Origin of the sequence: Neoroseomonas terrae (genome assembly GCF_018129025.1) — a bacterium.
Lineage (GTDB): Bacteria > Pseudomonadota > Alphaproteobacteria > Acetobacterales > Acetobacteraceae > Neoroseomonas > Neoroseomonas terrae.
This window is the reverse complement of the sequence record NZ_JAAEDI010000035.1, coordinates 1-54,926: the sequence shown is the minus strand read 5'-3', so window position 1 is coordinate 54,926 and position 54,926 is coordinate 1. Positions and strand designations below refer to the sequence as shown.

The 54,926-nt window shown below is 70.4% G+C and carries 49 protein-coding genes, 1 pseudogene and 1 riboswitch; of the genes and pseudogenes, 35 read left to right on the top strand and 15 right to left on the bottom strand.

Annotated elements, in window-relative coordinates; all coding sequences use genetic code 11:
• The first annotated feature begins 116 nt into the window (after positions 1-116).
• The 15 genes from GXW78_RS24755 (at position 117) to recN (ending at position 18,656) form a co-directional block, all read left to right on the top strand.
• Entirely contained in the window at positions 117-1,559 is a 1,443-nt protein-coding gene (locus GXW78_RS24755) for a UDP-N-acetylmuramoyl-L-alanyl-D-glutamate--2,6-diaminopimelate ligase (protein WP_211871588.1), read from the top strand.
• Positions 1,556-2,935 carry a UDP-N-acetylmuramoyl-tripeptide--D-alanyl-D-alanine ligase gene (locus tag GXW78_RS24750; RefSeq protein ID WP_211871587.1) on the top strand — a complete coding sequence of 460 codons (1,380 nt, stop codon included), beginning with the start codon at positions 1,556-1,558 and terminating at the stop codon, positions 2,933-2,935. The genes GXW78_RS24755 and GXW78_RS24750 overlap by 4 nt, the downstream gene beginning before the upstream one ends.
• The gene (gene mraY, locus GXW78_RS24745) at positions 2,932-4,020 is read left to right on the top strand and encodes a phospho-N-acetylmuramoyl-pentapeptide-transferase (protein ID WP_211871586.1); all 1,089 of its coding nucleotides are present in this window, start codon (positions 2,932-2,934) and stop codon (positions 4,018-4,020) included. The genes GXW78_RS24750 and mraY overlap by 4 nt, the downstream gene beginning before the upstream one ends.
• Positions 4,017-5,393, top strand: coding sequence for a UDP-N-acetylmuramoyl-L-alanine--D-glutamate ligase (gene murD, locus GXW78_RS24740; protein ID WP_211871585.1), 1,377 nt, complete (start codon positions 4,017-4,019; stop codon positions 5,391-5,393). The genes mraY and murD overlap by 4 nt, the downstream gene beginning before the upstream one ends.
• Positions 5,393-6,571, top strand: coding sequence for an FtsW/RodA/SpoVE family cell cycle protein (locus tag GXW78_RS24735; RefSeq protein ID WP_211871584.1), 1,179 nt, complete (start codon positions 5,393-5,395; stop codon positions 6,569-6,571). The genes murD and GXW78_RS24735 overlap by 1 nt, the downstream gene beginning before the upstream one ends.
• An 8-nt stretch (positions 6,572-6,579) precedes the next feature.
• Complete coding sequence (murG, locus tag GXW78_RS24730; protein ID WP_211871583.1) at positions 6,580-7,701, top strand: undecaprenyldiphospho-muramoylpentapeptide beta-N-acetylglucosaminyltransferase; 1,122 nt, start codon at positions 6,580-6,582, stop codon at positions 7,699-7,701.
• Positions 7,701-9,143, top strand: a complete 1,443-nt coding sequence (gene murC / locus GXW78_RS24725; RefSeq protein WP_211871582.1) for a UDP-N-acetylmuramate--L-alanine ligase — start codon at positions 7,701-7,703, stop codon at positions 9,141-9,143. The genes murG and murC overlap by 1 nt, the downstream gene beginning before the upstream one ends.
• 95 nt (positions 9,144-9,238) lie before the next feature.
• Positions 9,239-10,108 (top strand): UDP-N-acetylmuramate dehydrogenase, encoded by an 870-nt coding sequence (murB, locus tag GXW78_RS24720; RefSeq protein WP_408904217.1) that lies wholly within the window; start codon positions 9,239-9,241, stop codon positions 10,106-10,108.
• Positions 10,105-11,022, top strand: coding sequence for a D-alanine--D-alanine ligase (locus GXW78_RS24715; RefSeq protein WP_211871581.1), 918 nt, complete (start codon positions 10,105-10,107; stop codon positions 11,020-11,022). Before murB ends, GXW78_RS24715 begins: the two co-directional genes overlap by 4 nt.
• Positions 11,012-11,920, top strand: coding sequence for a cell division protein FtsQ/DivIB (locus GXW78_RS24710; RefSeq protein ID WP_211871580.1), 909 nt, complete (start codon positions 11,012-11,014; stop codon positions 11,918-11,920). The genes GXW78_RS24715 and GXW78_RS24710 overlap by 11 nt, the downstream gene beginning before the upstream one ends.
• On the top strand, positions 11,917-13,212 hold the full coding sequence (ftsA, locus tag GXW78_RS24705) for a cell division protein FtsA (protein WP_211871579.1): 1,296 nt from the start codon (positions 11,917-11,919) through the stop codon (positions 13,210-13,212). Before GXW78_RS24710 ends, ftsA begins: the two co-directional genes overlap by 4 nt.
• Positions 13,213-13,270: 58 nt before the next feature.
• Positions 13,271-14,827, top strand: a complete 1,557-nt coding sequence (gene ftsZ, locus GXW78_RS24700) for a cell division protein FtsZ (RefSeq protein WP_211871578.1) — start codon at positions 13,271-13,273, stop codon at positions 14,825-14,827.
• A 253-nt stretch (positions 14,828-15,080) separates the two neighbouring features.
• Positions 15,081-16,028 carry a UDP-3-O-acyl-N-acetylglucosamine deacetylase gene (lpxC, locus tag GXW78_RS24695; RefSeq protein WP_211871577.1) on the top strand — a complete coding sequence of 316 codons (948 nt, stop codon included), beginning with the start codon at positions 15,081-15,083 and terminating at the stop codon, positions 16,026-16,028.
• 80 nt (positions 16,029-16,108) lie between these two features.
• Entirely contained in the window at positions 16,109-16,960 is an 852-nt protein-coding gene (locus GXW78_RS24690) for an outer membrane protein assembly factor BamD (RefSeq protein WP_211871576.1), read from the top strand.
• Positions 16,961-16,979: 19 nt separating this feature from the next.
• Complete coding sequence (gene recN, locus GXW78_RS24685; RefSeq protein ID WP_211871575.1) at positions 16,980-18,656, top strand: DNA repair protein RecN; 1,677 nt, start codon at positions 16,980-16,982, stop codon at positions 18,654-18,656.
• Positions 18,657-19,022: 366 nt separating this feature from the next.
• On the opposite strand, the gene GXW78_RS24680 is transcribed toward recN, so the two are convergent.
• Both GXW78_RS24680 and GXW78_RS24675 read right to left on the bottom strand, forming a co-directional pair.
• Positions 19,023-19,430 carry a VOC family protein gene (locus GXW78_RS24680; RefSeq protein WP_211871574.1) on the bottom strand — a complete coding sequence of 136 codons (408 nt, stop codon included), beginning with the start codon at positions 19,428-19,430 and terminating at the stop codon, positions 19,023-19,025.
• A gap of 16 nt (positions 19,431-19,446) precedes the next feature.
• Positions 19,447-20,652: an acyl-CoA dehydrogenase family protein gene (locus GXW78_RS24675; protein ID WP_211871573.1), complete on the bottom strand. Its 1,206-nt coding sequence runs from the start codon at positions 20,650-20,652 to the stop codon at positions 19,447-19,449.
• Between the two features lie 157 nt (positions 20,653-20,809).
• On the opposite strand from GXW78_RS24675, the gene GXW78_RS24670 reads away from it, so the two are divergent.
• The 6 genes and pseudogenes from GXW78_RS24670 to GXW78_RS24645 all read left to right on the top strand — a co-directional run bounded on the left by GXW78_RS24670 (position 20,810) and on the right by GXW78_RS24645 (position 26,248).
• Entirely contained in the window at positions 20,810-21,784 is a 975-nt protein-coding gene (locus GXW78_RS24670; RefSeq protein ID WP_211871572.1) for a Bug family tripartite tricarboxylate transporter substrate binding protein, read from the top strand.
• 46 nt (positions 21,785-21,830) lie between these two features.
• Positions 21,831-22,340 carry a GNAT family N-acetyltransferase gene (locus tag GXW78_RS24665; protein WP_211871571.1) on the top strand — a complete coding sequence of 170 codons (510 nt, stop codon included), beginning with the start codon at positions 21,831-21,833 and terminating at the stop codon, positions 22,338-22,340.
• A complete protein-coding gene (locus tag GXW78_RS24660; protein ID WP_211871570.1) occupies positions 22,337-22,816 on the top strand; it encodes a GNAT family N-acetyltransferase in 480 nt (159 codons plus the stop codon). Before GXW78_RS24665 ends, GXW78_RS24660 begins: the two co-directional genes overlap by 4 nt.
• A complete protein-coding gene (gene ligA, locus GXW78_RS24655; RefSeq protein WP_211871569.1) occupies positions 22,813-24,966 on the top strand; it encodes an NAD-dependent DNA ligase LigA in 2,154 nt (717 codons plus the stop codon). The genes GXW78_RS24660 and ligA overlap by 4 nt, the downstream gene beginning before the upstream one ends.
• A gap of 127 nt (positions 24,967-25,093) precedes the next feature.
• Entirely contained in the window at positions 25,094-25,531 is a 438-nt protein-coding gene (locus tag GXW78_RS24650) for an organic hydroperoxide resistance protein (protein WP_211871568.1), read from the top strand.
• A gap of 48 nt (positions 25,532-25,579) precedes the next feature.
• Positions 25,580-26,248 (top strand): annotated as a pseudogene (locus GXW78_RS24645) (LysE family translocator).
• On the opposite strand, the gene GXW78_RS24640 reads toward GXW78_RS24645, so the two are convergent.
• Positions 26,220-27,044, bottom strand: coding sequence for a hypothetical protein (locus tag GXW78_RS24640; RefSeq protein ID WP_211871567.1), 825 nt, complete (start codon positions 27,042-27,044; stop codon positions 26,220-26,222). The pseudogene GXW78_RS24645 and the gene GXW78_RS24640 sit on opposite strands and share 29 nt — an antisense overlap.
• Positions 27,029-28,804: an aminopeptidase P family protein gene (locus GXW78_RS24635; protein WP_211871590.1), complete on the bottom strand. Its 1,776-nt coding sequence runs from the start codon at positions 28,802-28,804 to the stop codon at positions 27,029-27,031. The genes GXW78_RS24640 and GXW78_RS24635 overlap by 16 nt, the downstream gene beginning before the upstream one ends.
• A gap of 161 nt (positions 28,805-28,965) precedes the next feature.
• Between GXW78_RS24635 and GXW78_RS24630 the strand changes: the two genes are divergently transcribed.
• The 4 genes from GXW78_RS24630 (at position 28,966) to GXW78_RS24615 (ending at position 32,545) form a co-directional block, all read left to right on the top strand.
• On the top strand, positions 28,966-29,307 hold the full coding sequence (locus GXW78_RS24630) for a DUF1127 domain-containing protein (RefSeq protein ID WP_211871566.1): 342 nt from the start codon (positions 28,966-28,968) through the stop codon (positions 29,305-29,307).
• Between the two features lie 144 nt (positions 29,308-29,451).
• Positions 29,452-30,645 (top strand): MFS transporter, encoded by a 1,194-nt coding sequence (locus GXW78_RS24625; RefSeq protein ID WP_211871565.1) that lies wholly within the window; start codon positions 29,452-29,454, stop codon positions 30,643-30,645.
• Between the two features lie 86 nt (positions 30,646-30,731).
• Positions 30,732-31,376: an LCCL domain-containing protein gene (locus tag GXW78_RS24620; protein WP_211871564.1), complete on the top strand. Its 645-nt coding sequence runs from the start codon at positions 30,732-30,734 to the stop codon at positions 31,374-31,376.
• 68 nt (positions 31,377-31,444) lie between these two features.
• Positions 31,445-32,545, top strand: coding sequence for an LLM class flavin-dependent oxidoreductase (locus GXW78_RS24615; protein ID WP_211871563.1), 1,101 nt, complete (start codon positions 31,445-31,447; stop codon positions 32,543-32,545).
• A gap of 31 nt (positions 32,546-32,576) precedes the next feature.
• Here the strand turns inward: GXW78_RS24615 and GXW78_RS24610 are convergent, their stop codons facing one another.
• Complete coding sequence (locus GXW78_RS24610) at positions 32,577-32,912, bottom strand: hypothetical protein (protein WP_211871562.1); 336 nt, start codon at positions 32,910-32,912, stop codon at positions 32,577-32,579.
• 122 nt (positions 32,913-33,034) lie between these two features.
• Between GXW78_RS24610 and GXW78_RS24605 the strand changes: the two genes are divergently transcribed.
• Positions 33,035-33,289 (top strand): flagellar basal body rod C-terminal domain-containing protein, encoded by a 255-nt coding sequence (locus tag GXW78_RS24605; RefSeq protein ID WP_211871561.1) that lies wholly within the window; start codon positions 33,035-33,037, stop codon positions 33,287-33,289.
• Here the strand turns inward: GXW78_RS24605 and GXW78_RS24600 are convergent.
• The 3 genes from GXW78_RS24600 to GXW78_RS24590 form a co-directional block, all read right to left on the bottom strand.
• Entirely contained in the window at positions 33,273-34,199 is a 927-nt protein-coding gene (locus tag GXW78_RS24600) for a 50S ribosomal protein L11 methyltransferase (RefSeq protein WP_211871560.1), read from the bottom strand. The genes GXW78_RS24605 and GXW78_RS24600 overlap by 17 nt on opposite strands.
• Complete coding sequence (locus GXW78_RS24595; RefSeq protein WP_211871559.1) at positions 34,196-36,388, bottom strand: ATP-dependent helicase; 2,193 nt, start codon at positions 36,386-36,388, stop codon at positions 34,196-34,198. The genes GXW78_RS24600 and GXW78_RS24595 overlap by 4 nt, the downstream gene beginning before the upstream one ends.
• An 88-nt stretch (positions 36,389-36,476) precedes the next feature.
• Entirely contained in the window at positions 36,477-36,980 is a 504-nt protein-coding gene (locus tag GXW78_RS24590; protein WP_211871558.1) for a pentapeptide repeat-containing protein, read from the bottom strand.
• A gap of 110 nt (positions 36,981-37,090) precedes the next feature.
• Between GXW78_RS24590 and GXW78_RS24585 the strand changes: the two genes are divergently transcribed.
• On the top strand, positions 37,091-37,966 hold the full coding sequence (locus GXW78_RS24585) for a hypothetical protein (protein WP_338147838.1): 876 nt from the start codon (positions 37,091-37,093) through the stop codon (positions 37,964-37,966).
• Between the two features lie 16 nt (positions 37,967-37,982).
• On the opposite strand, the gene metF is transcribed toward GXW78_RS24585, so the two are convergent.
• Positions 37,983-38,915 (bottom strand): methylenetetrahydrofolate reductase [NAD(P)H], encoded by a 933-nt coding sequence (gene metF, locus GXW78_RS24580; RefSeq protein ID WP_211871556.1) that lies wholly within the window; start codon positions 38,913-38,915, stop codon positions 37,983-37,985.
• Positions 38,916-39,149: 234 nt separating this feature from the next.
• Between metF and GXW78_RS24575 the strand changes: the two genes are divergently transcribed.
• The 3 genes from GXW78_RS24575 to GXW78_RS24565 all read left to right on the top strand — a co-directional run bounded on the left by GXW78_RS24575 (position 39,150) and on the right by GXW78_RS24565 (position 41,177).
• On the top strand, positions 39,150-39,962 hold the full coding sequence (locus tag GXW78_RS24575) for an MlaA family lipoprotein (RefSeq protein WP_211871555.1): 813 nt from the start codon (positions 39,150-39,152) through the stop codon (positions 39,960-39,962).
• A gap of 35 nt (positions 39,963-39,997) precedes the next feature.
• Positions 39,998-40,630, top strand: a complete 633-nt coding sequence (locus tag GXW78_RS24570) for an MlaC/ttg2D family ABC transporter substrate-binding protein (RefSeq protein WP_211871554.1) — start codon at positions 39,998-40,000, stop codon at positions 40,628-40,630.
• A 106-nt stretch (positions 40,631-40,736) separates the two neighbouring features.
• A complete protein-coding gene (locus GXW78_RS24565) occupies positions 40,737-41,177 on the top strand; it encodes a hypothetical protein (protein WP_211871553.1) in 441 nt (146 codons plus the stop codon).
• Positions 41,178-41,244: 67 nt separating this feature from the next.
• Here the strand turns inward: GXW78_RS24565 and GXW78_RS24560 are convergent, their stop codons facing one another.
• Both GXW78_RS24560 and ettA read right to left on the bottom strand, forming a co-directional pair.
• A complete protein-coding gene (locus GXW78_RS24560; protein ID WP_246522607.1) occupies positions 41,245-41,790 on the bottom strand; it encodes a GNAT family N-acetyltransferase in 546 nt (181 codons plus the stop codon).
• 100 nt (positions 41,791-41,890) lie between these two features.
• Positions 41,891-43,570: an energy-dependent translational throttle protein EttA gene (ettA, locus tag GXW78_RS24555; RefSeq protein WP_211871552.1), complete on the bottom strand. Its 1,680-nt coding sequence runs from the start codon at positions 43,568-43,570 to the stop codon at positions 41,891-41,893.
• Between the two features lie 106 nt (positions 43,571-43,676).
• Here ettA and GXW78_RS24550 point away from each other — a divergent pair, with 106 nt between their 5' ends.
• Complete coding sequence (locus GXW78_RS24550; protein WP_246522606.1) at positions 43,677-44,102, top strand: MarR family winged helix-turn-helix transcriptional regulator; 426 nt, start codon at positions 43,677-43,679, stop codon at positions 44,100-44,102.
• A gap of 10 nt (positions 44,103-44,112) precedes the next feature.
• Positions 44,113-45,396: an MFS transporter gene (locus tag GXW78_RS24545; RefSeq protein WP_211871551.1), complete on the top strand. Its 1,284-nt coding sequence runs from the start codon at positions 44,113-44,115 to the stop codon at positions 45,394-45,396.
• Between the two features lie 27 nt (positions 45,397-45,423).
• Here GXW78_RS24545 and GXW78_RS24540 read toward each other — a convergent pair whose 3' ends face one another.
• The gene (locus GXW78_RS24540) at positions 45,424-46,995 is read right to left on the bottom strand and encodes a gamma-glutamyltransferase (protein WP_211871550.1); all 1,572 of its coding nucleotides are present in this window, start codon (positions 46,993-46,995) and stop codon (positions 45,424-45,426) included.
• A gap of 180 nt (positions 46,996-47,175) precedes the next feature.
• On the opposite strand from GXW78_RS24540, the gene GXW78_RS24535 reads away from it, so the two are divergent.
• Positions 47,176-49,323 carry a malate synthase G gene (locus GXW78_RS24535; protein ID WP_211871549.1) on the top strand — a complete coding sequence of 716 codons (2,148 nt, stop codon included), beginning with the start codon at positions 47,176-47,178 and terminating at the stop codon, positions 49,321-49,323.
• Positions 49,324-49,333: 10 nt separating this feature from the next.
• On the opposite strand, the gene GXW78_RS24530 is transcribed toward GXW78_RS24535, so the two are convergent.
• Positions 49,334-50,068, bottom strand: coding sequence for a hypothetical protein (locus GXW78_RS24530; protein ID WP_211871548.1), 735 nt, complete (start codon positions 50,066-50,068; stop codon positions 49,334-49,336).
• A gap of 338 nt (positions 50,069-50,406) precedes the next feature.
• Between GXW78_RS24530 and GXW78_RS24525 the strand changes: the two genes are divergently transcribed.
• The gene (locus GXW78_RS24525) at positions 50,407-51,093 is read left to right on the top strand and encodes an exopolysaccharide biosynthesis protein (protein ID WP_338147837.1); all 687 of its coding nucleotides are present in this window, start codon (positions 50,407-50,409) and stop codon (positions 51,091-51,093) included.
• A gap of 150 nt (positions 51,094-51,243) precedes the next feature.
• Positions 51,244-51,455: riboswitch (cobalamin riboswitch) on the top strand.
• Positions 51,456-51,597: 142 nt separating this feature from the next.
• A complete protein-coding gene (locus GXW78_RS24520) occupies positions 51,598-53,589 on the top strand; it encodes a TonB-dependent receptor plug domain-containing protein (RefSeq protein WP_211871546.1) in 1,992 nt (663 codons plus the stop codon).
• Positions 53,590-53,629: 40 nt separating this feature from the next.
• Here GXW78_RS24520 and GXW78_RS24515 read toward each other — a convergent pair whose 3' ends face one another.
• Both GXW78_RS24515 and GXW78_RS24510 read right to left on the bottom strand, forming a co-directional pair.
• Positions 53,630-54,184, bottom strand: coding sequence for a cob(I)yrinic acid a,c-diamide adenosyltransferase (locus tag GXW78_RS24515; protein WP_211871545.1), 555 nt, complete (start codon positions 54,182-54,184; stop codon positions 53,630-53,632).
• Between the two features lie 16 nt (positions 54,185-54,200).
• Positions 54,201-54,926 (bottom strand): energy transducer TonB (locus GXW78_RS24510; protein ID WP_211871544.1); only part of this gene is annotated, 726 nt, incomplete at its 5' end.

The window sequence follows — 54,926 nt, the reverse complement described above, 5'->3', positions numbered from 1 at the left end:
CGACGCCGCGACGCCCGCACGCACCAGCCCCGTCCGCCCCGCCATCCAGCCGCCCGCCGCCATCACGCCCCGCCAGGTCGTGCAGCGGGAGGCGAGCCTTGCGCCTCGGTGAGATCATGCATCGCGCGGGCCTTGCCGGAACGGCCGGGGATGCGGCGATCGCCGGTCTGACGGCCGACAGCCGCGCCGTCCGGCCGGGCATGGTCTTCGCCGCCCTGCCCGGCGCGCGCAGCGACGGGCGCGCCTTCATCGCGGATGCGGTGGAACGCGGCGCGGCGGCGGTGCTGGCGCCGGAAGGCACGGAATGGCCGCCGGGCGTGCCGGTACGGCCGCTGATCACCTCGGCCGACCCGCGCCGGGCGCTGGCGCTGATGGCCGCCGCCTACCACGGTGCGCAGCCGCGCAGCGTCGTCGCCGTCACGGGCACCAACGGCAAGACGAGCACGGTCGACTTCCTGCGCCAGATCTGGACGGCGGGCGGCGAGCGCGCCGCTTCGCTCGGCACGCTGGGGCTGGTGGCCGAAGGCTTTCCACCGGGCCCGTCGCTGACCACGCCCGATCCCATATCGCTGCATGCGACGCTAGCCGCCCTTGCGCGGGCGGGCTTCGGCGCGGCGGCCATGGAGGCGTCCTCCCACGGGCTCGACCAGCGTCGGCTGGACGGGGTGGTGCTGGCAGCGGCGGGGTTCAGCAACCTGACGCGCGACCATCTGGACTATCATGGCGACATGGCGGGCTATCGCGCCGCCAAGCTGCGACTGTTCGACACGCTGCTGCCCGTCGGCGCCGCGGCGGCGGCCTGCACCGAGATGGAGCCTGAGACCTTCGCGGCGCTGCGCGGGATCGCGTCGCGGCGGCGGCTTCGCCTCCTCAGTGTCGGCGAGGCCGGCGAGGCGATCCGCCTGCATGCCGCCCGGCCGCTGCCGGACGGGCTGGCGCTGTCGCTGAGCGCCTTCGGCACGGCGCATGAGATCCATCTGCCCCTGCCCGGCCGGTTCCAGGCCGACAATGTGCTGCTGGCCGCCGCACTCGCCATCGGTGCGGGACAGTCGGCGGATCGCGCCCTCGCCGCCCTGCCGGCGCTGCGCGGCGTCCGGGGGCGAATGGAGCGCGCGGCGGTGCTCGCCAATGGAGCGGCGGTCTATGTGGACTACGCCCATACGCCGGATGCGCTGGCGCGGCTGCTTGCCGCGCTGCGGCCGCACACCACCGGGCGGCTGCATGTGCTGTTCGGTGCCGGCGGCGACCGGGACCCGGGCAAGCGGCCGTTGATGGGGCGTGCCGCCGCGGATGCGGCCGACACCGTGTGGGTCACGGACGACAACCCGCGCAGCGAGGATCCTGGGACGATCCGCGCCGCCGTGCTGGCCGGCGCGCCGGGCGCCATCGATGCCGGGTCGCGGGAGGCGGCGATCGCCGCCGCCCTGTCCGATCTGCGCCCCGGCGACATGCTCGCGGTCGCCGGCAAGGGCCACGAGTCCGGTCAGGAGATCGCCGGCATCGTCCATCCCTTCGACGATGCCGAGGTGGTGCGCCGCCTCGCGGGGGCAGCGTTATGAACGCGCTGTGGACCTCGGCAGCGCTGCGCAGCGCGACGGATGGCACGCTCGATGCCGAGGTCGCGGTCACCGGCGTTTCCATCGACACGCGCAGCATTGCGCCGGGCGACCTGTTCGTCGCGCTGCGCGACGTGCGCGATGGGCATGAGTTCGTCGCCGATGCACTGGCCCGTGGCGCGGCGGCCGCGCTGGTCGACCACAGCCCGCCGGGCGTCGCACCCGGCGCGCCGCTGCTGCGCGTGGCCGATACGCTGGCGGGGCTGACCGCGCTCGGCGCCGCGGCGCGTGCGCGGAGCGAAGCCGCCTTCGTCGGCGTGACGGGTTCCGTCGGCAAGACCACGACGAAGGAGATGCTGCGCGTCGCGCTGTCCGCCTTCGGCCCGACGCATGCCGCCGCCGCATCCTACAACAACCACTGGGGCGTGCCGCTCACCCTGGCCCGCCTGCCGGCCGATGCCGCCTTCGCGGTGATCGAGATGGGCATGAACAATCGCGGCGAGATCGAGCCGCTCAGCCGCCTGGCTCGCCCGCGCGTCGGGGTCATCACCAATCTCGGCAGCGCCCATGTCGGCCGCCTGGGCAGCGAGGAGGCGATTGCCGAGGAGAAGGGCGACATCATCGCCGGCATCGCGCCGGGCGGCACGCTCGTTGTGCCCGCCGATAGCCGCTTCGCGCCGCGCCTCGCGGCCCGCGCACGCGCTGCCGGCCTCGAGGTGCTGACCCATGGGGAGACGCCGGGCGCCGATGCGCGGCTGCTTTCGTACGACGGCGCCGGGGATGGCGGCCATGCGGAGATCATGCTGCATGGCGAGCGCATCGGCGTGACGCTGGCGGCACCCGGGCACCATGTCGCGCTGAACGCCTGCGCGGTGCTCGCCGCCGTTGCCGCGCTTGGGCTATCGCCGCGCAGCGCTGCAGCCGCGCTGCCGGCCTTCGGGGCGCCGGCCGGGCGCGGAAGGCGCACGCGCATCGCCGTCGCCGGCGGTGATGCGCTGCTGATCGACGATTCCTACAACGCTTCGCCACCTTCGATCCGCGCCGGCCTCGCCGTGCTCGGCGCGCAGGCGGCGAGCCGGCGCATCGCGGCGCTGGGGGACATGCGCGAGCTGGGGGAGGATGCGGCGGCGATCCACGCCTCGCTCGCCCCCGATGCCGCCGCTGCCTGCGATCTCGTTTTCTGTTGCGGGGACTTGATGGGTCATCTGTATCGCGCGCTGCCCGACGTGAAGCGCGGCGCGCATCTCGCCGATTCCGCCACCCTCGCCCCCGTGCTGAAGGCCGCGCTGCGGCCGGGCGACGCCGTGCTCGTGAAGGGTTCGCTCGGCTCCCGCATGGCGGTCGTCGTGGCTGCGCTGACGGAAGGCGCGGCGGCATGATCTACAACCTCCTCACGCCCTACGCGGACAGCTTCTTTCTGTTCAATCTCGCGCGCTACCACACCTTCCGCGCGGGTGCGGCGTGCATCACGGCGCTGCTGATCTGCCTCGTCTTCGGCGCGCCGATCATCCGCTGGCTGCGGTCCTTCCAGCGCGGCGGCCAGCCTATCCGCGACGACGGGCCGGAACGGCACCTGATCGAAAAAAAGGGCACGCCGACCATGGGCGGCGTGATGATCCTGACTGCGCTCGTCGTCTCGACACTGCTCTGGGCGGATCTGCGGTCCGGCCTGATCTGGGCGGTGCTGCTGGTCACGGTCGGGTACGGCGCGCTCGGCTTCGCGGATGACTGGCTGAAGGTGACCAAGCGGAACACCAAGGGCGTGTCGGGCCGCGCCAAGCTGTTCGTCCAGGCGGGGCTTGGCCTGGTCGTCGCGCTGTGGATCACGGCGCTGATGCCGGGCGCGCTCGCCGACGGTCTCGCGCTGCCCTTCTTCAAGGAAGTGCTGGTGCCCTTCGGCCTGCTGTTCCCGCTGGTGGGCATGCTGGTGATGATGGGTTCGTCCAACGCCGTGAACCTGACGGACGGGCTGGACGGGCTCGCGATCGTGCCAGTGATGATCGCGGCCGCGGTGTTCGCGCTGATCGCCTATCTGGTCGGCAATCGCGTGTTCGCCGACTACTTGCAACTGCACTACGTGCCGGGCACCGGCGAGCTCGCCGTCTTCGCCTCGGCGCTGATCGGTTCGGCGCTCGGCTTCCTATGGTTCAACGCACCGCCGGCGGCGGTGTTCATGGGCGATACCGGATCGCTGTCGCTCGGCGGCGCGCTCGGCGCGCTGGCGGTGGCGACGAAGCACGAGATCGTGCTGGCGATCGTCGGCGGGCTGTTCGTCGTCGAGACGGTCTCGGTCATCATCCAGGTCTTCTGGTTCAAGCGCACCGGCCGGCGCGTCTTCCTGATGGCGCCGCTGCACCATCATTTCGAGAAGAAGGGCTGGGCCGAGCCGACCATCGTCATTCGCTTCTGGATCATCGCCATGATCCTGGCGCTGGTCGGCCTGAGCACGCTCAAGATCCGATGACCCCGGCCCGTCCCTTCACCCCCTTCCTTGGCGCGCGCATCGCCGTCGTCGGGCTCGGCCGCGCCGGGCTGCCGGCGGCGCTGCGCCTGGCCGAATGGGGTGCGGAGGTCGAGGCGTGGGATGATGGTGAGCCGGCGCGGCGCGCCGCCGAGGAAGCGGGGCTGACCGTCCGCGACGCCGCTGAGGGGCGCTTCCGCGCCGACGCGCTCCTGCTCTCCCCGGGCATCCCGCATCGCCTGCCGGAGTCGCATCCCGCGGCGCTGGCTGCACAGGCTGCCGGCGCGCCGATCCTCTGCGATGCGGAGTTCCTCTACCGCGCGGTGCTCGCGGCCCATGCCGGGGCACGCTTCGTGGGGGTGACCGGCACCAACGGGAAGTCCACCACCACGGCCTTAATCCACCACGTCCTGACGGCGGCGGGTCGGCCGGCGCAGGTGGGGGGCAATCTCGGCCCCCCGGCGCTCGGACTCAAGATGTTGGGGTCCGACGGGGTCTACACCCTCGAAATGTCGTCCTACATGTTGGAGCGAATCGCCACGCTGCGCTTCAACGTGGCTGTCATGCTCAACCTCAGCCCGGACCACCTCGACCGACATGGCGACATGGCCGGCTATGCCGCTGCGAAGGCTCGGATCTTCGCGCGGCAGACCGCTGGGGACGTCGCGGTGGTCGGTCAGGATGACGCGATGACCGCCGCGCTGGGTCGCGGATTGAAGGCGCGGGTCGTGCCGATTTCGGGACAGACAGCGCAACCCCGCGGCGTCTGGGCCGAGGGGCGCCTGTTGCGCGACGAGGACGGCGTGATCCTCGACCTGGACGAGGCGCCCGCCCTGCCGGGCAGCCACAATGCGCAGAACGCCGCGGCGGCGGCCGCCGCCTGCTTCGTGCTCGGGCTGTCGCGGGCAGAGGTGGCCGCTGGCCTCATCACCTATCCGGGCCTGCCGCACCGGCAGGAACGGGTCGCCGAGGCGCGCGGCGTCGTCTTCGTGAACGACAGCAAGGCGACCAACGCCGACAGCACGGCGCGGGCGCTGGCATCCTATGATCGCGTGGTGCTGATCGCCGGCGGCGAAGCGAAGGAAGGCGGCATCGATTCGCTCATGCCGCTGTTCCCGCGCATCGCGAAGGCGTTCCTGATCGGGCGCGATGCGCCGCTGCTCGCGAAGACGCTCGCGGCCCACGGCGTTGCACATGAGGTGGCCGGCACGCTGGAGGCCGCCACGCGCGCGGCCGCGCAGGCCGCTTTCGCCGGTGCCGCGCCGGTGGTGCTGCTCTCGCCCGCCTGTGCGTCCTGGGACCAGTTCACCGGCTTCGACCAGCGCGGCGACCGCTTCCGCGCGCTGTCTCGCGCCATCGCCGAGGAGAGCGCGTGATGGCCTTTTCCCGTGCCGACACCTCCATCCTCGGCCGCTGGTGGTGGACGGTCGATCGCTGGACGCTCGCCGCGCTGCTGGCGCTGATCGGCTTCGGCTATGTGATGATGCTCGCCGCCTCTCCGGCCGTGGCGGAACGCATCGGTGCTTCCTCGCGCCACATGTTCTTCTTCAGGCAGGTGGTGTACCTGATGGCGGCGACGGGGCTGATGGTGGCCGTCTCGCTGCTCTCTCCGCGCGGGGTACGGCGCTTCGCGCTGGCCGGTTTCGCCGTCGCGCTGCTCCTGACGGCAGCGACGCTGGTCGTCGGAACCGAGATCAAGGGCGCGCGGCGCTGGTTGCCGATCCCGGGCATGTCGCTGCAGCCATCCGAGTTCCTCAAGCCCTTCTTCGCCGTGGTGGCGGCGTGGCTGATCGCCGAGGGCAAGATGCCGGGGTCCAAGGTCTGGGGCGCATCCATCGCACTTGGGCTGTTCCTTGCCGTCGGCGCGATCCTGAAGGGACAGCCTGATATCGGCATGCTGCTGGTCGTCGCCGCGGTGTTCTTCGCGCAGTTCTTCGTCGCCGGCATGAACCTGTTCTTGGTCGGCGCGGTGGGGGGCATCGGCATCGCCGGCGCGGTCGGCGCCTATCTGCTGTTTCCCCATGTGCAGTCGCGCGTGCATCGCTTCCTGGACCCGACTTCGGGCGATTCCTATCAGGTCAGCGTGGCGATGGAGGCCTTCGCCAATGGCGGACTGCTCGGCCGTGGACCGGGTGAGGGCCGCGTGAAGAACGTGCTGCCCGACGCGCATGCCGACTTCGTCTTCGCCGTCGCCGGCGAGGAATTCGGCCTGGTGATCTGCATGGTCATCCTCGTGCTGTTCGCCTTCGTCGTGGTGCGCGGCCTGATGCGCCTGCTGTCCGAGGGCGACCTGTTCGTGATGCTGGCCGGCACCGGGCTGCTGACGCAGTTCGGCCTGCAGGCCTTCGTCAACATGGCGTCCACCCTGCATCTGATCCCGACCAAGGGAATGACCCTGCCTTTCGTGTCCTATGGCGGGTCCTCGGTGCTCGCCATCGCGATCGGCATGGGCATGCTGCTGGCGCTGACCCGACGGCGGATCGGCGCAAGGGCGGGCGACGCCGCCGAGGACACCTCCGCCGCGCCCATGATGGCGGCGGGGGGGCTTCGGTGAGAGGCCCCATGGCCCAGCCCATCATCATCGCCGCCGGCGGGACCGGCGGTCATCTGTTTCCCGCCGAGGCGCTGGCGGCGGAACTGCTGCGCCGCGGCGAGCGGATCGCGCTGATGACCGATGCACGCTCCGCCGCCTATGACAGCGCGGCCTTCGCGAATGCAGAGCGCTTCGTACTGTCGGGTGCCGGCCTGTCCGGACGCGGCATCCGCCGCGCGACGCGCGGCGCGATGAAGCTGATGGCGGGCACAATGCAGGCACGCCGGCACATGGCGATGCTGATGCCCTCGGCCGTCGTCGGCTTCGGCGGCTATGCCTCCTTTCCGCCGCTCGCCGCGGCGCGGCTCCTCGGCGTGTCGCGCCGGCCGGCCATCATCCTGCATGAGCAGAACGCGGTGCTCGGCCGCGCCAACCGGCTGATGGCGCGTGCGGCCGACCTGCTGGCGCTGTCCTTCGAGGACACGACGAACGTCCCCACGGGCACGCGCAGCGCCGTCGTCGGCAATCCGGTGCGGCCGGCGCTCGCCGCCCTGGCGGGGCAGCCCTACCCGGCGCCGCTCGACGGCGGTGCGCTCAAGCTGCTGGTCACCGGCGGCAGCCAGGGTGCCCGCGTCTTCGCCGACATCGTCCCGCCCGCCGTCGCCGCTTTGCCGGAGGCGATCCGGGCACGGCTGCTGGTCACGCAGCAATGCCGCGCCGAGGATCTCGCGCGCACCGAGACCGCCTATCGCGCGGCCGGCGTCGTCGCGAACCTCGCGCCGTTCTTCCCGGACATCGCCGGCAGGCTCGCTACCGCGCATCTCGTGATCGCGCGCGCCGGCGCCTCCACCGTCGCCGAGCTGGAATGCGCGGGCCGCCCGTCGATCCTCGTCCCGCTGCCCTCCGCCATCGACGACCACCAGAACGCCAATGCCCGCGCGCTCGCGCAGGCCGATGCCGCCTGGGTCTATCCGCAGCCGGCCTTCACCGCGCCGGCGCTGACCGAAAGACTGACCGCCGTGTTCTCCGTACCCGATCGCCTCGTCGCGGCTGCCGCCGCGGCTGCCGCCCTCGCCCGCCCGCTGGCGGCGCGGGACCTCGCCGACCAGGTGCTGGCGCTCGCGCGCCGCGCGACGATGGGGGCCGCCTGATGCGCGCGCTGCCGCTCAACATCGGTGCGATCCACTTCGTCGGCATCGGCGGCATCGGCATGTCCGGCATCGCCGAGGTGCTGCATGTGCTCGGCTACCAGGTGCAGGGCAGCGACATCGCCGACAGCGCCAATGTGCAGCGCCTGCGCGCCGTTGGCATTCCGGTCGCCGTCGGCCATGACGAGGCCAATCTCGGTGATGCGCAGGTGGTCGTCGTGTCGACCGCCGTGAAGCGCGACAACCCGGAGGTCGCCACCGCCCGCAAGCGCTTCATTCCGGTCGTGCGGCGCGCCGAGATGCTCGCGGAGCTGATGCGGCTGAAATGGTCCGTCGCGATCGGCGGTACCCACGGCAAGACGACGACGACCTCGCTCGTCGCCGCGGTGCTCGAGGCCGCCCGGCTCGACCCCACCGTCATCAACGGCGGTATCATCAACGCCTATGGCACCAACACCCGCATGGGTGCCGGCGACTGGATGGTCGTCGAGGCCGACGAATCCGACGGCTCCTTCCTGAAACTTCCCGCCGTCGTCGCCGTCGTCACCAACATGGACCCCGAGCACCTGGACCACTGGGGCACGGGCGAGGCCATGAAGGAAGCCTACGCCCAGTTCGTCGGCAACATCCCCTTCTACGGCTTCGCGGTGCTCTGCATGGACCATCACGAAGTGCAGGCGATGATCCCGCGCCTGTCGGACCGCCGCATCGTCACCTATGGCTTCTCCCCCCAGGCCGATGTCCGCGCCGAGAAGGTCATCACGGATCGCATGGGCGCCACCTTCGAGGTGACGATCACCGACCGCGCCAGCGGCCGCACGCGCACCATGAAGCCGTTCCGCCTGCCGATGCTCGGCCAGCACAATGTGCAGAACGCCCTCGCCGCCATCGCCATCGGCGTCGAGATGGACGTGGACGAAACCACCATCCGCACCGCGCTGGCCGGCTTCAAGGGCGTGAAGCGCCGCTTCACCCGCACCGGCGAGGCCGGAGGCATTTCCGTGATCGACGACTACGGCCACCACCCGGTCGAGATCGCCGCCGTGCTGAAGGCCGCCCGCCAAGCCGGCGCGCGCGACGTGGTCGCCGTGGTGCAGCCGCATCGCTATTCGCGCCTCGCGACGCTGTTCGAGGATTTCTGCACCTGCATGAACGACGCCGGCACGGTGATCGTCGCGGATGTCTACGCCGCCGGCGAACAGCCGATCGAAGGCGTGGACAAGGACGCGCTGGTCGAAGGGCTCCGCGCCCGCGGGCACCGCTCGGTCGTGCCGCTGCCGGGGCCGGACTCGCTGCCGGAGATGATCCACGCCATCGCGAAGTCGGGCGACTACGTCGTCTGCCTCGGGGCGGGGAACATCACGGCCTGGGCACATGCGCTTCCCGGTCAGCTGCAGGACCTGCAGCAGCGGTCGCGCGGGCGGCTAGCCGGGGCGATGAAGTGATGATGGCCGCGGCCGCCATCGGAGAGGGGCGTCGCCCCTCTCCGAACCTCACCCCACCAAAGGCCGAAAGGCCTTTGGGAACCTCGACTCCGCCCTTGAGGGGGCGCATCGCTCATGATGCGCCGATCGGGGCGCAGACGTGGTTTCGGGTGGGTGGCAACGCCGACACGCTGGTCAGGCCGGCGGATGCTGATGATCTCGTCGCGCTGCTGAAGCAGGTGCCGGCGGCGACGCCGCTCACCGTCATCGGCGCGGCGTCGAACATGATCGTCCGCGATGGCGGGATCGAAGGCGTGACGATCCGCCTCGCCCGCGGCTTCGGGGATATCGACGCGCAGGCTGACGGAATCGTCGCCGGCGCCGCGGCGCTCGACGTCACGGTCGCGGAAACCGCTGCGCAGCACGCGCTGGGCGGGCTGGAATTCCTCGTCGGGATCCCGGGCACCATCGGCGGCGCCGTCGCCATGAACGCCGGTGCCTACGGCGCGGAAGTCAAGGACGTGCTCGACTGGGCCGAGCTCGCCACGCCCGGCGGCCTGATCCGCCTCACCGCCGGCGAGTTGCGCTTCGCCTATCGCCGCGCCGAATTGCCCGCGCGCGCTGTCGTTACCCGCGCACGCTTTCATGCCACGCCCGGCGACGCCACGGCCATCGCCGCGCGCCTTCACGAGATCCGCGCCGCGCGCGAGGCGACGCAGCCCGTCCGGGCCCGCACCGGCGGTTCCACCTTCAAGAACCCGCCCGGCGACAGGAAGGCGTGGGAGCTGATCGACGAGGCCGGCTGCCGTGGCCTGGCCCTCGGCGCCGCGCAGGTCAGCGAGAAGCACTGCAACTTCCTGCTCAACACCGGCGGCGCGACGGGGGCTGAGATCGAAGCCCTCGGCGAGCAGGTCCGCGCCCGCGTGAAGGCGGCCTCGGGCATTGAGCTCGAATGGGAAATCAAGCGTATCGGGAGGCCGGCATGACGCAGACGGTGGCGGTCCTCTACGGCGGCAAATCGGCGGAACGAGAGGTCTCGCTCTCCTCCGGCCGCGAATGCATCGTTGCCCTGCGCGAAGCTGGCTTCGACGTCCTCCCAATCGAGGTGACCGAGGATCTGCCCGCCGTCATCCACGCGCTGACCCACCCGCGCCCCGATGCGGTGTTCAACGCGCTGCACGGCCGCTACGGCGAGGATGGCTGCATCCAGGGCGTGCTCGACTGGCTCGGCATTCCTTACACCCATTCGGGCGTTCGTGCCTCGGCGCTGGCCATGGACAAGGCCGCCGCCAAGGCCGTGTTCCGCGCCGCCGGCCTGCCCATCGCCGAGCACCGCCTGGTCACGCGCGACGAGCTGGAAGCCGCCGATCCGCTGCCGATGCCCTATGTCGTGAAGCCTGTGAATGAGGGCTCCTCGGTCGGCGTCCACATCGTCAAGACCGGCAGCAACTGCCGCGCCGAGATCGCCCGCAGCTGGCACTACGGCGACCATGCGATGGTCGAGGCCTATGTTCCCGGCCGCGAGCTGACTGTCGGCGTGATGGGTGATCGCGCACTCGCCGTCACCGACATCCTCGCCGATGCCGGCACCTTCTACGATTACGAATCGAAGTATGCGGCCGGCGGCTCGCGCCACGTCGTCCCGGCCCGGATGCCGGAGGAGGACTATGCCCGGGCGCTGGACGTCGCCTTGCGGGCGCATCAGGCGCTGGGCTGCCGCGGCGCTTCCCGCGCCGACTTCCGCTATGACGAGGAGCAACGAAACCTCGTCCTGCTCGAGGTGAACACCCAGCCCGGGTTGACGCCGACCTCGCTGCTGCCGGAACAGGCCGCGCATTGCGGCATCCCCTTCCCCGCCCTCTGTGCCTGGATGGTGAAGGAGGCCCGGCATGGCGCGTGACCCCGGCCGCGCCGCCGCACGCGAACGGCTCTCCCGCACGTCGGTGCCGCAGAAGGAGCCCGAGCGGCCGTCGCGCCTGCGCATCTGGGTGAAGCGCCGGCGCTCGCTGCTATGGCCGGCGATCTACGGCACGCTCGGCTTCGGCGCGATCGCGGTGGTGGTTCTGGCAGTGCGCGCGGTCGATCCGGCCGGGCGGGTGCGCAGCATCGCCGAATCCTTCTCGGGTGTCGGCGACGGGCTCGGCCTCGAAGTGCAGCAGGTGATCCTCGAGGGCCGCCGCAACACGCCGACGGACATGATCCGCGCCGCGCTCGGCGTATCGCGCGGCGACCCGATGCTGGAATTCTCCCCCGAGGCGGCGCGGGCGCGCATCGAGACCATCGCCTGGGTGCAGCAGGCGCATGTCGAGCGTCGCCTGCCCGGCACCATCCTGGTGCGGATCGACGAACGCCGGCCCTTCGCCATCTGGCAGAACGGCGGTCGCTTCGTGATCATCGACCGCGAGGGGCGCGTCGTGGCCTCCGATGGGCTCGATCAGTTCGGTCCGCTGCCACTGCTGGTCGGGACCGGGGCAGACACCGCGGGTGCGGCGCTGCACGACATGCTGCGCCGCCAGCCTGACGTCGCCGAGCGCGTCCAAGCCATGGTCCGCATACATGAGCGGCGCTGGAATCTGCGGCTGCACAACGGCGCCGACGTGTTGCTGCCGGAAGGCGCCGAGCCCGCCGCGATCGATCGGCTGGCCGAGTTGCAGCGCGAGGCGAAGCTGCTCGACCGGCCACTCGCCGCCATCGATCTCCGCCTGCCGGACCGGCTGGTTCTACGCCCGACGCGGCAGGCCGAGCCCGCCGAGGCGCCGGCCCAGCAGCAACAGGCAACGAGGGCGCGCCGCGGATGAACCAGATGGCCCGCCTTCCCGCCCCCGTCGAACCCGGCCAGCCGCCGCGCAAGCGCCGCCAGGCGCGCAGCGGCACCTTCGGCGTCATCGATATCGGCTCGACCAAGGCGGTCTGCCTGATCGCGCGCATCGAATCCGATGGTTCGCCGCGCGTGCTCGGCTTCGGCTGGCAGCGCGGGCGCGGGGTGAAGGGCGGGTCGATTGTCGACCTCGAGGAAGCGGAACGCGCCATCCGCGCGGCGGTCGGCCAGGCGGAGGAGATGGCGGACACCCGCATCCCCGGCGCCATCGTGAACCTGTCCTGCGGCCAGCCGGACAGCCGCCAGCTCAACATCCAGTGGGGCATCGGCGGCCGCGCCGTCACCGAGAACGACCTCCGCGCCATTCTCAACGAGGGCCGCCGCCGTACGGTGGAGGAAGCGCGGGAGACGGTGCACGCCATCCCGCTCGGCTTCACCGTGGATGCGACCCCCGGCGTCGACGATCCGCGCAGCATGATCTGCGACACGCTGGGCGCGCGGCTGCACATGGTCAGTGCCTCCCAGGCATCGCTGCGCAACCTCGGTGCCTGCCTGCTGCGCTGCGACCTGGAGGTGGAGGAACTGGTCTCTGCCCCCTTCGCCGCCGGCCTCGCCACGCTGGTCGAGGATGAGAAGCAGCTCGGCGCCACCGTGATCGACATGGGCGGCGGCACGACATCGCTCGCCGTGTTCAGCGAGGGCCATCTGGTCCACACCGCGCAGATCGCGGTCGGCGGCGGGCAGGTGACGAACGATCTCGCGACCGTGCTCTCGACGCCCGTCGCCCATGCCGAGCGCATCAAGACCCTGCATGGCAGTGTGCACGGGGGGTCCGACGACGACCGTGAATACCTGCCCGTCCCGCTGCTGGGCGAGGATGAACACGCCATCGCCCGCATTCCCCGCGCGATGGTTGTCGGCATCATCAAGCCGCGGATGGAGGAGACCTTCGAGCTGCTGCGCGAGAAGATCGACGCGGCGGGACTCGGCAAGGAGGGCGGCACGCGCGTCGTGCTGACGGGCGGCGGCAGCCAGCTCGTCGGCGTGCGCGAGCTCGCCGCGCGAATTCTTGATCGGCAGGTGCGCGTCGGCCGTCCCCTTGCCGTGCGCGGCCTTGCCGAGGCCGCCTCAGGCCCCGCCTTCGCATCGGCGATCGGCCTGCTTCTCTGGGGTGCCGGCGAAGGCCGCCCCGTTCTCGACATCGCGCCCGGTCCCGCACGAACCGCAAGCGCGTTCCACCGTTTCGTCAACTGGATCAAGGACCGCGTGTGAATCGAGGCCTCGCCACGAATCGACGCGATCCCGTAGAGCTTCAACAGGAGGCCCGCCCATGACCCTGACCCTGACCCTGCCGCAGAGCATGCATACGGATTTCAGCCCGCGCATCACGGTCGTCGGCGTCGGCGGCGGCGGCACGAATGCCGTCAACAACATGATCGCGATGGGGCTGGACGGCGTCGAGTTCCTCGTCGCCAACACCGACAGCCAATCGCTGTTCCATTCGAAGGCCGAGCGCCGCGTGCAGCTCGGGCCGCACCTCACGCAGGGCCTCGGTGCCGGCGCGAAGCCGGAGATCGGCCGCGCCGCGGCCGAGGAGGCGATGGAGGAACTCGCGCGCCACATCGAAGGCGTGCACATGATCTTCATCACCGCCGGCATGGGCGGTGGCACGGGCACGGGTGCGGCGCCGGTGATCGCGCGCATGGCGCGTGAGCGCGGCATCCTGACCGTCGGCGTGGTGACGAAGCCGTTCGACTTCGAAGGGCCGAAGCGGAAAAAGTCCGCCGATTCCGGCATCGACGAGTTGCAATCCTTCGTCGACACGCTGATCGTCATCCCGAACCAGAACCTGTTCAGGCTGGCCAATGAACGCACCACCTTCCAGGAAGCGTTCAAGATGGCCGACAACGTGCTGTACATGGGCGTGCGCGGCGTGACCGACCTGATGGTCAATCCGGGCATGGTCAACCTCGACTTCGCCGACATCCGCACGGTGATGGCCGAGATGGGCAAGGCCATGATGGGCACCGGCGAGGCCGAGGGCGACGACCGTGCCCGCAAGGCCGCGGAGGCCGCGATCAACAACCCGCTGCTCGAGGACATCTCGATGGCGGGCGCCCGCGGCGTGCTGATCAATATCACCGGCGGCCTCGACATGACGCTGTTCGAGGTGGATGAGGCCGCCAACCGCATCCGCAAGGAAGTGGACGAGGACGCCAACATCATCTTCGGCACCTCGGTCGATGAGGACATGAACGGGCGCGTGCGCGTCTCGGTCGTGGCCACCGGCATCGACCTCGTGGCGAAGGAGGAAGCCGTTCGGCCGAAGCTCGTCGTCAATGGCGGCGTAGCCCCTGTCGCGGCGGTCGCGACGCAGTCCGTGGCGCCGGCCGCGGCACCGCGCCCGGCCGCGACCTCCTTCGTGCGCCGCGCGACCGACCCCGCGCCCGCCGCTGCCATGCCGGCGATGCGCCCCGCCGTCGTCGAGGCCTCGGCCGAGCCGATGGCCCACTACGAGGCACCGCAGGCCGAAGCGGCCGTTGCTCCGGCATCGGTCGAGGCAGCCCCGGTGATGATGAGCCCGGCGGCGCACTACCAGGAACCGGCGCCGGCGATGCGTCCGGCGGCGATCGATGCGCCGCGCGGCCAGGCCGCGACCGCCACCGTCTTCGGCCTGTTCCGCAAGGCGACGGGCCTCGGCAGCAGCATGATGCGCCGGACCCTGCCGGAAGCGGCCGCGCCGACGCACGCCGCCCCCTCCGTCCGGATGGAGCCTTCGATGGCCGCGCCGGCCGCGACGGCACCCGCCCGGCCGGCGGCGCGACCCGTGCAGCAGGATGAGATGGGGCTCGAGATCCCGACCTTCCTGCGTCGACAGAGCAACTGATAACGGATCGGAGAGGGCGTCGCCCCTCTCCCTTATTTCGCCGCCCTGTTACAGGCCCCAATTTTGCCGCATTACGCGGCGCACCAATTCAATATTTTCAATAGCTTGCATCGTAATACGGAGAAACAAGGCTTGAATAGCATCGCCGCCTGCGCGGTGCTTCTGTGAGCCTGGGTGTTAACCCTTGCTGTACGTCGGCGTTGTCCGGCCTGCGGCAGGAGGCCCGAAGCACCCGGGAAAGGCAGCAGGTTCTATGGACGGTTTTATCACGGTTGAGACGGGGCGGCGCAGGACGTTGAAGGCACCCATTGGGTGCGTCGGCGTCGGCCTGCATTCCGGTCGCCGCGCGACCGTCACGCTGCGTCCGGCTTCGGCCGGCACGGGGATCGTGTTCCATCGCGCTGACCTCGGCGGCATCGAGATCCCGGCGCTGTTCGACCGCGTCAACGACACCCGGCTCTGCACCGCCCTGGGTGACGGCATGGCGCGCGTGTCCACGGTTGAGCACGTCATGGCGGCGCTGGCCGGCTGCGGCATCGACGACGCGATCGTTGAGGTCGATGGCCCGGAAGTGCCGATCATGGACGGCTCGGCCGCCCCCTTCGTCTTCCTTATCGACTGCGCCGGCATCGCGACCACGGCCGCGCCGCGCTCGCCGATCGAGGTGCTGCGCCCGATCCGTGTCGAGGATGCGAACGGCGCCTTCGCCGAACTCCTCCCCGCGCGTGAGGCCGCATTCGACGCCGAGCTCGAGATCGACTTCCCCAGCACCGCGATCGGCCGGCAGACCGTGACCATGCGTGTCACTGAGCGCGGCTTCCGCGAAGGCCTGGCCGACGCCCGCACCTTCACCCTCGCCGAGGACATCGCGCGGCTGCGCGCGGCCGGCTTGGCCCAGGGCGGCAGCCTGGCGAACGCCGTGGTGGTGGATGGCCCCCTGGTGCTCAACCCCGGTGGCCTGCGGCGTCCGGACGAATTCGTGCGGCACAAGCTTCTGGACGTGGTGGGCGACCTCGCGCTCGCCGGGGCTCCGCTGCATGCCCGCTTCCGCGGCAGCCGCTCGGGCCACGCGCTGAACAACCGTCTGCTCCGGGCCCTGTTCGCGGATGCCTCCGCTTGGCGCTTCGCCGGCCTGCCGGCCTTCACCGAGGGCTCTGCCGCGTCGCCGATGCGCGCTGCAGCCGCCCCGGCGATCGCCTGATCGACTGCCCCAGGTCGGGGCGGCTTGGCGGGTTCGCCCTGCCGCGTGATATAGAGCGGCGCGACTTCATGGCTGGCGAGATGATCCGTCGATTCCTGCCCATCCTCCTTATCGCGGCCCTGGCTGCCTGCGGCGAAAGCAACCGCTTCCGCCAGGGCACCGGCGCCGATCCGTCGATGACGACCGGCACCACGGCGCCGGCCGACGCGGCGGATCAATCGCCCGAGGCTCTCTATGCCGCCGGCATGCAGGAGTTGCGCAACAACCGCTATCAGCGTGCCGTCGATCTGTTCGATGCGGTGGAGCGCGAGCATCCGTATTCCACCTGGGCGACCAATGCCAAGCTGATGGCCGCCTATACGGAATACTACCGGAACCGCTACACTGAGGCGATCGGCGCGCTCGACCGCTTCATCCAGCTGCATCCGGCGCATCGCGACATCGCCTACGCCTACTACCTGCGCGCGCTGTCGCAGTATGAGCAGATCAACGACGCGCAGCGCGACCAGCAGCAGACCATCGTCGCCATGACGGCGTTGCAGGAGGTGGTGAACCGCTTCCCCGACACCGCCTATGCCCGCGATGCACGGTTGAAGATCGACCTTGCCCGGGACCACCTGGCAGGACGCGAGATGTATGTCGGCCGCTGGTACCAGCGGCAGGGGCTGACCACCGCCGCCATCGGCCGCTTCCGCCGCGTGGTGGACGAGTACCAGACGACCAACCACGTCCCCGAGGCGCTGCACAGGCTGACCGAGATCTACATCTCGATGGGCCTGACGGACGAGGCGCGGCGCACCGCAGCGGTGCTCGGCTACAACTACCCGGGCAGCCCCTGGTACCAGGACTCCTACGCACTGCTCGAGGGTGGGCCCGCCGCAGCCCAGGATCGGCCGGGCTTCTTCACCCGTTCCCTCAACTGGCTGTTTTAGCGGCGGGCACGGCGGCACCGTGCTCTCCAGCCTCGCCATCCGCGACGTTGTCCTGATCGAGCGCCTGGACCTCGCCTTCGGTCCGGGCCTCACGACGCTGACCGGTGAGACCGGCGCGGGCAAGTCGATCCTGCTCGACAGCCTTGGCCTCGCTCTCGGCCAGCGGGCCGAATCCGGCATGGTGCGCGCGGGGCAGGCGCAGGCATCGGTCGCCGCGGCCTTCCACCCGCCCACCGGCCACCCCGCCTTCGACATGCTGCGTGACCAGGGCATCGAGCCCGAGGACGATCTCGTTCTGCGCCGCGTCGTGCAGGCCGATGGCCGGTCCCGCGCCTTCGTCAACGACCAGCCGGTCGGCGTCGCATTACTGCGCCGACTGGGCGCGCTGCTGGTCGAGGTGCAGGGCCAGCACGATCAGGTCGGCCTCGCGGACCCCACCTCGCATGGCGGCCTGCTCGATGCGTTCGGCGCGCTGGAGCCGCGCCGCGCGGCCGCAGCGGAAGCGTGGTCCAGCTGGCGCGCCGCCACTAAGCGCCTGCATGAGGCGCGCGAGGCGATCGCCGCCGCGCAGCGCGAGGAGGAGTGGCTCCGCCACGCCGTCGGCGAGCTCAAGGAACTGAACCCGGAGGAAGGTGAGGAGGAGAGCCTCGCCACCGAGCGCCAGCGCCTGCAGCAGGGCGAGCGCCGGGCGGAAGCCATCGCAGCCGCCATCGGCGAGCTGACGCCACGCGATCGCCGCAGCGCCTCCCCTGCGCGCGCCTTGCGTGAGGCCGCCCGGGCCCTGGAACGCCTGCCGCCGCCCAACGAGGATGCGCAGCCCGCGCTGGTTGCCCTGGCTACGGCGCAGGACGCGCTGGCCGAAGCCGAATCCGCCCTCACCCGCCTGATGCAGGAGGGCGGCCCCGATCCGCGCCGCCTGGAGGTAGTCGAGGAGCGCCTGTTTGCGCTGCGTGCCGCCGCGCGGAAGCATTCCGTCGCGGTGGTCGAGCTCCCTGCCCTCGCCGCGGATCTCCGCGCACGACTGGAAGCGCTGGACGCTGGCTCCGGCCGCGTCGCTGCGTTGGAACGCGACGAGGCCGCCTCCCGCAAGGCCTATCTCTCGGCTGCCGTCACCCTCACCGACGCCCGCCGCGAGGCCGCGGCACGGCTGGAGAAGGCGGTCGCGAAGGAATTGCCGCCCCTCAAGCTCGACCGGGCGCGCCTTGCCATCGACATCTCGGCAAGGGACGAAGCGGGCTGGGGGCCGGATGGCCAGGACCGGGTCGCCTTCCTCGTCGCCACCAACCCCGGCCAGACGCCGGGGCAGCTCGCGAAGATCGCATCCGGCGGCGAGTTGTCGCGGCTCATGCTCGCGCTGAAGGTCGTCCTGGCGCGCGGCTCGCCCGTGCCGACGCTCGTCTTCGATGAGGTCGATTCCGGCATCGGCGGCGCCACGGCGGCCGCGGTCGGCGAACGCCTGGCCCGCGTGGCGGAGCGCCTTCAGGTGCTCGTCGTCACCCACTCGCCACAGGTCGCCGCCCGCGGCACCGCGCATATGCGCGTGGCGAAGCAGGTGAAAGGCCAGCGCGCCGAGACACGCGTGGACACGCTGCCCAATACCGAACGGCGCGAGGAACTGGCGCGCATGCTGGCGGGCGAGAAAGTCACCGACGCGGCGCGCGCGGCGGCGGAGAGCCTGCTCGCGGATGGGCGGTAGCGGAGAGGGACCGCTTTACCGAGGTTCTGCGCGGCGGGTGACCAGAGAGGGGCGTCGCCCCTCTCCGGACCTCACCCCACCAAAGGCCGAAAGGCCTTTGGAAGCCTCCATTGGGTATCGAGCACAACGGGCGGTTCTCAAGGAGGCGAGGCGCGCCGTGCCAAGTGCCTGGGTTGATTCCAGGCGCCCGGCTTGGTGCGCTCCTCATTGTCGTTGGCATGACGCGGGCTCGGCACGTCGACACTGCCGCCCCTTGTCGTCTTGGACCTGGTCTGTCTGCGAAGGCGGCTTGAGGTTTCCAAAGGCCTTTCGGCCTTTGGTGGGGAGAGCCCGAGAGGGGCAATGCCCCTCTCGGTCCCGTCGCGGCTAAGCCGGCGCCGTCTCCGACGGCGGATAGTTCAGTTCCACCGCCACGCCATCGGGATCGTGGAGGAACAGCTGCGTCTGCCGGTCGCGAGGGATGACACGTTCTTCGAACGTCACGCCGTTCTTCGTCAGCCGATCGCGCATTTCTGCAAGGCCGGTACAGGAGAAGGCGATGTGGTCGAGCAAACCGGTCGGCCCGACGACGCGCTCCGGCCACCCGGCCTCGCGTTGCGGGCGCGGGCCGATCAGGTGCACGGTCGGGTTCCCGCCGCAGTACAGCCAGTACCCCTCGAAGCCGAGCGGCGGCCGGTAACCATCCTCGAGCCCCAACAGGTCCACGTAGAAATCCCGCGTCTTCTGCAGGTCCACGGGGCGGATGGTGTAGTGGTTCAGGCCTTCCAGCGGCATGGTCGCGTCTCCAGCATCAGAGGAAGCGGGGATGTGGCGTGAGGCCCATCAGATGCTGCCCCACGGTCTCGAAATGGGCGCGGCGAGCCTGGATCTGCTGCGTCACCGCGTGGATGTCGCGGAAGCGGCGCTCGAAGGGCTGGCTCTCGAAGATGGCGCTGGCGCCGGCTTCGGCCCAGGCGAAGTCCGCGGCCTCCTTCGCCTGATGCGTGGCGAAGGTGCTGGCGAGCCGGATGGCGACGCGCTGATCCGTCGTCATCACGTTGCCGGCGGCAAGGCTTTCCCAGACCTCGCGCAGCGTCAGGTGCAGCCCGGCCCGCGCGGCGCGCCAACGGCCCTCGGCCTGGGCGAGGCCGCTTTGCAGCGCCGGGCTGTCGCGCAGCATCCGCGTGCTGGACCAGGGCGTCTTCGCACTCGCCAGCGCCACGAAGCTGTCGAGCATGCCGCGCGCGATGCCGAGCGCGACGGAGGCGAAGCCCGTGGCGTAGAGATGCGTCGTGGTGAAGCGATACAGCGGCCCGTGGCCGAGGGCCTGACGTTCCTCGTCGCGATCGCGCCGCACAGTGTAGGCCTCGGGCACGAACAGGTTTGTGACGCTGTAGGTATCGCTGCCGGTGCCGCGCAGGCCCATGACCTGCCAGTTCTCGGTCATCGTGATGGCGTCGCGTGGGAACAGCATCGTGCGTTCGTACGGGCTGCCGTCGGGATTGCCGCGCATGGTGCCGTCACGCTCACGCACGCGGCAGTGGCCGCCGAACCAGGTGGCATGGCGGCCGCCGCTGGCGAAGGGCCAGACGCCGGTGACTCTGTAGCCGCCGTCGACGACTTCCGCGATCTGGTCGGGCCCGGCCGCACCCCAGGCAAGCGACGCGTCGCGCGGCCCCCAGATCGTGCGCGCCACCTCCGGCGATACATAGCCCGCCGCCATCGAGCATCCGGACGCCTGGCCAATGCACCAGGCGGTGGATGCATCGGCGCGCGCGATCACCTCCATCATGCGGCAGTAGGTTTCGGGCGTCGCCTCGTCGCCACCGATCGCGCGTGGCAGCAGCGCACGCACCAGGCGGGCATCGTGAATGGCCGCGAGCAGTTCGGGGGGTAGTTCGCGATCCTGTTCGATGCGCGCTGCCGCAGCTTCGATCATGGGCGCGATCGCGCGGGCACGGCTGACCGGATCATCGGCAAGCGGTGTCGGGAGCACGTATTGGCTCACTGCGCTCATGTCACCGCTTCCCCCGCCGTTCTTGTCGATCCTGGCTGGGTCGAGTGTGGCGCGCGGTCCTTCGCCCCGTCAATCGAGCGCTTGACGCAGGGGCGGACGGGTGGCCCGATCGCGGCTCAATGCCAGCGGGCGAACCGGTGGCGACGGGAGCGAAGACATGTCCAGCACCATCTCGCGCCGATCGGCGTTGACATTGCCCGCCGTCGCGGTCGCTGCGCCGGCGATCGCCCAGCCTGCCTGGCCAAGCCGCGCCATCCGCATCGTCGTGCCGAGTGCCGCAGGCGGCTACGACACTTATGCCCGCCTGATGGCACCGCGCCTGTCCGAGTTGCTGGGCCAGCCCGTGGTGATCGACAACAGGCCCGGCGCGAACGGCATCATCGGCATGACGGAAGTGCAGCGCAGCCCCGCCGACGGGCATGTGCTGCTGTTCGCGCATATCGGCGCTATCAGCGTGAACACCGCGATCTACCGCAACATGCCGCTGGATCCGGTGGAGGACCTCGCGCCGATCTCCGTGGCCGTCGCCTCTCCACTGGTGTGGGTGGTGAACCCGTCCTCCCCCTTCCAGGACATGAGCGGGCTGATCGCGCGGGTGCAGGCGGAACCGGATCGCTGGAACTATGCCAATCCCAGCTCGGGTTCGATCAACCATCTTCTGGTCGAGGATTTCAAGCTGCGGCACCGGCTGGTGATGCCGGGCGTGCCGTATCGCGGCACGCCGCAAGCGCAGATGGACGTGGTGTCGGGCCAGGTCCCGATCATGGTGGACAGCGTCGGTGCCGGGTGGGGACACATCTCCGCCGGGCGCGTGCGCGCGCTGGCGGTGACGGGGCCCGAGCGGTCCGAACGCATGCCGAACGTGCCGACGACGGTGGAGCTGGGGCTGGACCCGCAGCCCGTCGTCGCCTGGTATGCCTACATGGCCCCGAAAGCGACCCCACCCGAGGTACTTCGCCGCGTGAACGACGCCGTGAACGTGGTGCTGCGGGAGGAAGCGACGGTCGGCCGCTTCCGCGAGCTGGGCGCCGCGCCACGTCTCACCTCGCCGGATGAGACGCTGACCTTCATGCGGGCCGAGCGGGAGAAATGGGGCGCCGTCGCCCGCGCCGGCAACATCGTCGTCGAGTGATGCACGCGGCCTGACGCGGGCGGGCGCGTCCGGTATAGCGTTGCCGGTGTCCACTCCCCCGCTCCGCCCCGCCGAACGGGCCGCACAGGTCCGTATCAGACATGGTGAAGACCGCGATGCGGTGCCGTTGCTGGCACTGGTCGCGGCGCTGAACCGCGCCGAAGGCAACCCCTGCCTGGCAACCGCCGAGACGCTGCACCGCGACCTGATCGGCAAGGCCATCGTGGTCGTCGCGGAGGCCCCCGACGGCACGCTGATCGGCTACGCCACGGGCCACGCAACCTATGAGACCGGCCACGCCGAACCGGGCGTCTATGTCGGCGATCTCTATGTCGTGCCGGAGCGACGCCGCGAGGGTATCGCCCGCGCCCTGCTCGCCGCCATGGCGCGCTCGGGGCATGCGCAGGGGGCGCGCCATCTCTGGCTGACGGCGCGCGAGACCAACGGCGCCGCCCATGCCTTCTATCGCCGCCTCGGCAGCAAGGGAGAACCCGTCATGGCCTTCGCCGTCGTCCAGCAGGATTTCCTGAACCTCGCCGCGGAACCGCCGCGGTGATCCGGCCGGGCTGCATCGAGGACGCGGGCCAGCTCGCCGCCCTGTTCAACGCCATCAACAGCCTCGACGGCAACCCGCTGCCAGTGACGATGACCGCTACGCATGTCGAGCAGCACCTGCTCGGCCCGAGCCCCTGGTCGCTGCTGCGCGTCGCGGAGATCGACGGCGTCGTCGCGGGCTTCATCACCGCCAGCCCCGCCTATGATTCCGCCCGCGCCGCCGGCTGCTACATCGTCATCGACCTTTACGTCCATCCGGACTTCCGCCGCCGCGGCGTCGCCCGCGCGCTGATGGCGGCGATGGCTGCCGAGGGCCGCCGCAACGGCGCGGGATGCCTCTGGTGGGGCGTGGACGATGGAGACGACGAGGCGACCGCCTTCTACATCTCCCTCGGCGCGACGGTGGAAGATCACTTCGAAGGGCGTATCCTGGTCGGCGCCGCCTATGACACCCTCGCTGCCGAGGCCGAACCATGACCACGCTGCGCTCGCGCGATGTCGTCACGCTGACCGATGAGGAAGCCGCCGCGGAGCTCGCCGCCCTGGCCAGGGAGATCGCGCATCACGACGCGCTCTACCACGGCAAGGATGCGCCCGAGATCAGCGACGCCGACTACGACGCGCTGGTGCTGCGCAACCGTGCGATCGAGGCGAAGTTCCCCGAGCTGATCCGCTCCGACAGCCCGTCCCGTCGTGTCGGGGCCGCGACGGCGGAAGGCTTCGCCAAGTCCCGCCATGGCGAGCCGATGCTGTCGCTGAACAACGTGTTCGGCGCCGAGGAATTCGCCGAGTTCTGCGCCTCGATCCGCCGCTTCCTCCGGCTGACTTCCGACGACCCGCTGCCCTTCGTCGCCGAGCCCAAGATCGACGGGCTGTCGATCAACCTGCTCTACGAGGATGGCGCTTTCGTCAGAGGTACGACGCGCGGCGACGGCACCGAGGGCGAGGACGTCACGCGCAACCTGTTGACCCTGCCCGAGGCCGTGCTGCCGCGAACCCTGCGCGGCCCCGCTCCGGCGCGCATCGAGATCCGCGGCGAGATCTTCATGGAGAAGGGCGCCTTCCTCGCCTTCCGTACCGCGCAGGAGAAGGCGCTGGAGGAACGCGAGGCGCGCCGGGCGCGAGGCGAGAAGCTCGGCGGCGCGATCGTCGTGCCGGCCAATCCGCGCAATGCGGCCGCGGGGTCGGTGCGGCAGCTCGATCCGGAGATCACGCGGTCGCGCCCGCTGAAGCTGTTCGCCTATGCGATGGGGGCGGCAAGCGAGGCCCCCGCCGAGACGCATCACGGCTTCCTGGAACGCCTGGCATCCTGGGGCTTTGCGGTGAACCCGCTGTCGCGGCGGCTCGACAGCGAAGCCGACGCCGCGGCGTTCCAGGCGGGCACCGGCGAGCAGCGCGCCGCCCTGCCCTATGACATCGACGGCGTCGTCTACAAGATCGACCGCATCGACTGGCAGCGCCGCCTCGGCTTCGTCGGCCGCGCGCCGCGCTGGGCGACGGCGTGGAAGTTCCCCGCCGAGCAGGCCACGACGACGCTGCTGGACATTGAAATCCAGGTCGGCCGCACGGGCGCGCTGACGCCGCGCGCGGTGATGCAGCCCGTCACGGTCGGCGGCGTCGTCGTCCGCCACGCGACGCTGCACAATGAGGACGAGATCGCCCGCAAGGATGTCCGCATCGGCGACACGGTGATGCTGCAGCGCGCGGGCGATGTGATCCCGCAGATCCTCGGTGTGGTCCTCGATAAACGTCCGGCCGGTGCGAAGCCGTACGTCTTCCCGGATCACTGCCCGGTCTGCGGCAGCCACGCCATCCGCGACGGTGAGGACGTGGTGCGGCGCTGCACCGGCGGCCTGGTCTGCGCCGCGCAGACGGTCGAGCGGCTCAAGCATTTCGTTTCCCGCCGCGCGATGGATATCGAGGGGCTGGGCGAGGAGAACATCCAGAAGCTGTACGACGAGGAGCTGGTGCGCAGCCCCGCCGACATCTTCCGCCTCGGCGAGCACGCCGAGCGCATGCGGCAGTGGGAAGGCTGGGGCGCGCGATCGAAGAACGATGCGCGAAAGGTGACGAAGCTTCTCGACGCCATCGAGGCACGGTGCCACGTTCCGCTGGAGCGCTTCATCTTCGCCCTCGGCATCCGCCGCATCGGAGAGCAGAACGCGAAGCTGCTCGCGCGCCACTACCATACCCTGGAGGAATGGCGCGCGAAGATGATCGAGGCGAAGGTGATCGGCTCGGAGGCGCGGGAGGAACTCGGTTCCATCCAGGGAATCGGTCCGGCGATCGCGGAGGAGCTGGTGGAGTTCTTCGCGGAGCCACGGGCGCTGGCGGCCCTCGACGATCTGGCGAGGGAAGCCGCGCCGCTTCCCGCGGAAGCTGTCGCCGCCGCCGACAGCCCCTTCGCCGGCAAGACATTGGTCTTCACCGGCACGCTCGAGACGCTCACCCGTGACGAGGCGGAGGCCCAGGCCGAACGGCTCGGCGCGAAGGTGACGAAATCCGTATCGAAGAAGACGGATTTCGTGGTGGTCGGCGCCGACGCCGGGTCCAAGGCGACAAAGGCTGCGGAGCTCGGCCTGCGCGTGCTGACCGAGGCCGAGTATCGTACCCTGGCAGGGCTTTAGCGCCGCTCGGCGGCAGGTTCGCGACGCCGGGGGCATTGGTACCGGGCGCCCAATCGCCCGCCGCCGACTTGCCTCCGCCGTCCTGCGGCCCACCTCTGAAGGGCCAGCACAACGGAGAACGGCCCGCATGGACAAGATCGACGCCAAGTTCACCGCCATCGGCACCGCCACGGGCGGGCGCAACGGCCATACCGCCTCGGATGACGGCATCGTCTCCGTGGACCTGTCCGTGCCGAAGGCGATGGGCGGCCCTGGCAAGCCCGGCACCGCGACCCCTGAACACCTTTTCGCCGCCGGCTATGCCGCGTGCTTCGGCGGCGCGCTCGACTTCATCGGCCGCCAGCACAAGGTGAATGCCGCCGGCGCGACGATCACCGCCGCCGTGTCCATCGGGCCGCGGGAGGGCGGGGGCTTCGGCCTCGCCGTCACGCTGAAGGTCGAGGACCCCTCGGTCCCGCAGGCGACACTCGAGACACTGGCGAAGGAGGCGCATGAGAAGATCTGCCCGTACTCCCACGCCACCCGCGGCAACGTGGATGTGACGCTCGCCGTCCACGGCGGCTGAACGCATCAAGGCGCCTGATGCCGCGCATCAGGCCAATCTATTGGACCGATGGCGCATGGGTGGCGCAGGACGTCACCCATGCCCGTCGATCCCAGCCTTCTTGCCGGTTACCTGCTCGCCTGCGTCGTGCTCGTGCTGACGCCGGGGCCGGACATGGCCTTCGTGCTCGCGCAGACCATCTCGGGCGGGGCGCGGCGCGGCTGGGCGGCGACGCTCGGCGTCTTCACCGGCGCGGCGGTCCAGATCCTGGCCGCGGCCGCCGGCGTCGCGGCGCTGGTCGCGGCCAACCCCGCGTTGTTCACCACGCTGCGCGTCATCGGCGCGTTGTACCTCCTGTGGCTCGGTGTGCAGGCCATCCGGGCGGCGCTGCGCGGTTCGGGCGGGCTCGGCCATGGCGGGGCGCCGACGGTGTCTCTCGCCGCTGCGTGGCGGTAGGGATTCCTGACCAACCTGCTTAACCCGAAGGTCGGGCTGTTCTTCCTTGCCTTCGTGCCGCTGTTCGTGGACCCGGCGCGCAGCCCGCCCTGGGTGCAGATGCTGATCCTCGGCCCGCTGCTGCCGCTGATGTCCGTTCCCTTCTTCGCGGTACTGATCGCCGGCGCGTCGCGCATCGCCGGGCGGTTGCGGACCTCCTCCGCCGGGCGTTGGCTGGACGGCGCGGCCGGGACGCTGTTCCTCGGCCTCGGCGTCAGGCTGCTGGCGGGGTCGCCCCGCTGAACAGGGCATCGAGCCCGTCGCGCATCGCCGCCACCGGATCGCGGCCGGGCCCGCGGCTGACGCTCGCGATGTGGCTGCCCGGCAGCACCACATGCCGGGCACCGGGGATCAGCGCGCTGTCCACCGGCACCAGGCCGTCATTGGGTCCGTAGCCGCGCTTCTCCATCCATTGCGCGGCGGCCAGGTGCAGCCTTTCGCGCCCGCGCGCCTTGTGGTCATCCAGCGCCGTCGCCAGGCAGGCGACCGGCAGCGCGGCGAGAAGCCGGCGGATCGGTGCATCCGCCGCCGCCATCCAGGCGCGCCGCGCCGTGGTGGTCAGGTCGCGCACGCCCTCCTTCGTGCCGATCCGCAGAAGCCGTGCGAGGCCACCCGCCGCGGCTTCGAGCGGCTTCGCACCCACCACCACATCGGCGACCGGGCTGCCGTAGAAGGGCGACTGCATGGCGAGGAAGCCCACGCAGCGCGCCTGCGCCGCAGGGTCCAGCAGCGCGGCCAGCGCCTCCAGCCCGCCCTTGCTGTGGGCGATCACCAGGGCCGGCGCAGGGTCCGCCAGGATCTCGGCGCGCAGCCGCGCCGCATTGGCCGAGACCGATTCCGCCGTGCGCAGCTTCACCACCGAGACGAGCGCGCCCTGCTCCAGCAGCCATTCGGCCAGCGGCTGCATGTATTCCAGCCCGAAGGGCCGGAAGGCGACCGCGACCTCCCCCAGCAGGCCGTAGACCAGGAGCACCCGCTGCCCGGCGAGGCGGGGAGCGGCCCCGTTCTCGGGTCCGTCGGACGTCAAAGGGGCGCGCACGCCGCTCGCAGCCAATCCGCCGTCGCCGCGTCGAGTTCCGGCCCGACCTCCGCCAGCACCCGCGCGTGGTACGCATCGAGCCACGCGCGCTCCGTCGATGTCAGCAGCGAGGGTTCGATCAGAGCACGGTCGAAGGGTGCCAGGGTCAGCGTCTCGAAGCACAGGAACGGGCGGGTTGCCTGCGGCAGGTCCGCGGGCAGCACCAGCAGCAGGTTCTCCAGCCGGATGCCGTATTCGCCGGCGGCGTAGAAGCCGGGCTCGTCGGACAGGATCATGCCCTCGCGCAGCGGAACGATGCGGGCCGCACGGCTGAACGCCACCGGCCCTTCATGCACCGACAGGAAGGAGCCGACGCCGTGTCCCGTGCCGTGGTCGTAGTCGAGCCCGACATCCCAGAGCGGCCGGCGCGCCAGCGCATCCAGGTGCGGCCCGGCGACGCCGGCGGGGAAGCGCGCCGTCGCCAGGGCGATGTGCCCCTTCAGCACGCGCGTCACCCGGTCCTTAAGTTCCGGTGCCGCGACGCCCGGGCCGGTCCAGAGCGTGCGCGTGATGTCCGTCGTGCCGTCCAGATACTGCGCGCCGGAATCGATCAGATAGACCTCGTCGGGCGCGATGCGGCGGTCGGTCTCGGGCGTGACGCGATAGTGCACGATGGCGCCGTGCTCGCCGGCGCCGGAGATGGCGGGGAAGGATTCCGCGCGGAACATCGTGACGTCCTGGCGGAAGGCGAGAAGCTGCGCGGCGGCCGAGATCTCGGTCAGCTTGCCCTTCGGCGCCTGCGCCGCGAACCAGGAAAGGAAGCGCGCCATTGCCACCGCGTCGCGGCGATGCGCCGCGCGCGCGCCGTCGCGCTCCACCGCGTTCTTGCAGGCGCGCGGCAGGCGGCAGGGGTCCTCGCCAATGCTGATTTCCGCACCCGCCTGCTTCAGCCAGTCGGTGAACCACGCCGGCGTCGCATCGGCATCGATCCGCACGCGCCGCCCGCGCAGCGCATCGAGCGCGCGCGGCAGTTCCTCACGCGGGCGGACCACCACCTGGTTGCCGAGGTGCACCCGCGTCTCGGCCGGCACCTTCTCCGGCGCCATGAACAGCTCGACCCGCGCATCGGCGTGCAGCAGGGCGAAGCCGAGGGCGAGCGGCGTATGCGCGAGATCCCCGCCACGAATGTTCAGCAGCCAGGCCGCTGAATGCGGATCGGCGAGCACCGCGGCGGCCTCGCCTGCGTCCCGCAGCGCGGCCGCCGCCTCGGCGCGCTTCTCCTCGGATGGCTTGCCGGCCTGTCCGAGTGCATGTGGCACGGCCTCTGCCAGCGGCGGCGCCGGCCGGTCCGCCCAGGCGGCGTCGACCGGGTTGGCCGGAAGCGGCACCAGATGGACCCCCGGCACGGCCAGGCGTTCCAGCGCCGATACCGAATGCAGCCAGGGATCGTAGCCGATGGCGAGGTCCGTCCCGTGCGCCTTCAGCCACTCGGCCGGCGGCTCATCCGTGATGTGGCGGCATTCCCACAACGCCGGATCGGTCTGGTCGCGGACCTGCAGCGTATAGCGCCCGTCGGTGAATACGGTCGCGCGATCCGGCAGCACGATCGCCATGCCGGCAGAGCCGGTGAATCCGGTGAGCCATGCGAGACGCTCTGCCGAGGGCGGCACATACTCGCCCAGATGCTCATCGGAGCGCGGGACGATGAAACCTTGCACCCCGGCACCGGCGAGGCGGGCACGAAGGGCGGCGAGGCGATGGGCCGGCGACGGGGACGTGATCTTCGTTACTCCATAATTGCCGACAGTCACACGAATGAATGCGATTGACGCATGGCTCCATCGTGACCTTGGCGCATCACCTGTGGCAGCGGCGCACCTATATTGCACCTGCGAAAGGTTGGCGCCCGGAACGAAGCGCCACCAGACCAAGGACACTTATCATGGACGCCCGTTTCACCAAGGCCGAGGCCGCCCTTCTCCTCCCGAACGCCACCGCCGCTTCGCGGCGCGAGGCCGAGGTCGAGGCGATCCGGCTGGCCGCCGCCGCCGCCCGCAACGAAGCGATCGCTACCCTGTTCCTGCGCGGCCTGCGCCGGATCACGGCCGCGATCGTCGGGCTGCCGCATCGCTTCGCCACCTACAATGCGCTGCGCGCCCTGTCGGACCGCGAGCTGCGCGACATTGGCATGACGCGCTACGACATCGGCCGGGTCTTCGATGCCGACCTGAATCCGCGCCCGGCGAATGACGCCGGCGAGCGGCCCTCCCCCCGGGCCGCCTGACGCGGCGGGGCCGCGGCATCGCCCCCGCCGCGGCCCCACCCCTGCACCGGCGCGCCGCGCCGGCTTTCAAGAGGGCGAGCCCTGCGGGGCTGCCATGCCGCGGTAACGGTTGCCGAGGCGCAACGTGACGGCTGACATCGCAGCATGCCCGCCGCCGCCTGGATCATTGTCCTCTCCGCCGCCGCCTCGGTCTCGCTGTCGCTCGGCGCGCGCCAGACCTTCGGCCTGTTCCTGCTGCCGCTGGGCGTGGAGCACGGCATCAGCGCCACGGTGCTCGGCGCCTCCGTCGCCATCCACAACCTGGTCTGGGGCATCAGCCAGCCCTTCGCCGGCGCGATCGCCGACCGTCTCGGCACGGGGCGCGTCGCGCTGGGCGGCGCGGCGATCTACGCCGCCGGCCTGCTGCTGCCGGCCATCGCGCCCAACGCCGCGACGCTCCTGATCGGCATCGGCATCCTGACCGGCATCGGCACCGCCGCGGCCGGTGCGGGCACGGTGCTCGGCGCCGTCGCGCGCGCGGTGCCGGAGAACAGGCGGGGCGATGCGCTGGGCCTTGCCTCCGCCGGCGGCTCGATCGGGCAGGCAGCCATGGTGCCATTCGCGCAATGGGCCATCGAAAGCGGCGGCACCTCCTTCGCCTTCGCCATGCTCGCCTCGACGATGCTGCTCGCCCTGGTGATCTGTCCCCGCCTGGAGTGGCACGCGCCCATCCGCGTGGCCGGCGCCGCGCCTGCCGGCATCGCCGGCTTGCCGGCGCTGGCCCGCCAGGCACTCGGCGACCGCGACTTCGCGCTGCTGACGGTCGGCTTCTTCGCCTGCGGCTTCCAGCTCGCCTTCCTGACCATGCACCTGCCGTCGCATCTGGCGCTATGCGGCCTGCCGACGGGGCTCGGCGTGACCGCGCTGATGCTCATCGGGCTGTTCAACATCCCTGGGTCCTGGTTGTGCGGGCGGCTCGGCAACGTGATCCGGCCGGAGATCGCCCTCGGCGGGATCTACCTGCTGCGGACCATTGCCGTCGCGATCTTCGCCGCGACCGTGCCCACGGCATGGGGCACCATGATCTTTGCCGCGGTGATGGGCTTCATCTGGCTCGGTACGATTCCGCTGACCTCGGCGGCCATCGCGCGGCGCTTCGGCGTGGCGAATCTCGGCGCGCTGTACGGCGTGTGCTTCCTCTCGCATCAGGTCGGTGGATTCATCGGCGCCGGGGCTGGGGCCATCGTGCTCGACACCACCGGGTCCTATGATGCGTTCTGGCCGGTGATGATCGGCGTCGGGCTGGTCGCCATCCTCACCAACTGGGCAACGCGTGCGCCACGTCTCGCCCCGGCGTGAGGCACGTCACCGGCCGCGGCCCACGGCGATTGTGACGGAACGATCCTGTTCGTAGCCTTCATTCATCACCCTGCCGGAGGGAATCGGTGAAGCGCCTCGTCCTGATGCTCGGCCTGCTGGTCGCACCCCTTGCGCCCGCCGTAGCGCAGCCCGCCTGTCCCGGCGATTTCGAAGGCCAGTCCGCGCCGGTCGCCTGCCGCTGCACGGCGGAGGCCGCGCGGACCGGCAGGGTCTGGGGCAGCGGTCCCTATACCACGGACAGCAACGTCTGCCGCGCCGCGGTCCATGCCGGGGCTATCCCCGGATCGGGCGGCATGGTCATCGTGACGCCGGTCGATGGCCTCATCGCCTATGGGGGCAGTACGGCGAACGGCATCGCGACGCTGGACTATGGCGCCTGGCCGGCCTCCTTCACCGTGGCCACGGCTGATGGCGCGGCGGGTCTAGCCTGCCCCGGCGATTTCCAGAACCACAATGCCGCGCTGTCCTGCCTGTGCAGCGCCGAGGCGACGACGACCGGCATCGTCTGGGGCACCGGCACCTACACCACCGACAGCCGCATCTGCCGCGCGGCCGTCCATGCCGGCGTCATCCCGCCGGGCGGCGGGCAGGTCACCGTCGAACCCGCGCCCGGGCTGCCATCCTATGACGGCAGCGACGCGAACGGCGTCGCGACCTCCGCCTATGGCCCGTGGCCGGCGTCCTTCGTCTTCAGACGTCTGCAGAAGTAGGGCGCCGCATTCTCAAACGGCGATCCAGCCCATAGCATCCATCGGGCGCAAGGTAAGGACACCGTCCGATGCAACTCGGCCTGTTCATGATGCCGCTGCACCCGCCGCAGCGGCCGATGCACGAGACGCTGGCCGAGAATACCGAGAAGTCGCTGCTCGCCGACCGGCTCGGCTTCAACGAGCTATGGGTCGGCGAGCATTTCTCTGCGACCTCGGAGCCCATTCCCTCCCCGCTGATGTTCATGGCCGGGTTAATCCACCGCACGACGCTGACCTTCGGCACGGGCGTGATCAACCTGCCGAACCACCACCCGGCGATCGTGGCGGCCGAGGTCGCGCAGTTCGACCACATGTCGAACGGGCGGCTGCTGTTCGGCATCGGCTCGGGCGGCCTCGCCTCGGATTTCGAGCTGTTCGGCGACATTCCGCCGCCCGAGCGCGGCAAGCGCATGATCGAGGCCTTCGAGACGATCCAGCGCATCTGGTCACAGGACCCGCCCTACGACATTCCCGGCGCGACCTGGCCGATCCGGCTGTCGCGCACCGTCACGCCCGAATACGGCGTGGGCTTCATGCCGAAGCCCTTCCGGCCGGGCGGCCCGCCGGTGCATGTCTCCGCACGCCAGCCCGACAGCTTCAGCGTGACGACGGCCGCCGCCCGCGGCTGGGGCGTGATCAGCGCGAATTTCGTCGCCCATCGCGTGCTGGCCGGGCATTGGCGCGGACTGACGAAGGGGCTGTCGGAATCCGGCCGGCGGGTCGACGGGTCGAACTGGCGCGTCGCGCGCAACATGGTCATCGCGGCCAGCGATGCCGAGGCGAAGGCGCGCGCCACCGCGCCGGAAGGTTCGACGCACTACTACTACGACTATCTCGGGACGCTCGCGAAGCGCGCCGGCCTCGCCGCGACCATGACGCCGCGCGACGACATGGACCCCGCCACCTGCAGCACCGAGGAGATGATCGATGCCTGCGTCATCGCCGGGTCGCCGCAGACCGTGCTCGACCGGCTGGTCGCGCTGCGGGAGGAGACCGGGCCCTTCGGGCACCTGCTGATGCCGGGGCTCGACTGGTCCGGCGTGAATGCGGCCTGGGAGGCGGAGACCATGAAGCGGCTGGCGCAGGAGGTGATGCCGAAGCTGCGGCAGCATGTGGCAGCGATCGGATGAGCGAAGCGGCGGCGTTCTCCGTCCGCCAATCTCACGTCGCGCCGAGCAGGCGGACCGCGCACCAGCCGGCCAGCGCGCCCAGCAACAGGCCGCAGGCGCCGAACCACAGGACGTTGAACCAGAAGGCCAGCGGCCTCGTATCGCGCAGCACCACCCCGAAACGCTCGGGAAACGCCCCGCTGCGCAGCGCCTCGATCACCAGATGCCCGACGACCGCGGTCAGCGGAGCCGCCAGCACCAGCCCGATGAGCCACGGCGCGACTGCATACTCCGCAACGGCCGTCACCACGGCGTAGAGCAGCAGCCCCAGCACGGCACACAGCGCCCCGGTCTTCGCGATCTGCCAAAGGGCCTGCCGGGCTTGCATGCGGCCAGGATCGGCCGGCGGCCGCCCGCCTTCAAGGCGGTCCGCTCCGGGTTAACCTCTTCTCAATCCCTGTCGCGCATCATGGGACGATGCAGATCGGCGCAACGGCATCCATCCAAGGCATGCAGCGTGCGGCGGAACGGATTGACCGCGCCGCCGCGACCATCGCAAGCCCCGTGCCCGAAGCCGCGCGCGGTGCCGATCCCTCCCCCGCGCCACCGTCCGGCAATGACGCGCTGACCGCCGCACAGGCGAGCGGCGACCTGGAACGCAGCATGGCCGAGGCGATCCAGGCCCGCCGCGCCTATGAAGCCAATGCCCGCGCGCTGGAACGCAACGACGCGATCCAGCGCCGCGCGATCAGCCTCGGCGCCTGAGCACCAGCGTCGTCCAGGGACCGACGTCGATCCGCCGTTCCAGCACCAGCCCCTGGCGCTGGTGCGCCGCCAGCACCATCCGCGCCTGCGTGCCCAGCAGCCCAGCCAAGATCGCCGTGCCGCGCGGGGCGAGGTGCAATGCGAGTTCGCGCGCCATGGCGCAGAGCGGCCGCGCCAGGATGTTCGCGAAGATCAGGTCGTAGCGGACGCCCTTCATCAGCCGCGGCTTCCAGCCATCGGCGAGGATCGAGCGCATCCGCCGCGGCGTCAGCCCGTTCATCCGCGCATTCTGGTCGCAGACGCGCACGGACCAGGGCTCGATATCGGTGGCGAGGACGCGGGACGGCACGGTCTTGGCCGCCGCCATCGCGAGGATGCCCGAGCCGCTGCCGAGGTCGCAGACGCTGCGCGGGCGGCGGTGGGCGATGGATTCGTAGGCGCGCAGGCAGCCCTGGGTGGAGGCGTGCTCGCCCGATCCGAAGGCAAGGCCGGCATCCAGCTTCAGCACCGTGCGGCCATAGGTCGGCGGGTCCGGCACATGGGTCGGGCGGATCAGGAACCGCTTCCCGATCGGCATCTCCGGAAAGGCCTGCACGGTGCGGGCGAGCCACCCCTCGGCCTCCACCGGCGCCGCGACGACCGCCGGGGGGTCGATGCCCGCGACGGCAGCGGCGAGCGCCAAAGCGGCATCCAGTTCCTCATCGCGGGCCCCGGCCTCGCGCACGCCTTCCACACGCCAGGTGTCGCTCGGCTCGTCGCGGAAATAGGCGACGGTGGAGCAAACCTGCTCCAGCGCGGCCTCGAAGACCGGCACGGCGTGTTCGGGCAGGCCCTCGATCACCAGGGCTTCCAACGGTTCGGCGCGGCGGCGGGAGAGCGCGCCGGGGGCATCGGGGCCGGACGGCCTCATCCGATCTTCTCCACGAAAGAGTCGAGCAGGCGCTTGTCGCCCGCCTTCTCGAAAGCGATGTCGAGGCGGTTGTCCTCGATCGCCGTGATGCGGCCATAGCCGAATTTCTGGTGGAAGACACGCTCTCCGACCTTGAAGGCCGATGTCGCGGCAGCGCGCGGCTTCACCTCCCAGGCGCCGGCTTCGATCATCCGGCGCGGGCGCTGGGCGAACATGCCGCCGCCGGCGAAGACCGAGGGACCGGGCCGCGCGCGCTGCGTGTTGCCTTCGCGGATGATCTCGCCGGGCGGAAGTTCGTCGAGGAAGCGCGACGGAATCTGGGATTGCCAGTTGCCGAAGATGCTGCGGTTCGCCGCGTGGCTGATCACCGCCACGCGACGCGCGCGGGTGATGCCGACATAGGCGAGCCGGCGTTCCTCCTCCAGCGCCTTGTCGCCGCCCTCATCGACGCTGCGGCGGGAGGGGAAGACGCCTTCCTCCCAGCCCGGCAGGAACACCATGTCGAATTCGAGACCCTTGGCGCCGTGCAGCGTCATCAGGGACACGCGCTCGCCCTCCGCCGCCTCGTCATTGTCCATCACCAGGGCCACGTGTTCGAGGAAGGCGGCCAGGCTCTCATAGTCGGCCATGGCGCTGACGAGTTCCTTGAGGTTCTCCAGCCGGCCGGGCGCCTCGGGCGACTTGTCCTGCTGCCACATCGGCGCGTAGCCGCTTTCATCCAGCAGCGTCTGCGCCATGACGATGTGGCCCGCGCCGTCGAGCATTGCGCGCCAGCGCTCGAAGCCCTGCAGCAATTCGCGCAGCGCTTCGCGCGCCTTGGCCTGCTTGATCACGCCGGTTTCCAGCGCGCGCGCGGCGGCGAGCGACAGCGGGATCGATTCCGCACGCGCGATGCCGTGCATCGCCTGCATCGCGGTGTCGCCCAACCCGCGCTTCGGGAGATTCACGATGCGCTCGAAGGCGAGGTCATCGGCCGGCTGCGCCACGACGCGGAAATACGCCATGGCGTCGCGGATCTCGGCGCGTTCGTAGAAGCGCGCGCCGCCGACGATGCGATAGGGCAGGCCGATCGCGATCAGCCGTTCTTCGAGTGACCGGTTCAGGAAGCCCGCGCGCACCAGGATGGCGATCTCGCCCAGCGATTGGCCGTCGCGCTTTGCCGCCTCGATGCGGTCGCCGATCATGCGGGCTTCCTCGTCGCTGTCCCAGCTGGACACGACGGTGACCTTGTCGCCATCGGCATCGGCGCGACCCGGGCGCAGCGTCTTGCCGAGACGGTCGCTGTTCTTCGCGATCAGGCCCGAGGCGGCGGCGAGGATGTGGCGCGTCGATCGGTAGTTGGATTCCAGCCGGACGATCTGCGCGCCGGGGAAGTCCTTCTCGAAACGGAGGATGTTCTCGATTTCGGCGCCGCGCCAGGAATAGATCGACTGGTCGTCGTCGCCGACGCAGCATATGTTCTTGTGTCCCTGCGCCAGCAGCCGCAGCCAGTAGTACTGGACCAGGTTGGTGTCCTGGTACTCGTCCACCAGGATGTAGCGGAAGCGGCGGTGATAGTCGGCGAGGATGTCGGGGTTCTTGCGCAGCAGCGTCACGACGTGCAGCAGCAGGTCGCCGAAGTCGCAGGCGTTGAGCGCCTTCAGCCGGTCCTGATACGCCACGTACAATTCCGTGGCGCGGCCGCCGGCGTAGTCAGTGTCCTCGGCTGGGGTGACGGCCTCAGGCTCCAGCCCGCGGTCCTTCCAGCGCTGGATCGCGGCCATCAGCCCGTTCACCGGCCAGCGCTTGGTGTCGATGCGCTGCGCTTCCATCACCTGCTTGAGCAGCCGGTTCTGGTCGTCGGCGTCGAGAATGGTGAAGTTGGAATTCAGCCCCACCTGCTCGGCATGCCGGCGCAGCATCCGTGCCGCGAGGGCGTGGAAGGTGCCGAGCCACAGCCCTTCGGCGGGCTGCTGCAGGATGGCGGAGACGCGCTCGCGCATCTCCCGCGCAGCCTTGTTCGTGAAGGTGACGGCGAGCACCTGCGAAGGCCAGGCCTTACCCTGCAGCAGGATGTGGGCGAAGCGCGTGGTCAGCACCCGCGTCTTGCCGGTTCCGGCACCCGCGAGCACCAGCAGCGGACCATCCACGGCCTCCACCGCCGCGCGCTGTTCCGGGTTGAGCCGGACCAGATAGTCCGCGTTGCTCATGATGGGCCGTGCCCTTCGGGTTCGTCCGCCCTGGTGACAGATAGAAAAAGGAGGGGGTTCGGGGGAGTTCCCTCCCCCGCCTTCTGTCTCACTGGCAGTTCCCCACCGACCCGGCCGCGCAGACCCGTCGCCCGTCCGTCCATCGCGCGCCGCCGAGGATCGCGCCCGACAGGTTCGCCCCGCCCAGATTCGCTCCCGACAGGTCGGCATCCGTCAGGTCCGCGCGAAACAGTGTCGCGCGCCGCAGGTCGGTGCCGGCCAGGATCGCGCGTTGCAGGTTGGCCCGCGTCAGGTCGGCGTTGCGCAGGTTGGCGCGTGTCAGGTCGGCGCCCGACAGGTCGGCGGAGACGAAGCGGGCCTCGACGGCATCCGCCTCGATCAGCTTGGCGCCGGCGAGGTTCGCGCGCTGGAAGGTGGCGTCGCGGATCGTCGCGCGCGTGAGGTCCGCGCCGGGGAGTTCGCTGCTGTCCTGCAGACAGCGCCGCCACTCGACCCCTGGGGCGGGCGGATCGGTGCAGCCGGCGAATGCCGGCCCGGCAAGAACGAGGACCAGCCCCGCGATGAGGGAAGGGAGCGAGGATGGTGTATGCACGCCGAGGGATATAGAACTTCCCGGGAACGTCTCCAACCGCTGGACGGGCTGCCCTGGTACTTCTGCGCTTCCTCGAATGGTCGGCCCGCCAGGGCGGGATGTTGCTGGCGGTGGGCATCTTCGCCGGCCTGTTCATTCCGCCGCTGGCAGCGATGTTCCGGGACGTCGTCACCATCACGGTCGCCGGGCTCATGACGCTGGTGCTGCTGCGCGTCGATCTGGCGCAGGTGGTGGGGTATCTGCGCCGGCCTGTGCTGGTGGGGGCGCTGACGGTCTGGCTGCTGCTGATCATGCCCGTCCTGACCTACGGCGTCGCGATGGCGGCGGGGCTGGACGGGCCGCTGGGCGCGGCGCTGGTGATCAGCGCGACGGGCTGCGCGGCGACGTCGTCACCCGCCTTTGCCCGGATGGTGGGGCTGGACGGGGAGATCAGCCTGGTCGTGGCGGTAGTGACGACGCTGCTGGTGCCGTTCACGGCGCCGCCGCTGGCGCTGGGACTGATGGGGATCGACCTCGCCATCTCGCTCGGCGGGCTGATGGCGCGGCTGGCGCTGGTGGTCGGGCTGCCGCTGCTGATTTCGATCGTCATCCGTCGGCTGACGGCGGAATCGACGCTGCGGCGACTAGGCCCGGCGGTGGATGGCGGCGTGGTGTGGCTAGTCGTGCTGTACGGCTTCGGCGTGATGGACGGGATGCTGGCGCGGCTGCTGGCAGAACCGGCCTGGGTGCTGGGCGGGCTGGCGCTGGCCTTCGCGGGCAATGTCGGGATGAATGTCGCGACCGCCCTGGCCTTCCTGCCGGCCGGGCGGCGGCTGGCGCTGGCCGGCGGGCTGCTGGCGGGCAACCGGAACATGGCGCTGTATCTGGCTGTGCTGCCGGCGGCGACGGATGAACGGATCCTGCTGTACTTCGCGCTCTGCCAGTTCCCGCTGTTCCTCAGCCCCTTCCTGTTGCGGCCCATCTATGCCCGGCTGCGGCCAGGCTGATCAGCGCCACGCCGCGTCAGCCCGCCTTCGGCCGCGCCCCCAGGATATGCGCGATGGCATAGGTCAGGTCGGGCCGGTTCAGCGTGTAGAAATGGAACTCATCCACGCCGTTCGCCTGCAGCAGCCGGACCTGCTCGGCGGCGACCACCGCGGCGACCATCCGGCGGGTCTCCGCATCGTCGTCGAGGCCCTCGAACAACTGGCCCATCCAGCCCGGCACCGAGGCGCCGCACATCGCGGAGAAGCGCTGCACCGAGCCGAAATTCGTCACCGGCATGATGCCGGGCACGATCGGCACGGTGATGCCGGCGGCGAGGCAGCGGTCCAGAAAGCGCAGATAGACATCGGCATCGAAGAAGTACTGGGTGATCGCCCGCGTCGCGCCGGCATCGATCTTGCGCTTCAGGAAGTCGAGGTCGGTGTCGGCCGACAGCGCAGCCGGATGGGTTTCCGGATAGGCGCCGACGCTGATCTCGAAATCCCCGATCCGCCGGAGGCCGCGCACCAGGTCCTCCGCCTGGGCGTAGCCGCCCGGGTGCGGCTCATAACGATCAGCCCCTGCGGGCGGGTCGCCGCGCAGTGCCACGATGTGGCGCACACCGGCTTCCCAGTAGCGGCGGGCGACGGCATCCACCTCCTCCTGCGTCGCGCCGACGCAGGTCAGGTGCGCCGCCGGCGTCAGGCTGGTGTCGGCGACGAGGCGCGCGACCGTCGCGTGGGTGCGTTCCTGCGTGCTGCCGCCGGCGCCGTAGGTGACGGAGACGAAGCGCGGCGCCAGCGGCTCCAGCCGGCGGATGCAGGCCCAGAGCTGTTCCTCGAGCTTCTCGGTCTTCGGCGGGAAGAACTCGAACGACAGGCGCGGCGCCGGCAGGGCAGCCGGGGCCGGCAGGCCGGCCACGCGCGGCCCGGTCAGCCAGCGGGCCAGCGTTCCGCTCAGGGCCTGGTTCATTGCGCGCATTCCTCGTCCGCTGCTCGCCGGGGGCCCGGCGGGCGCTCCTCTCGCCCGTCCAGGCGGCGCTGGCAAGACGGCGCCTAGCCGCCCGAACTGGAACCCGGCCGCAACAATGCCATGTTCATGATGGCGCGTGACGGCGCCGCGGCCGCAAACCCGGTTCCAAGGGCGTTCGAGACATTGTATTCCGGCCTCATGTTTCCGCCCCGATCCGGTCTGCTGCATGTCCTCATGCTCACTGCGGCCCTCTCCGCCGCCGGCTGCGCCACCCGCCCTGGTGACGACGATCCGGAAGGTCAGGCCGAGTTCCGCGAAACGAACGACCCGATGGAACCCACCAACCGGGCATTGTTCGAGACGCATGAGGCAATCGACCGGAACGTGCTGCAACCGGTGGCCGAGGCGTATCGCGACCTGACGCCGCAGGGAATCCGGATCGCGGTGCGTAACGTTCTTGGCAACCTGCGCGCGCCGGTGATCCTCGCCGGCGATCTGCTGCAGGGGAACGTATCGCGGGCGCGCATCACGCTCGGCCGCTTCATGGTCAATTCCACGATCGGGGTGGGCGGCATCGTCGACGTCGCCCGCGAATGGGGCGTGCCCGGCCACAGCGAGGATTCGGGCCAGACCCTCGCGGTCTGGGGCGTTCCGGAAGGTCCCTATATCTTCGTACCGCTCCTCGGCCCCTCGAATCCGCGGGATCTGGTTGGCCAGGGTCTCGACTTCGCGATCAATCCGCTGAGCTGGTTCGGCCAGGGCGCGATGGTCGATGCACTTGGGTGGACGCAGCTCGGCCTGACCGTGCTCGACACGCGGGAGGTCCTGCTGGAGCCGATCGACCAGGTGCGCGCCACCTCGCTCGACCCCTATTCGACGCTGCGCTCCGCCTATCGCCAGCGGCGCGGCTACGAGATCCGTAACGAGGAGGATCGCGGCCGTGTCGTAGGACCGTCCGGCGTCACGGGCTTCGGCCAAGCCGTCACCGGCCCGGCCGGCCGCGATGCCGTGGTTCCGCCCGGTGAGCAGGCGCCGCCGGCGCGATGACTCGGCAAGCCGCCCTCCCATCCCATATGTGCACCATGACCCGACGGCTCCTCCTCACCGCCCCGTTCCTCGCTGCCGGCCTGATCGCGCTCCCGCGTGTTGCCGGTGCCCAGGTCGATCCCGCCCGCGCCACCGCCTTCATACAGGGGGCCGGCAACGAACTGGTGACCGCCATCAACGATCCGCGGCTCGACCTCGCCACGCGGCGGGAGCGGGTGGCGGCGACGCTGCGACGGACCATCGACATCGAAGGCACGGGCCGCTTCATCCTCGGCCGCTACCTGCGCCAGGCGAGCCCGGCCGAGCTCCAGGAATACATCCGGCTGTTCGACGACATCATCGTGCGCAACCTTTCCGCCCGTTTCGGGGAGTACCGCGGGGTTCGCTTCTCGCTCGGCCGCAGCCAGCAGCGGACCGAGGAGGACGTGCTGGTCAACACCATCGTCGAGCGCCCCAACACACCGGCATTCTCGCTCGACTGGCGGGTCAGCGAGGTCAACGGCCAGCCCCGCGTGGTGGATGTGATCGCCGAGGGGACCTCCCTGCGGCTGACCACACGCAGCGAGTATTCGGCCGTCATCCAGCGGAACGGCGGCCGGGTCGCCGCCCTGCTCGATGCCATGCGCAACCAGATCGCGCAGCTCGCGGCGCGCGAGGGGCGCGGCTGACGCGGCCGCGCCGCGGATAACCCCCGGTTACGCGCGCGGCACAATCCATGTTGCACCCGCGACGGCTGGGCGCGATGCTCGGTCCGGCCGCTGTGGGGGCTCCGCCATGACGACACTGACCATCCAGGACCTGTTCAGCGAGAAGGCCGCCCTGGCGGCAAAGCGACGCGCCGAGGCCGAGGCGGCCGATGCGCAGCACTCGGCGGAACTCGCCGCCTTCTCCGAGCGCGTCCAGACCTATGAGATCACGGACGAGGATCGCGAGCGCGCCATCCGGCGCATCAGGCGGGCCTTCGATGCCGGCGACCGGGAACTGATGCTCATCAAGTTCCCCTCCGTGCTGTGCGAGGACGGCGGGCGGCGCATCAACAACCACCTTTCCGGCTGGCAGGACACGCTGCCCGGCGTCTTCCGGAAGATCTATCTGTGGTGGGACAAGGAACTGAAGCCGGGCGGCTTCACCTTCTCCGCCCGTGTCATCGACTTCCCCGGCGGCATGCCGGGGGATGTCGGCCTGTTCATCGGGTGGCCGCAGAGCCTCGACTGAAAGCCTGGCGCGGCCACGGCCTTGCGACCGCCGTTCGCTGGGCTGCGCCACCGGAGGCAAGCAGGCCCTACGGCTTGGCGGCCGCCGGGGATGCGACGCTTTCGTAGACCAGCATCTCATGGCCCTTGTGGCGAAAGTCGCCCGCCGCGGTCATGCCGATGTCCTGCATCACCGCACGGGAGGCGTGGTTGGTGAAGCGCGCCACGGCGATGATGCGCGGCAACCCGGCGGCATGGCCGAAATCGAGGGCCGCACGAGCAGCTTCGCGCGCATAGCCTTTGCCGCGGCTCTGCGGCCATAGCGCGTAGCGCAGCGCGACGCCCCGCCCGTCGGGCCGTTCCATCAGGCCACAGATGCCGAGGAAATTGCCGGTCTCGCGCTCGAACACGCACCAGGTGCCGTAACCGCGCACCTCCCAGAAATCGATGTCGTCCTCGAGTTCCTCGGCGGTGCGTTCGGCGGCGCGGATGCCGTGCAGCATCAATCCGAAGGCGCCTTCATCGGCCTTCAGGCGGATCAGGTCCGGCAGGTTCTCCTTGCCGGGCGGGATCATCATCAGCCGGTCGGTGGTGACGATGCGGCTCGACTTCAGCGCCTTGATGGCCGCGCTCATCTGCGCCCTCCCCTGGATGGGCTCATCAGCGGCGCTGGGCGCGCCTCGGTGACAGACAGAAGAAGGAGGGGGTGCGGGGGAGTTCCCTCCCCCGCGTCCTTCACCGTGCCAGTGGCTTGTACTTGATCCGATGAGGGTCGGTCGCCGCGTCGCCGAGTCGACGTCGCTTGTCCTCTTCGTAGCTTTCGAAGTTACCCTCGAACCACTCGACGTGGCTGTCGCCTTCGAAGGCGAGGATGTGCGTCGCCAGCCGGTCGAGGAAGAAGCGATCGTGCGAGATGATGACGGCGCAGCCCGCGAATTCCATCAGCGCGTTCTCCAGCGCCCGCAGCGTTTCCACGTCGAGGTCGTTGGTCGGTTCGTCGAGCAGAAGCACGTTGTGCTCCTTCTTCAGCATCTTCGCGAGGTGGACGCGGTTGCGCTCACCGCCCGAGAGGGAGCCGACGCGCTTCTGCTGGTCGCCGCCCTTGAAGTTGAAGGCGGCGACATAGGCGCGGGACGGCACCGACCGCTTGCCGATGGTGATCATGTCCTGACCGTCGGAGATTTCCTGCCAGACGGATTTGTTGTCATCGAGGCTGTCGCGCGACTGGTCGACATAGCCGAGCTGCACCGACTCACCCACAGTCATGCTGCCGGCATCGGGCGTCTCGCGTTCCATGATCATCTTGAACAGCGTGGTCTTGCCGGCGCCGTTCGGGCCGATGACGCCGACGATGCCGCCGGGCGGCAGCTTGAAGGACAGGTTGTCGATCAGCAGCCGGTCGCCGAAGCCCTTGGACAGGTCTTCCGCCACGATGACGGTGTTGCCCAGGCGCGGCGCGGGCGGGATGGCGATCTCGGTCGGGTCGGGCGCCTTGTCCTGGCTGGCGCGCAGCAGGTCCTCATAGGCCGCGACGCGGGCCTTCGACTTCGCCTGCCGGGCGGAGGGCGAGCGGCCGATCCAGTCGCGTTCCTCGGCGAGCTGGCGCTGGCGCGTGCTTTCCTCGCGCTCCTCCTGCGCCATGCGCTTGCGCTTCTGCTCCAGGTAGGTGGAGTAGTTGCCCTCATACGGGATGCCCCGGCCGCGATCGACCTCGAGGATCCAGGAGGTCACGTTGTCGAGGAAGTAGCGGTCGTGGGTCACGATCAGCACCGTGCCCGCGTAGTCCTTCAGCGTCCGTTCCAGCCACGACACGGATTCGGCGTCGAGATGGTTGGTCGGTTCGTCGAGCAGCAGCATGTCCGGCTTTTCGAGCAGCAGCCGGCAGAGCGCGACGCGGCGGCGCTCGCCGCCCGACAGGTTGGTGACCGGGCTGTCCGGTGGCGGGCAGCGCAGCGCGTCGAGCGCGATCTCGACCTTGCGGTCGATCTCCCAGCCATCGGCGGCGTCGATCTTCTCCTGCAGCTCGGCCTGTTCGGCGAGCAGCGTGTTCATCTCGTCTTCCGACATCTCCTCGGCGAATTTCTCGGAGATCTCGTTGAACCGCTTCATCCAGTCATTCAGCTCGACGAAGGCGAGGCGGACGTTCTCGCCCACCGTCAGGTCAGGGTCGAGATGCGGTTCCTGCGACAGGTAGCCGATGCGGGCACCCTCGGCGGCCCAGGCCTCGCCGCCGAATTCCTTGTCCTGCCCCGCCATGATGCGCATCAGGGTCGACTTGCCGGCGCCGTTCGGGCCGAGCACGCCGATCTTCACGCCGGGGAGGAAAGAGAGGGTGATGCCTTTGAAAACCTCGCGCCCGCCCGGATAGGACTTGGTGAGGTCTTTCATCACGTAGACGTACTGGTAGGCGGCCATGGCGCTGCGAAACCTGTGCGGAGGGGTTGGCCCTGGTTCTAGGCCCCACGCGTCGGCGCGCCAAGGCGGGGCTTGATTTATGAGTATATACACTTATTTTGTCGCCATGCCTTCCCCCGACCGCTGCAGCTGCCATGGCCTGCGCAAGGCGACGCGCCACCTGACCCAGTTCTACGACCAACGCCTGGCGTCGGTCGGACTGAGCATCGGGCAATATGCGCTGCTCGGACGACTGGCTGCGCACGGGCCGATCGCCCTCGGCGCCTTTGCCGCCATCATGGCGATGGACCGCACCACGCTAGGCCGAAACCTCCAGCCGCTGGAACGGGATGGGCTGGCCGCCATCAGCCCCGACCCGGCGGATCGCCGGAGCCGGCTGCTCGCCCTGACACCCGAAGGACAGGCGCGGCTTGCCGCCGCCCGGCCACTCTGGACGGCCGCGCAGGATGACCTCGAAGCCCGCTTCGGCGCCGACCGCACGCAGGCGCTGCGGCTGCTGGTCGCCGAGTTGCTCGCCACCGACCTCGCCTGAAGGAACGGCCATGCTCGCCGCACCGCTCGCTGCCGCTCTCGCCCGCCGCGGCATCCATTACGGCTGGGTGATGGTCTCCATCACCTTCCTGATCGCCGTCTCCTCGGCCGGAGCGCTCGGCGTGCTGGGTGCGCTGCTGCTGCCGCTGCAGCGGGAGACCGGGTGGGACATGTCGTCGCTGTCCGGCGCGCTGGCGCTGCGGCTGCTGCTGTACGGCCTGATGGCCCCCTTCGCGGCGGCCCTGCTGCAACGATACGGCCTGCGCCGCATGGTGGTTCTGGCGCTCGGCTTCGTCGTCGCCGGGCTGCTGCTGTCCACCGGCATGACGCAGGTGTGGGAGCTGTGGCTGTACTGGGGCGTCGTCACCGGCATCGGTACCGGCATGACGGCACTGGTGCTCGGCGCGACCGTCGCCAATCGCTGGTTCGTGGCCCGGCGCGGCCTGGTGCTCGGGCTGCTGACGGCGGCGAATGCCACCGGGCAGCTCGCCTTCCTCCCGCTCGGCGCCTGGCTGGCGCAAGAGGCCGGCTGGCGGCCGGCGCTGCTGCCCGGACTGATCGCCTGTGGGCTCGCGGCCGCGCTGGTTCTGCTGTTCGGCCGCGACCGTCCCTCGGATCTCGGCCTCCCCGCCTATGGCGAGGATCGCGTCGCGCCGCCGTCACCTCCCGCCGGCAACCCGGTGCGCACCGCCTTCGCTGTGCTCGCGGAGGCGGCGCAGACCCGCGTCTTCTGGATCCTGTTCGTCACCTTCATGATCTGCGGCCTGTCCACCAACGGGCTGATGCAGACGCATTTCATCCCGCTCTGCGCCGATTTCGGCATGGCCGAGGTGCAGGCGGCCTCCGTACTCGCGCTGATCGGCATCTTCGACTTCATGGGTACCATCGGCTCCGGCTGGCTGTCGGACCGCTACGACAACCGCAAGCTACTGTTCTGGTACTACGGCCTGCGCGGGCTTTCCCTGCTGTGGCTGCCCTCCAGCACCTTCAGCCTTTATGGCCTGGCGCTGTTCGCGGTGTTTTACGGGCTGGACTGGATCGCCACCGTACCCCCCACCGTGAAGCTCGCCGGCGCGGCCTTCGGGCGGGAAAAGGCGCCGATCGTCTTCGGCTGGGTGTTCACGGGGCATCAACTCGGGGCCGCGATGGCCGCGATGCTGGGCGGGCTGAGCCGGGACGTGCTCTCGTCCTACCTGCCGGCGTTCTACCTGGCGGGCGCGGCCTGCCTGGTGGCGGCGGTGCTGGCGCTGGGGGCGCGGCGGCGGCCGGTGGTCGTGCCGGCCGCAGCGGAGTGAGGGAGAGGGGCAAAGCCCCCCGCCAGCCTATTGCGCCAGCGCCGCGCTCCAGGGGCTCATCGCGTCGCTGATCCCTTCCCGCGTCCCGTCCGCGGTGATGCGGATCAGGTTCGGACAGGCGAAGTTCACGGGCAGGACGGCGTGTTCGACCTCCGTCACCGTGTCGTCCTTCGCGAGCGCGGCCAGCGTTTCCGCGCCCAGGCGGATGTCGGCGGTCACGCCGTCCGGTCCCGACACGTCCAGGCGCGGATGGTGTGCGGCCTGTTCCGGCGTCATGCCGAAATCGGCGACGTAGGACAGGGTCTGGAACACCGAGGCCATGATGCGTCGCCCGCCGGAAGCGCCGAGCGCGATCGAGGGCGCCTCGCCCTCGGCGCCGATGACCGGGCACATATTGGTCAGCGGACGCTTGCCGGGCGCGATCGCGTTCACGGCCTCCGGGCGGGGGTCGAACCACATGATGCCGTTGTTCATCAGCACGCCGCTGCGCGGCAGCACGACGCGACTGCCCATGGAGGAAAGCAGCGTCGTCGTCATCGCCACCATCATCCCGTCCTTGTCGCAGACGGTCAGGTGCGTGGTGCAGGATTCCGCTGCCTTCGGCTCGGCATCGCCGAGGCCGGCGAGGCGCTCCGCATAGGCTTCGCGCAACACGCCCGCGAGCTGCGCATACCAGCCCGCGGACGGCGCGGGCCCGGAGAAGTCGGCGCCGCGCATCCCTTCCAGCACGCGCAGCAGCGTCGGCGCCGCCGTGAGCCCATTGGCGAGGAACAGCCGCTTGCCGCGCCAGGACGCTTCGAGCGCCGGCTTCACGATCGCCTTGCAGCCGGCGAGGTCGGCAGCGCTGATGAGCGACCCCATTTCCTTGAAATCGGCCAGCAACTCGCCGGCGACCCCGCCTTCATAGAAGTCGCGCAGGCCCGCGGCCGCGAGGCGTTCCAGCGTCTCGGCGAGCCGCCCCTGGCGGAAGAAGCCGGGATTGCCCTGGTACGGCGCCACCGGCGGCAGGTCGTTCGGCAGGTAGATGCGCGCGCTCTCGGCGTACTTCCGCAGGACGGCGGCGCTGTTCGCGACCTTCAGCGTGGTGAACCAGTCCTGCGCGAGACCCCGCTTCGCGAGCGCGATCGCCGGTTCCATCACGACGGATAACGGCAGCCTGCCATGCCGCGCGTGCAATTCGGCGTAGCCCGCGACGGAGGAAGGAATGGCGAAGGAGAGCGGGCCATGGATGTTGCGGTCCTCGAACACCTCGGGCCAGGTGAAGAGGTCCGCCTTCATCGTGCCTGTCATCGGATAGGCCGACGGGTCCAGCCCATGCGGCGAAACAGGACCGAAATCGAAGGTCTGCGCCCCGATGCCGGGCCCGGCGACCTGCGTGAAGCCGATGCCGCCCAGGCCGGAATTCCATGGTTCAACGACGGCGAGCGCAAATGCCGTCGCGACCGCCGCATCCGCCGCGGTGCCGCCGGCCTCGAGAATGGCGATGCCGGCCTCGGCGGCGTCTCGCGCCTGGGAGGCGACCATGCCCCGCTTGCCGGAAGCCCCGGGCTTGGTCACCTGCCAGTGCTGGGTCACATGCGGGGGCGGGGTCCAGGCCATGGCGGTGTCCTCCTCGGCGGCGTTCGGGGCGGACAGGGTCGCGCCGCGGCGGGCGCGGGGCAAGCCCCGCCCGTGCCGACGCCCGGGGACGTCGTTTCCGCCCGCGCGGAAAAGACGGTAGAGAGGCCGGATGGAACGCCGCCCCGGTGCGGGGCGCGGCATGGGGTAGGAGACTGGGACATGGCGGCACGCAAGGGCCTGCACGTCGCGCCGGCGTTGCGCAGCTTCATCGATGAGGAAGCGCTGCACGGCACCGGCATCGCGCCGGCCCGCTTCTGGGAGTCGATGGAGCGCATCCTGCGCGAGCTGACCCCGGCCAACGCCGCCCTGCTGCGCAAGCGTGACGAGTTGCAGCAGCAGATCGACGCCTGGCACCGCGCGAACCCCGCGAAGCCCATCGACCTGCACAGCTACGCCGCGTTCCTGAAGCAGATCGGCTACCTCCTGCCGGAGCCTGCCGAGGTGAAGGTCGGCACGACCGACGTGGATGCCGAGATCGCGACGATGGCCGGGCCGCAGCTCGTCGTGCCGGTTTCCAACGCCCGCTACGCGCTCAACGCGGCGAATGCGCGCTGGGGCAGCCTGTATGACGCGCTGTACGGCACCGATGCCATCCCGCAGGAAGGCCCGAAGGCGAAGGGCTACGACCCGGCGCGCGGTGCCAAGGTCATCGCGAAAGCCCGCGCCGTGCTCGACCAGGCGGCGCCGCTCGCCAAGGGCAGCCATGCGGACGCCACGCGCTACCGCATCGAAGCCGGTGTGCTCGAGGTGCAACTCAAGGACGGGTCGACGACCGGCCTCGCCCGGCCGGCGCAATGCGTCGGCTATCTCGACGATCCGCACGCACCGTCTGCCGTGCTGTTCGTCAATCACGGCCTGCACATCGAGGTCGTGTTCAACCGCAACCACCCGATCGGCAAGACCGATCCGGCCGGCATCGCGGACGTCGTGCTCGAATCCGCCCTGACCACCATCCAGGATTGCGAGGATTCCGTCGCCGCCGTCGATGCGGATGACAAGGTCGAGGTCTATCGCAACTGGCTCGGCCTCATGAAGGGCGACCTGGTCGCCGAGTTCGAGAAGAGCGGGCAGATGATGACCCGCCGCCTGAACGCCGACCGCATCTTCAAGCGTCCGACGGGCGGCGCGACGACGCTGCATGGACGTTCGGTGATGCTGGTGCGCAATGTCGGCCACCACATGATGACCGACGCGGTGACGCTGGATGGGGAGGACATCCCGGAGACCATCCTCGATGCCATGTGCACGGTCGCGATCGCGCTGCACGACATCCGCGGCAAGAAGCTGAATTCGCGCGCCGGCAGCGTCTACATCGTGAAGCCGAAGATGCACGGGCCGGAGGAAGTGGCCTGGGCGGACACGCTGTTCTCGCGCGTCGAGGATGCCTTCGGCCTCAACCGCACGACGCTCAAGATGGGCATCATGGATGAGGAACGGCGCACCACGATCAACCTCAAGGCCTGCATCGCGGCCGCCAAGGATCGCGTGGTGTTCATCAACACCGGCTTCCTCGACCGCACGGGCGATGAGATCCACACCTCGATGGAGGCCGGCGCCGTCGTTCGCAAGAACGACATGCGCAAGGCCGCCTGGATCGGCGCCTATGAGGATTGGAACGTCGATACCGGCCTCGCCTGCGGCCTGCGCGGCCGCGCGCAGATCGGCAAGGGCATGTGGGCGATGCCCGACATGATGGCGGCGATGCTGGAACAGAAGGTCGGGCATCCGAAGGCCGGCGCGAACACCGCCTGGGTCCCCTCCCCCACCGCCGCCACGCTGCATGCGCTGCACTACCACGACATCGACGTCGCCGCGCGGCAGGATGAGCTGGCGAAGGGCGGCCGCCGCGCGACGTTGAACGACATCCTGACCGTGCCGCTCGCGAAGGACACCAACTGGTCGCCCGCCGATGTGCAGGCGGAGCTCGACAACAACGCACAGGGCATCCTTGGCTACGTCGTACGCTGGGTGGACCAGGGCGTAGGCTGTTCCAAGGTGCCGGACATCAACGATGTCGGTTTGATGGAGGACCGCGCGACGCTGCGCATCAGCAGCCAGCACATCGCCAACTGGCTGCGCCATGGCGTCGTCAGTTCGGACCAGGTGATGCAGACGATGAAGCGGATGGCCGCCGTCGTGGACCGGCAGAATGAGGGCGACGCGGTCTACAGGCCGATGGCTGTCGGCTTCGACGGGCCGGCCTTCAAGGCCGCCTGCGACCTGGTGTTCGAGGGCACGAAGCAGCCCAACGGCTACACCGAGTTCGTGCTGACGAAGCGGCGGCGGGAGGCGAAAGCGGCGGGCTGACCGACGCCGGTCACTCGGGCTGGCCGAGCGGGCAAGTGGGATCCGGGCGGCGCGCCGTGCACAGGCGCCGCCACTGGGTTGCCGTCGCCTCGGCCTGCGCCAGCGCCGGATTGCCGCGGATGGGCGTGCAGGTTTTCGCGCCATGCGTGCCGTGAACCAGATTGGCCATCGCCCGGGCCATCGCGACCATGTGGCGGGCCATGCGGCGACGATCCCCCTCGTCCGCGGCAAGGCCTGGCTGCATGGCGATGGCGCGCCTGATGCCGGACATGGCGGCACCTTCCCATCGGCGGTCCTCCATGTCGCATCGCACTGCCATCTGCGCGATGAAGGCCTGCCAGGCGAGCAGCGTCACGGCCTCCGGCAAGGTGGGCAGGGGCGGCTCCGCGCCGGCATCGGCCCTCGCGAGCTCATCCGCGTCGCGCCAGAGCATGATGGTATCGGCCGCCGGGTCGCAGACAGTACGGCCGAAGGTCTCATAGAGCCGCGTGCCGGCGGTCACGGCGAAGGCTGCGGAGGCAAGGCCTTCCTGCTGACCTTCCGGCAGCACGCCATGCCGTGTCGCCGAGACGCCCTGCGCCAGCCGTTGCGCCCAGGCCTCGTCACGCAGGCCGCAGAGGGGCGCGAGTGTCACCAACCGCGCGGCGCGGATGTAGATCTCGCCGAAGTAGCGCACCTCCCGCGGTTGCTGTGCGGAAGCCGGCACGGCAAGGAGAAGGCAGGCGAGGATGATCGTTGCGCGCATGGGTCCCGATTACCGGCGCGCCTCAACGCCGACAATAATACGAAATGTTGCAGTGTGATGTGACGCCGACGGTCGGCTTCCTCCGCTAACCGCGTGAGCCCCCCGCGGCGCACCCCCCGGTTTGCCTGGCTTCACGCCAAGGGCACGCTTCCGGCGTCGCGCCGGGCGACAGGCGGAACGCGAGCGCAGCCGCCCCATCGCGATTGCGCGTCTGATGTTGCCGCTGCCGTTGCGGAAATGACATCTCCCTGACCGTTCCGCGCGCCCTGCCCGATATGCTACCTGTCCAGCCGCGAGCGGCCGCATTGTCGCCGCCGGGGACGGAGCGGAACGACAGGGTGGACGGTACTCACGACGGGCAGGTGACGAGGTTGGCGGCGCAGGAGCCCGTCACCCCCGAGCATTTCGCCGAGGCCCATGCGACCGCGCCGATCACGCGCCTGGTGGCCGAGGTCGCCGCGCAGTGCCCGGGCGAGCGCATCACGCTGGGCGAGATGGGCGAGGCCTTCGGCGACCGCGCCTTCGGCCTGCTGATCCTGCTGCTGTGCCTGCCCGGGCTGCTGCCGGGCATGGCATCGGTCTTCGGCCTGCCGATGCTGATCCTCGGCGTGCAGATGGGCCTTGGCTTCCGCAAGCCGAAGCTGCCGGCGGTCATCGCGCGGCAATCGCTGAAGCGCAGCGACCTGCTGCGGCTGACGCCCGGTTCGACCACCCGCGTGTCCCGCGCCATCGCGAAGATCGAACGGTGGGTGCGGCCGCGGCCGGGCCCTTTCACTGGGGCCGTGGCGGACAAGGTGGTCGGCTGGCTCACCGCCTATGCGGCAGTGATGCTGATCCTGCCCGGGCCCGGCACCAATGGGCCACCGGCCTTCGGCGTCATCGTCATGGCGCTCGGCCTGGTGGAGAACGACAGCAAGGTGGTCGGCATCGGCATCGCGCTGACCATCCTGGGCAATCTGTTCGCCACGGTGGTGCTCGGCGCATTGCTGTGGTTCGGCATGGAAGCGCTGCATTACATTTTCTGACGCCCTCAGACGGCGGACGCCGGCCACCCGGCCGGTTTGCCTTCGCGCCCTGCGCTGTCGGGGCGGCTGACGGTCGGGGCGCGGTCGCGCCTTGCGCTTCCGGAGGCGATGCGCGGCGCCGCCCTGGACGCGGCGCGGCGGCCCCGTCATAAGCTGCGGCCATGCGCCGGTGGCCCGGAAGGGCTGAAACGGGAACGCGCGAGGCGGTGACCACCGTCAATCCGCGGCTGCCCCCGCAACTGTAGGCGACGAGATCGGTCCCACACGCCATTGCGCCTCAGGTGCGAGAAGGCGGGGCCGGCCGGCGGAGAACCCTCCGCCCCGTCGCGAGCCAGGAGACCGGCCGGCGCAGAGTTGTCTCGCGCGTGCCGGGCGGGGAGCACCGGCGCAACGGACCCAGGCCGCGTCATTCTGACATGGACCTCCGTATGCGAGCACGACGCAAGCCCGTTCCGGCATGATGCCGGGACGAAACGCGGACCGTGCTTACGGAGGGACCCCCGGATGAATCGCCGGATCCTCGCTTTGATCGCCCTCACCCCCCTCGCCCCTGCCTGGGCGCAGGAGGTGCAGCCCACCGCCGCCCTGCCCGACATGGTCGTGACGGCGACGCGCGTGCCGACGCCGCGCGACCGCATTCCGGCCCCTGTCACGGTCATCGACCGGCAGATGATCCAGGAAAACGGCTACGTCACCCTGTCGGACGCGCTGGCGACGGTGCCGGGCTTCCGGCTGGTGCAGTCGGGCGGGCTCGGCCAGCAGGCGTCGGGCTTCGCGCGCGGCACCAATGCGCGCCAGGTGCTGGTGCTGATGAATGGCGTGCCGGTGAACGACCCGTCCGACCCGAACGGCGCGTTCAACTTCGGCAACGAACTGCTGGGCGACATCGAACGGATCGAAGTGGTGCGCGGGCCGGTGTCCTCGCTGTACGGCTCGGCGGCAATCGGCGGCGTGATCAACCTGATCACCCGATCCGCCCCGGCCGACCGTGCCGCCGCACCGTATTTCGAGGCGGCGGGCGGGTCGAACTCCACCGTGCGTGGCTATGCGGGCGTCGGCGGGACCGTCGGCCCCGTCGACTACCAGATCACCGGGCAGGGCCTGTCCACGCGCGGGTCCAACGCGCTGGCACCGCGCTTCTACCAGAATGGCGGGGAACTGGACGGGCTGCGCTCGGCGATCGTCACCGCCCGGCTGGGGCTGACGCTCGGTGAGACCGTGTCGGGCGAGGTGCTCGGCCGCACCCGCATCGAAGGCCTGGTGCGCGGACGGGAGAATACGGTCGGGCTCGACGACGTGCCGAACGACGACCCGAACTATACGGGCCAGGATCGGTCCTGGTTCGGCTATGTCCGCACCGCGACCGACCTGTTCGGCGGAGCCTGGACCACGGGCTTCACCGTCTCCGGCAGCGCGAACCGGCGGCGCTATACGAACCTGCCCGATCCCGGCAACCCGTTCAGCACGGCCGACGACCTGTATCGCTCGAGCCGCCAGGCCTTCTCCTGGGACAACACGCTGCGCTTCCCCGATGCCGGCGCGCTGACCGACGTGGTGATGCTGTTCGGCGGGCAATGGGAGAAGGAGACCGCGGACAGCGCCAACGGCTCCGCCTTCTTCCGCACCACGGTCGATGCGTCGCAGCGCTCCGGCGCGGGCTACGCCTCGATCCAGGGGCGGCTGTTCGAGCGGCTCGACCTGTCCGCGGGCCTCCGCTACGACGGGCCCGAGGGCTATGACGGCTTCACCAGTTGGCGGCTCGGTGCGGTGCTTGCGCTGCCCGAAATCTCCTCCCGCCTGCGCGCCGCGGCCGGCACGTCGTTCAAGGCGCCGTCGCTGTTCCAGCGCTTCGGCACCATAACCGGCTTCTTCCAGGGCAACCCGAATCTCCGGCCTGAGGACGCCTTTGCCTGGGAAGCCGGCATCGAGACCGACATCGGGTCCTGGGCGACCGTCTCCGCGCTGTATTTCGACAGCCGCATCACCAACCTGATCAACTACGACCAGAGCTTCACAACGCTGATCAACGTGGACAGCGCCCGCATCCGCGGCGGCGAATTCGCGCTGACGCTGCGACCGACCGATTGGTTCTCGCTGACGGGCGCCTGGACAGTGCAGGAAGCGCGCGACACGACCAACGACATGCCGCTGCCGCGCCGGCCGCGCAACATAGCCAGCCTGACGATGCGCTTCGCCGCCCCGCTCCCGTGGGACGGGCCGCGCAACCAGCGCATCGTGGTGGTGCCGGAGATCCTCTACACCGGCCAATCACCGGAAGGCGCCTTCGCCCGCTACAATGACGACGGGACCTCGATCCCGACGGCCGGCAAGAACGACGCTGGCACGGTGTTCAACCTGACCGCGACGGTGCCGATCCTGGAACAGCTCGCCGGCTTCGTGGAGTTCAGGAACCTGACCAACACGCGCTATGAGCCGGCGAACGGCTTCGTCATACCCGGGCGGACGGCGGTGGCCGGGGTGCGCGGCACGTTCTGATGAACTGGGAAGGGGCCGGGAGGGGCTTAGCCCCGCCCGGTTACCGCGTCGCCCCTGGCACCCACAACACATCGCCGCCCGCTGCCGCGTTCAGGTGGCGGGACAGCACGAACAGGTGGTCCGACAGGCGGTTGAGGTAGCGGATCACCGCGCCGTTCACCTCCTCCTGCGCCGCCAGGCCGACCGCCAGGCGTTCGGCGCGGCGCACCACCGTGCGGGCGAGATGCGCGTAGGACGCGCCGGCACAGCCGGCCGGCAGCACGAAGCTGCGCAACGGCGGCAGCGCCGCGTTCATCGCCGCGATCTCGGCTTCCAGCCGCAGCGACTGCGTGTCCGATACGCGCAGGCGTGCCCCGGCCTCCCCCGGGACGCAGAGATCGGCGCCGACGTCGAACAACTCGTTCTGTATGCGCGCGACCATCGCATCGGCTTCGCCGGCCAGATGCAGGCGCAGCACGCCGAGCACCGCGTTGGCCTCGTCCACCGTGCCGAAGGCCTCGATGCGCAGCGCGTACTTCCGCAGGCGCGTGCCGTCGCCGAGGGAGGTCTCTCCCTTGTCGCCACCGCGCGTCGTGATGACGTCGAGCTTCACCATGGCCGTTCCTCCCTGATCATCGCCCGCGCGAGTCCGACAGGCGGAAATGCACCGCTGTGGTCAGTGTCGCCGCCACCGGCATGCCGGCGCGCATCGCCGGGCGAAAGCGCCAGCGGCGCGCCGCTTCCATCGCCGCGCGGTCGAGCGACGGAACGCCGGAGGATTCCTCGACCGCCGCATTGGTCACCAGCCCCTCCGCGTTGACCCTCAGGGCAAGCCGGACGACGCCTTCCTGGCCCCGGCGGCGCGCATCCTCCGGGTAGTCCGGTGGGTTGTTGCGGACACCGGCATCGCTGCTGGGCGGGACCACGGCACCGAGCGCGAAGGAGCCGAGCGACGGCGCGGCCATGTCGCCGGCGCCGGCGTCGAGCCGTACGGGTCCTTGCGGCGCGGCGGGCTGGGCTGGACGCGACGGCGGTGAGGCGGCTGCGGCCCGCTGCGGTGGCTCGGGCGGGGGTGGCGGCGGCAGGGGCAGCGGATCGGCCTGCGCCTGGGTTGGCGGCGCGGTGGCTTGCTGCTGTGGCGGCCGGGGCTCGGGCGGAGGCGACGGGGCCGCCTGCTGCGCTGGCGGATCGGGTTGAGGCGAGGGAGCGGCCTGCTCCGCCGGTGGCGGCTCGATGAAGTCAGGAGGCGGCGGCGCTTCGGTAGAGGGCGGTGGCGGCACGGCGCCGGCCGGGTCTGGTGGTAGCGCGGCGAGGTCACGCGGCGCCTCGGGCACGGGCGGCGGCGGCGCGACAGCGGG

Bases quoted from the DNA above. Each gene is read 5' to 3' on its own strand.
- GXW78_RS24755 (WP_211871588.1), top strand. From the start codon at position 117: ATGCATCGCGCGGGCCTTGCCGGAACGGCCGGGGATGCGGCGATCGCC.
- GXW78_RS24750 (WP_211871587.1), top strand. From the start codon at position 1,556: ATGAACGCGCTGTGGACCTCGGCAGCGCTGCGCAGCGCGACGGATGGC.
- mraY (WP_211871586.1), top strand. From the start codon at position 2,932: ATGATCTACAACCTCCTCACGCCCTACGCGGACAGCTTCTTTCTGTTC.
- murD (WP_211871585.1), top strand. From the start codon at position 4,017: ATGACCCCGGCCCGTCCCTTCACCCCCTTCCTTGGCGCGCGCATCGCC.
- GXW78_RS24735 (WP_211871584.1), top strand. From the start codon at position 5,393: ATGGCCTTTTCCCGTGCCGACACCTCCATCCTCGGCCGCTGGTGGTGG.
- murG (WP_211871583.1), top strand. From the start codon at position 6,580: ATGGCCCAGCCCATCATCATCGCCGCCGGCGGGACCGGCGGTCATCTG.
- murC (WP_211871582.1), top strand. From the start codon at position 7,701: ATGCGCGCGCTGCCGCTCAACATCGGTGCGATCCACTTCGTCGGCATC.
- GXW78_RS24715 (WP_211871581.1), top strand. From the start codon at position 10,105: ATGACGCAGACGGTGGCGGTCCTCTACGGCGGCAAATCGGCGGAACGA.
- GXW78_RS24710 (WP_211871580.1), top strand. From the start codon at position 11,012: ATGGCGCGTGACCCCGGCCGCGCCGCCGCACGCGAACGGCTCTCCCGC.
- ftsA (WP_211871579.1), top strand. From the start codon at position 11,917: ATGAACCAGATGGCCCGCCTTCCCGCCCCCGTCGAACCCGGCCAGCCG.
- ftsZ (WP_211871578.1), top strand. From the start codon at position 13,271: ATGACCCTGACCCTGACCCTGCCGCAGAGCATGCATACGGATTTCAGC.
- lpxC (WP_211871577.1), top strand. From the start codon at position 15,081: ATGGACGGTTTTATCACGGTTGAGACGGGGCGGCGCAGGACGTTGAAG.
- GXW78_RS24690 (WP_211871576.1), top strand. From the start codon at position 16,109: ATGATCCGTCGATTCCTGCCCATCCTCCTTATCGCGGCCCTGGCTGCC.
- GXW78_RS24680 (WP_211871574.1), bottom strand. From the start codon at position 19,430: ATGCCGCTGGAAGGCCTGAACCACTACACCATCCGCCCCGTGGACCTG.
- GXW78_RS24675 (WP_211871573.1), bottom strand. From the start codon at position 20,652: ATGAGCGCAGTGAGCCAATACGTGCTCCCGACACCGCTTGCCGATGAT.
- GXW78_RS24670 (WP_211871572.1), top strand. From the start codon at position 20,810: ATGTCCAGCACCATCTCGCGCCGATCGGCGTTGACATTGCCCGCCGTC.
- ligA (WP_211871569.1), top strand. From the start codon at position 22,813: ATGACCACGCTGCGCTCGCGCGATGTCGTCACGCTGACCGATGAGGAA.
- GXW78_RS24650 (WP_211871568.1), top strand. From the start codon at position 25,094: ATGGACAAGATCGACGCCAAGTTCACCGCCATCGGCACCGCCACGGGC.
- GXW78_RS24630 (WP_211871566.1), top strand. From the start codon at position 28,966: ATGGACGCCCGTTTCACCAAGGCCGAGGCCGCCCTTCTCCTCCCGAAC.
- GXW78_RS24625 (WP_211871565.1), top strand. From the start codon at position 29,452: ATGCCCGCCGCCGCCTGGATCATTGTCCTCTCCGCCGCCGCCTCGGTC.
- GXW78_RS24615 (WP_211871563.1), top strand. From the start codon at position 31,445: ATGCAACTCGGCCTGTTCATGATGCCGCTGCACCCGCCGCAGCGGCCG.
- GXW78_RS24610 (WP_211871562.1), bottom strand. From the start codon at position 32,912: ATGCAAGCCCGGCAGGCCCTTTGGCAGATCGCGAAGACCGGGGCGCTG.
- GXW78_RS24605 (WP_211871561.1), top strand. From the start codon at position 33,035: ATGCAGCGTGCGGCGGAACGGATTGACCGCGCCGCCGCGACCATCGCA.
- GXW78_RS24600 (WP_211871560.1), bottom strand. From the start codon at position 34,199: ATGAGGCCGTCCGGCCCCGATGCCCCCGGCGCGCTCTCCCGCCGCCGC.
- GXW78_RS24595 (WP_211871559.1), bottom strand. From the start codon at position 36,388: ATGAGCAACGCGGACTATCTGGTCCGGCTCAACCCGGAACAGCGCGCG.
- metF (WP_211871556.1), bottom strand. From the start codon at position 38,915: ATGAACCAGGCCCTGAGCGGAACGCTGGCCCGCTGGCTGACCGGGCCG.
- GXW78_RS24575 (WP_211871555.1), top strand. From the start codon at position 39,150: ATGCTCACTGCGGCCCTCTCCGCCGCCGGCTGCGCCACCCGCCCTGGT.
- GXW78_RS24570 (WP_211871554.1), top strand. From the start codon at position 39,998: ATGACCCGACGGCTCCTCCTCACCGCCCCGTTCCTCGCTGCCGGCCTG.
- GXW78_RS24565 (WP_211871553.1), top strand. From the start codon at position 40,737: ATGACGACACTGACCATCCAGGACCTGTTCAGCGAGAAGGCCGCCCTG.
- GXW78_RS24560 (WP_246522607.1), bottom strand. From the start codon at position 41,790: ATGAGCGCGGCCATCAAGGCGCTGAAGTCGAGCCGCATCGTCACCACC.
- ettA (WP_211871552.1), bottom strand. From the start codon at position 43,570: ATGGCCGCCTACCAGTACGTCTACGTGATGAAAGACCTCACCAAGTCC.
- GXW78_RS24550 (WP_246522606.1), top strand. From the start codon at position 43,677: ATGCCTTCCCCCGACCGCTGCAGCTGCCATGGCCTGCGCAAGGCGACG.
- GXW78_RS24545 (WP_211871551.1), top strand. From the start codon at position 44,113: ATGCTCGCCGCACCGCTCGCTGCCGCTCTCGCCCGCCGCGGCATCCAT.
- GXW78_RS24540 (WP_211871550.1), bottom strand. From the start codon at position 46,995: ATGGCCTGGACCCCGCCCCCGCATGTGACCCAGCACTGGCAGGTGACC.
- GXW78_RS24535 (WP_211871549.1), top strand. From the start codon at position 47,176: ATGGCGGCACGCAAGGGCCTGCACGTCGCGCCGGCGTTGCGCAGCTTC.
- GXW78_RS24530 (WP_211871548.1), bottom strand. From the start codon at position 50,068: ATGCGCGCAACGATCATCCTCGCCTGCCTTCTCCTTGCCGTGCCGGCT.
- GXW78_RS24520 (WP_211871546.1), top strand. From the start codon at position 51,598: ATGAATCGCCGGATCCTCGCTTTGATCGCCCTCACCCCCCTCGCCCCT.
- GXW78_RS24515 (WP_211871545.1), bottom strand. From the start codon at position 54,184: ATGGTGAAGCTCGACGTCATCACGACGCGCGGTGGCGACAAGGGAGAG.